Annotated in this window: 53 protein-coding genes, 1 tRNA gene and 1 riboswitch (1 of these 55 running past the window's edge); of the genes, 16 read left to right on the forward strand and 38 right to left on the reverse strand. The window is 62.1% G+C overall.

Annotated elements, in window-relative coordinates; translation table 11 throughout:
• Window positions 1–677 precede the first annotated feature (677 nt).
• Window positions 678–2,057, reverse strand: coding sequence for a tyrosine-type recombinase/integrase (locus AC2FM5_RS05935; protein WP_496734418.1), 1,380 nt, complete (start codon window positions 2,055–2,057; stop codon window positions 678–680).
• A 113-nt stretch (window positions 2,058–2,170) separates the two neighbouring features.
• A tRNA-Arg gene (locus AC2FM5_RS05940) sits at window positions 2,171–2,247 on the reverse strand.
• A gap of 114 nt (window positions 2,248–2,361) precedes the next feature.
• Between AC2FM5_RS05940 and AC2FM5_RS05945 the strand changes: the two genes are divergently transcribed.
• Window positions 2,362–3,387 carry a LacI family DNA-binding transcriptional regulator gene (locus AC2FM5_RS05945; RefSeq protein WP_315901680.1) on the forward strand — a complete coding sequence of 342 codons (1,026 nt, stop codon included), beginning with the start codon at window positions 2,362–2,364 and terminating at the stop codon, window positions 3,385–3,387.
• Window positions 3,362–4,606 (forward strand): winged helix-turn-helix domain-containing protein, encoded by a 1,245-nt coding sequence (locus AC2FM5_RS05950; protein ID WP_496734421.1) that lies wholly within the window; start codon window positions 3,362–3,364, stop codon window positions 4,604–4,606. Before AC2FM5_RS05945 ends, AC2FM5_RS05950 begins: the two co-directional genes overlap by 26 nt.
• A 25-nt stretch (window positions 4,607–4,631) precedes the next feature.
• On the opposite strand, the gene AC2FM5_RS05955 is transcribed toward AC2FM5_RS05950, so the two are convergent.
• Window positions 4,632–5,330 (reverse strand): fumarylacetoacetate hydrolase family protein, encoded by a 699-nt coding sequence (locus AC2FM5_RS05955; RefSeq protein WP_170405702.1) that lies wholly within the window; start codon window positions 5,328–5,330, stop codon window positions 4,632–4,634.
• 776 nt (window positions 5,331–6,106) lie between these two features.
• On the opposite strand from AC2FM5_RS05955, the gene AC2FM5_RS05960 reads away from it, so the two are divergent.
• Window positions 6,107–7,540: a pyridoxal phosphate-dependent decarboxylase family protein gene (locus AC2FM5_RS05960; protein ID WP_496734424.1), complete on the forward strand. Its 1,434-nt coding sequence runs from the start codon at window positions 6,107–6,109 to the stop codon at window positions 7,538–7,540.
• A complete protein-coding gene (locus AC2FM5_RS05965) occupies window positions 7,540–8,307 on the forward strand; it encodes an HpcH/HpaI aldolase family protein (RefSeq protein WP_496734430.1) in 768 nt (255 codons plus the stop codon). The genes AC2FM5_RS05960 and AC2FM5_RS05965 overlap by 1 nt, the downstream gene beginning before the upstream one ends.
• A gap of 7 nt (window positions 8,308–8,314) precedes the next feature.
• Here AC2FM5_RS05965 and AC2FM5_RS05970 read toward each other — a convergent pair whose 3' ends face one another.
• The gene (locus tag AC2FM5_RS05970) at window positions 8,315–9,457 is read right to left on the reverse strand and encodes a DUF3095 domain-containing protein (RefSeq protein WP_496734433.1); all 1,143 of its coding nucleotides are present in this window, start codon (window positions 9,455–9,457) and stop codon (window positions 8,315–8,317) included.
• Window positions 9,458–9,593: 136 nt separating this feature from the next.
• Here AC2FM5_RS05970 and AC2FM5_RS05975 point away from each other — a divergent pair, with 136 nt between their 5' ends.
• From AC2FM5_RS05975 to AC2FM5_RS05985, 3 genes are all read left to right on the forward strand, one after another.
• Window positions 9,594–10,766 carry an MFS transporter gene (locus tag AC2FM5_RS05975; protein ID WP_496734489.1) on the forward strand — a complete coding sequence of 391 codons (1,173 nt, stop codon included), beginning with the start codon at window positions 9,594–9,596 and terminating at the stop codon, window positions 10,764–10,766.
• Window positions 10,767–10,786: 20 nt separating this feature from the next.
• Complete coding sequence (locus tag AC2FM5_RS05980; RefSeq protein ID WP_170340800.1) at window positions 10,787–11,818, forward strand: glycosyltransferase family 4 protein; 1,032 nt, start codon at window positions 10,787–10,789, stop codon at window positions 11,816–11,818.
• A 103-nt stretch (window positions 11,819–11,921) separates the two neighbouring features.
• Window positions 11,922–12,944, forward strand: a complete 1,023-nt coding sequence (locus AC2FM5_RS05985) for an aspartate-semialdehyde dehydrogenase (protein WP_170340798.1) — start codon at window positions 11,922–11,924, stop codon at window positions 12,942–12,944.
• Window positions 12,945–13,089: 145 nt separating this feature from the next.
• Here AC2FM5_RS05985 and AC2FM5_RS05990 read toward each other — a convergent pair whose 3' ends face one another.
• A complete protein-coding gene (locus AC2FM5_RS05990) occupies window positions 13,090–13,488 on the reverse strand; it encodes a hypothetical protein (RefSeq protein ID WP_496734438.1) in 399 nt (132 codons plus the stop codon).
• Between AC2FM5_RS05990 and AC2FM5_RS05995 the strand changes: the two genes are divergently transcribed.
• Window positions 13,487–13,852, forward strand: coding sequence for a hypothetical protein (locus AC2FM5_RS05995; protein ID WP_170434085.1), 366 nt, complete (start codon window positions 13,487–13,489; stop codon window positions 13,850–13,852). The genes AC2FM5_RS05990 and AC2FM5_RS05995 overlap by 2 nt on opposite strands.
• A gap of 52 nt (window positions 13,853–13,904) precedes the next feature.
• On the opposite strand, the gene AC2FM5_RS06000 is transcribed toward AC2FM5_RS05995, so the two are convergent.
• The 5 genes from AC2FM5_RS06000 to AC2FM5_RS06020 form a co-directional block, all read right to left on the reverse strand.
• Window positions 13,905–15,824 carry a DUF3604 domain-containing protein gene (locus AC2FM5_RS06000; protein WP_496734440.1) on the reverse strand — a complete coding sequence of 640 codons (1,920 nt, stop codon included), beginning with the start codon at window positions 15,822–15,824 and terminating at the stop codon, window positions 13,905–13,907.
• A gap of 162 nt (window positions 15,825–15,986) precedes the next feature.
• Entirely contained in the window at window positions 15,987–18,086 is a 2,100-nt protein-coding gene (locus AC2FM5_RS06005) for an acyltransferase family protein (RefSeq protein ID WP_496734442.1), read from the reverse strand.
• Between the two features lie 144 nt (window positions 18,087–18,230).
• Window positions 18,231–18,542 (reverse strand): P-II family nitrogen regulator, encoded by a 312-nt coding sequence (locus tag AC2FM5_RS06010; protein ID WP_093963956.1) that lies wholly within the window; start codon window positions 18,540–18,542, stop codon window positions 18,231–18,233.
• Window positions 18,543–18,546: 4 nt separating this feature from the next.
• Window positions 18,547–19,524, reverse strand: a complete 978-nt coding sequence (locus tag AC2FM5_RS06015; protein ID WP_170361196.1) for a sodium-dependent bicarbonate transport family permease — start codon at window positions 19,522–19,524, stop codon at window positions 18,547–18,549.
• A 61-nt stretch (window positions 19,525–19,585) separates the two neighbouring features.
• Window positions 19,586–20,236, reverse strand: coding sequence for a carbonic anhydrase (locus AC2FM5_RS06020; protein WP_093963954.1), 651 nt, complete (start codon window positions 20,234–20,236; stop codon window positions 19,586–19,588).
• Between the two features lie 142 nt (window positions 20,237–20,378).
• On the opposite strand from AC2FM5_RS06020, the gene AC2FM5_RS06025 reads away from it, so the two are divergent.
• The 3 genes from AC2FM5_RS06025 to AC2FM5_RS06035 all read left to right on the forward strand — a co-directional run bounded on the left by AC2FM5_RS06025 (window position 20,379) and on the right by AC2FM5_RS06035 (window position 22,946).
• The gene (locus tag AC2FM5_RS06025; protein WP_496734445.1) at window positions 20,379–20,768 is read left to right on the forward strand and encodes a hypothetical protein; all 390 of its coding nucleotides are present in this window, start codon (window positions 20,379–20,381) and stop codon (window positions 20,766–20,768) included.
• A gap of 61 nt (window positions 20,769–20,829) precedes the next feature.
• Window positions 20,830–22,212 (forward strand): leucyl aminopeptidase family protein, encoded by a 1,383-nt coding sequence (locus AC2FM5_RS06030; protein WP_496734447.1) that lies wholly within the window; start codon window positions 20,830–20,832, stop codon window positions 22,210–22,212.
• Window positions 22,209–22,946, forward strand: coding sequence for a C40 family peptidase (locus tag AC2FM5_RS06035; RefSeq protein ID WP_496734449.1), 738 nt, complete (start codon window positions 22,209–22,211; stop codon window positions 22,944–22,946). The genes AC2FM5_RS06030 and AC2FM5_RS06035 overlap by 4 nt, the downstream gene beginning before the upstream one ends.
• Here AC2FM5_RS06035 and AC2FM5_RS06040 read toward each other — a convergent pair.
• From AC2FM5_RS06040 to AC2FM5_RS06090, 11 genes are all read right to left on the reverse strand, one after another.
• Window positions 22,943–23,293, reverse strand: coding sequence for a DUF2794 domain-containing protein (locus AC2FM5_RS06040; protein WP_170342743.1), 351 nt, complete (start codon window positions 23,291–23,293; stop codon window positions 22,943–22,945). The genes AC2FM5_RS06035 and AC2FM5_RS06040 overlap by 4 nt on opposite strands.
• Before the next feature lie 73 nt (window positions 23,294–23,366).
• Entirely contained in the window at window positions 23,367–25,034 is a 1,668-nt protein-coding gene (locus AC2FM5_RS06045; RefSeq protein ID WP_170361188.1) for an ABC transporter permease, read from the reverse strand.
• Window positions 25,035–25,148: 114 nt separating this feature from the next.
• On the reverse strand, window positions 25,149–26,366 hold the full coding sequence (locus tag AC2FM5_RS06050) for a phenylacetate--CoA ligase family protein (protein WP_170361186.1): 1,218 nt from the start codon (window positions 26,364–26,366) through the stop codon (window positions 25,149–25,151).
• Window positions 26,367–26,385: 19 nt separating this feature from the next.
• Window positions 26,386–27,219, reverse strand: a complete 834-nt coding sequence (locus tag AC2FM5_RS06055) for an ABC transporter ATP-binding protein (protein ID WP_170342738.1) — start codon at window positions 27,217–27,219, stop codon at window positions 26,386–26,388.
• Between the two features lie 83 nt (window positions 27,220–27,302).
• Window positions 27,303–28,586: an ABC transporter substrate-binding protein gene (locus AC2FM5_RS06060; protein WP_170361184.1), complete on the reverse strand. Its 1,284-nt coding sequence runs from the start codon at window positions 28,584–28,586 to the stop codon at window positions 27,303–27,305.
• A gap of 71 nt (window positions 28,587–28,657) precedes the next feature.
• Entirely contained in the window at window positions 28,658–29,734 is a 1,077-nt protein-coding gene (locus AC2FM5_RS06065) for a branched-chain amino acid ABC transporter permease (protein ID WP_170361181.1), read from the reverse strand.
• A 3-nt stretch (window positions 29,735–29,737) separates the two neighbouring features.
• On the reverse strand, window positions 29,738–29,995 hold the full coding sequence (locus AC2FM5_RS06070; RefSeq protein WP_170340767.1) for a hypothetical protein: 258 nt from the start codon (window positions 29,993–29,995) through the stop codon (window positions 29,738–29,740).
• Between the two features lie 3 nt (window positions 29,996–29,998).
• Window positions 29,999–30,985 carry a branched-chain amino acid ABC transporter permease gene (locus tag AC2FM5_RS06075; protein ID WP_170340766.1) on the reverse strand — a complete coding sequence of 329 codons (987 nt, stop codon included), beginning with the start codon at window positions 30,983–30,985 and terminating at the stop codon, window positions 29,999–30,001.
• 29 nt (window positions 30,986–31,014) lie between these two features.
• Window positions 31,015–31,836 carry an ABC transporter ATP-binding protein gene (locus tag AC2FM5_RS06080; protein WP_170364002.1) on the reverse strand — a complete coding sequence of 274 codons (822 nt, stop codon included), beginning with the start codon at window positions 31,834–31,836 and terminating at the stop codon, window positions 31,015–31,017.
• A 77-nt stretch (window positions 31,837–31,913) separates the two neighbouring features.
• Complete coding sequence (locus tag AC2FM5_RS06085) at window positions 31,914–33,857, reverse strand: AMP-binding protein (RefSeq protein ID WP_496734491.1); 1,944 nt, start codon at window positions 33,855–33,857, stop codon at window positions 31,914–31,916.
• A 403-nt stretch (window positions 33,858–34,260) separates the two neighbouring features.
• Complete coding sequence (locus tag AC2FM5_RS06090) at window positions 34,261–34,740, reverse strand: Lrp/AsnC family transcriptional regulator (protein WP_496734454.1); 480 nt, start codon at window positions 34,738–34,740, stop codon at window positions 34,261–34,263.
• Between the two features lie 101 nt (window positions 34,741–34,841).
• On the opposite strand from AC2FM5_RS06090, the gene AC2FM5_RS06095 reads away from it, so the two are divergent.
• Window positions 34,842–36,029: a diaminopropionate ammonia-lyase gene (locus AC2FM5_RS06095; RefSeq protein WP_170440904.1), complete on the forward strand. Its 1,188-nt coding sequence runs from the start codon at window positions 34,842–34,844 to the stop codon at window positions 36,027–36,029.
• A 144-nt stretch (window positions 36,030–36,173) separates the two neighbouring features.
• On the opposite strand, the gene mutT is transcribed toward AC2FM5_RS06095, so the two are convergent.
• From mutT to AC2FM5_RS06110, 3 genes are read right to left on the reverse strand one after another with little or no spacing between them, the layout of a single operon-like run.
• Window positions 36,174–36,572 (reverse strand): 8-oxo-dGTP diphosphatase MutT, encoded by a 399-nt coding sequence (mutT, locus tag AC2FM5_RS06100; protein ID WP_170340762.1) that lies wholly within the window; start codon window positions 36,570–36,572, stop codon window positions 36,174–36,176.
• A gap of 55 nt (window positions 36,573–36,627) precedes the next feature.
• Window positions 36,628–37,854: a bifunctional glutamate N-acetyltransferase/amino-acid acetyltransferase ArgJ gene (gene argJ, locus AC2FM5_RS06105; RefSeq protein ID WP_496734457.1), complete on the reverse strand. Its 1,227-nt coding sequence runs from the start codon at window positions 37,852–37,854 to the stop codon at window positions 36,628–36,630.
• A 6-nt stretch (window positions 37,855–37,860) separates the two neighbouring features.
• Window positions 37,861–38,709, reverse strand: coding sequence for a peptidylprolyl isomerase (locus AC2FM5_RS06110; protein ID WP_496734459.1), 849 nt, complete (start codon window positions 38,707–38,709; stop codon window positions 37,861–37,863).
• 176 nt (window positions 38,710–38,885) lie between these two features.
• Here AC2FM5_RS06110 and secA point away from each other — a divergent pair, with 176 nt between their 5' ends.
• The 3 genes from secA (at window position 38,886) to AC2FM5_RS06125 (ending at window position 44,190) form a co-directional block, all read left to right on the forward strand.
• Window positions 38,886–41,591: a preprotein translocase subunit SecA gene (gene secA, locus AC2FM5_RS06115; RefSeq protein ID WP_170370364.1), complete on the forward strand. Its 2,706-nt coding sequence runs from the start codon at window positions 38,886–38,888 to the stop codon at window positions 41,589–41,591.
• A 100-nt stretch (window positions 41,592–41,691) separates the two neighbouring features.
• Window positions 41,692–42,609, forward strand: a complete 918-nt coding sequence (locus tag AC2FM5_RS06120; RefSeq protein WP_496734462.1) for a hypothetical protein — start codon at window positions 41,692–41,694, stop codon at window positions 42,607–42,609.
• A gap of 24 nt (window positions 42,610–42,633) precedes the next feature.
• A complete protein-coding gene (locus AC2FM5_RS06125) occupies window positions 42,634–44,190 on the forward strand; it encodes a phosphate ABC transporter substrate-binding/OmpA family protein (protein ID WP_170443898.1) in 1,557 nt (518 codons plus the stop codon).
• A gap of 3 nt (window positions 44,191–44,193) precedes the next feature.
• On the opposite strand, the gene radC is transcribed toward AC2FM5_RS06125, so the two are convergent.
• The 13 genes from radC to dnaK all read right to left on the reverse strand — a co-directional run bounded on the left by radC (window position 44,194) and on the right by dnaK (window position 55,749).
• Window positions 44,194–44,949, reverse strand: a complete 756-nt coding sequence (gene radC, locus AC2FM5_RS06130) for a RadC family protein (protein WP_170405652.1) — start codon at window positions 44,947–44,949, stop codon at window positions 44,194–44,196.
• Between the two features lie 36 nt (window positions 44,950–44,985).
• Window positions 44,986–45,720, reverse strand: a complete 735-nt coding sequence (locus tag AC2FM5_RS06135; RefSeq protein ID WP_170342712.1) for an ABC transporter permease — start codon at window positions 45,718–45,720, stop codon at window positions 44,986–44,988.
• Window positions 45,717–46,445: an ABC transporter ATP-binding protein gene (locus AC2FM5_RS06140; protein WP_496734465.1), complete on the reverse strand. Its 729-nt coding sequence runs from the start codon at window positions 46,443–46,445 to the stop codon at window positions 45,717–45,719. Before AC2FM5_RS06140 ends, AC2FM5_RS06135 begins: the two co-directional genes overlap by 4 nt.
• Window positions 46,442–47,116: a thiaminase II gene (tenA, locus tag AC2FM5_RS06145; protein WP_496734467.1), complete on the reverse strand. Its 675-nt coding sequence runs from the start codon at window positions 47,114–47,116 to the stop codon at window positions 46,442–46,444. Before tenA ends, AC2FM5_RS06140 begins: the two co-directional genes overlap by 4 nt.
• Window positions 47,113–48,048 carry an ABC transporter substrate-binding protein gene (locus AC2FM5_RS06150; RefSeq protein ID WP_170419787.1) on the reverse strand — a complete coding sequence of 312 codons (936 nt, stop codon included), beginning with the start codon at window positions 48,046–48,048 and terminating at the stop codon, window positions 47,113–47,115. Before AC2FM5_RS06150 ends, tenA begins: the two co-directional genes overlap by 4 nt.
• Window positions 48,049–48,068: 20 nt before the next feature.
• Entirely contained in the window at window positions 48,069–49,031 is a 963-nt protein-coding gene (locus tag AC2FM5_RS06155) for a ThiF family adenylyltransferase (protein ID WP_496734470.1), read from the reverse strand.
• Entirely contained in the window at window positions 49,028–49,624 is a 597-nt protein-coding gene (locus tag AC2FM5_RS06160) for a thiamine phosphate synthase (protein WP_496734472.1), read from the reverse strand. The genes AC2FM5_RS06155 and AC2FM5_RS06160 overlap by 4 nt, the downstream gene beginning before the upstream one ends.
• Complete coding sequence (locus tag AC2FM5_RS06165) at window positions 49,621–50,391, reverse strand: thiazole synthase (protein ID WP_170342700.1); 771 nt, start codon at window positions 50,389–50,391, stop codon at window positions 49,621–49,623. The genes AC2FM5_RS06160 and AC2FM5_RS06165 overlap by 4 nt, the downstream gene beginning before the upstream one ends.
• A gap of 2 nt (window positions 50,392–50,393) precedes the next feature.
• Window positions 50,394–50,588: a sulfur carrier protein ThiS gene (gene thiS / locus AC2FM5_RS06170; RefSeq protein WP_170342698.1), complete on the reverse strand. Its 195-nt coding sequence runs from the start codon at window positions 50,586–50,588 to the stop codon at window positions 50,394–50,396.
• A complete protein-coding gene (locus AC2FM5_RS06175; RefSeq protein WP_170361156.1) occupies window positions 50,572–51,549 on the reverse strand; it encodes an FAD-dependent oxidoreductase in 978 nt (325 codons plus the stop codon). Before AC2FM5_RS06175 ends, thiS begins: the two co-directional genes overlap by 17 nt.
• Window positions 51,546–52,349: a bifunctional hydroxymethylpyrimidine kinase/phosphomethylpyrimidine kinase gene (thiD, locus tag AC2FM5_RS06180; RefSeq protein WP_170342696.1), complete on the reverse strand. Its 804-nt coding sequence runs from the start codon at window positions 52,347–52,349 to the stop codon at window positions 51,546–51,548. Before thiD ends, AC2FM5_RS06175 begins: the two co-directional genes overlap by 4 nt.
• Before the next feature lie 46 nt (window positions 52,350–52,395).
• Window positions 52,396–52,498, reverse strand: a riboswitch (TPP riboswitch).
• A gap of 126 nt (window positions 52,499–52,624) precedes the next feature.
• On the reverse strand, window positions 52,625–53,767 hold the full coding sequence (gene dnaJ / locus AC2FM5_RS06185; protein WP_170361153.1) for a molecular chaperone DnaJ: 1,143 nt from the start codon (window positions 53,765–53,767) through the stop codon (window positions 52,625–52,627).
• Between the two features lie 74 nt (window positions 53,768–53,841).
• The gene (gene dnaK, locus AC2FM5_RS06190; RefSeq protein ID WP_170342692.1) at window positions 53,842–55,749 is read right to left on the reverse strand and encodes a molecular chaperone DnaK; all 1,908 of its coding nucleotides are present in this window, start codon (window positions 55,747–55,749) and stop codon (window positions 53,842–53,844) included.
• A gap of 213 nt (window positions 55,750–55,962) precedes the next feature.
• On the opposite strand from dnaK, the gene AC2FM5_RS06195 reads away from it, so the two are divergent.
• Window positions 55,963–56,565 carry an alpha-ketoglutarate-dependent dioxygenase AlkB family protein gene (locus AC2FM5_RS06195; protein WP_170438939.1) on the forward strand — a complete coding sequence of 201 codons (603 nt, stop codon included), beginning with the start codon at window positions 55,963–55,965 and terminating at the stop codon, window positions 56,563–56,565.
• Here the strand turns inward: AC2FM5_RS06195 and AC2FM5_RS06200 are convergent.
• Window positions 56,562–57,023: the 3' portion of an ABC transporter permease gene (locus AC2FM5_RS06200; RefSeq protein WP_093963926.1), read on the reverse strand. Its footprint extends 360 nt past the window's final position; the window shows 462 of its 822 coding nt (coding positions 361–822); its start codon lies off the right edge, out of view — the gene reads right to left on this strand; it ends in the stop codon at window positions 56,562–56,564. The genes AC2FM5_RS06195 and AC2FM5_RS06200 overlap by 4 nt on opposite strands.

Consider the following 57,023-nt stretch of genomic DNA (forward strand, 5'->3'; position numbering starts at 1 on the left):
GATTTGAGAGAGGCAGAAACTCTCAGGGCGACTGCACCAAAAGAAGTGTATGCACGGCAAACAGGATCGCCAGGACTGCATGTACGAAGTAAGCGCGCCATCGCGGTTGAGCGGTGAAACCGAACCCGAAACCCGACTCGCGCTGAGTTGCTGGCGACCCCGGCAGGATTGTTTACCGCGCATAGTACGGGCAGTATTATTTATTTACAGCAACTTAGGTCAACGGGAAAAGTGTGGGCGTCACTCTTTGTGTCACCATTCTTTTTTGGGGCTTTGAAGTCTACTGCTGACACCTTCGGTAAAATTGACGCCTTCTTCAGACTACTCCTGGCCTCAAACACTAGCGCAAATTGTGAGTGATGATTGGGTATTTGCCCTGCAAGATGACACTATCCGTGACGCTTAAAATGCTCTGATGCGGGCACTGTTGGAATTTGGTCATAGCCTAGTGTAATAGCAAAAAGTCTTGCCAATAGGGGTGGTCAGGGCCGCTATGGTGTTCTGCAGGGAAGGGGATAACGAACTTGCGCTGCTTGGAGTCAATGCAACCTCTTCTTTCCGCCTTCAGCACTGACTGCCATTTACTCTAAGACACCGAAAAGACTGAGCAGGCGACCTAGGCATAGTTCCTTTGGCTTCGGTTGCCTGCTCTTATTGGATTCAGTCCTCACATGGGATCACTGGGCTAGACTTCGGACCAGAGGTGGCACTTTTTCCCCGCACACAGCTTCTGCTTTCAGCATCTGCCCCAGGTACCCGTTGAGAACAGACAGATCATGCCCCAGTCCGTAGCCTTCGCCCACACCATCGCGCTTCCAACCTCCAATTCGGTCAATTACGTCGGGTGGGCAATTGGTGTTTCTAAGGCGGTCACGAAGGGAATGCCTGAGGCTGTGAAGGGACTGTTTGTGCTCTCTTAAGCCTTGTTCTTTCAGCCATTTATTCAAAGTGGCCGATACCGAATTCTTGTTAAAATCTCCATTCTTGATTAGCCCTGGAAACAGGCAATCGCTTTCGGCGGCATTTACCGCCCTTCGGACCGCCCACAGTGACACACCAACAAGTGGAATCGTACGCAAAGAGGCTTTCGTTTTTAGGCTTCTGATCTGATTTGGGGATATCTTGATGTGGGGGATCGGTGCTTCAAGACAAACATCGTTGCGCAACAGCCCAACGACTTCGGACATTCGCGCTCCTGTGTCACTGAGCGCCGCAATCACCCACCGACGCTCGTCGTCTACTTCAATACAACGCTGCTGAATCGCCCAAACCTGCTCTAATGAAAAAGGCAGTCTGCTTGGCTCCCATTCAGTAGCTTGCGAAGGAATAATCAAGCCCGAGAGTGGGTTGTCCATTCGGACATTCAGCTCTCGGATCGCAGTATTGAAGATTGGTCTGATTTGATTGAGATATCGCTTCACCGTCGCTGGTTTAACGGTCTTGAGCAGCTCCCGAACAAAATCATTTCCGTGCTGCCTATGGTAGCGGTTGATCGGCAAGTCGCCGTTAATCTGCACAAACCTTTCTACCGAACGGTCAAATTGGCTGTCCTCAGCACGTTTGGGGTGAAAGTACAGATGCTTGTCTTTGACCTCCGAGAAGTATGGAGCAATCAAGTTATCGACTTTTTCGGGGGCAGCATAAAACAGTTCAGCAGCCGTTCTTAGGTCGGCGGGCAGTCTTTCCTTGACGACTCCAGGAGCATGGCCGTCCTCGTCGCGAGATTCGTGAATAAGTGTATTCACAAAAGCGTCTGGCTCTAGGCCATTTGCCTCATAAACAGCGCCTTGCCCCGGCTCTAAACCGTATTTTCTAAGGATGGCTCTGCCTTGCTCAAGAAGTGCGAGATCGCCTCCTTCATTGGAACGCAATAGCCTCCACTCGCGGTCTAATTGGGCTGTAACCTGTTGAGATTTTTTTGCCGCCTCAGCCGGGTCCTTGGTACCCAACGAAACAAAATAGTAGCGGCTGCCGTTGTAATGGTGCTGCAACTCTTCTGGAATTCTGCGTCGGTAGTTCGCTCTACCGCCACGCCACTCTACGTGTTTGATCTTCATCGTTATTGGGCCGTATCTGTACCAATTCTTCGACATGTGTCACCTAATGTGTCACCAGCCGAAGCACAAGAACCCATTAAAGCATTGATATTATTTATGCTTTGCACGATTTCTGGCGGCCCCGGCAGGATTCGAACCTGCAACCTGCCCCTTAGGAGGGGGCTGCTCTATCCAGTTGAGCCACGGGGCCGCGCGGCGCCTTCTGTAGCCGGGTTTTTTCGGCTTGTCATGACCTTTGCACAACAGTTGAACAGATTGCCCTGTTCGCGCTAGCATCGGGGAAACAACAATGCAGGTATCCCCGGTGACAACAGAAACGAAACGCCCGCTTACCCTCCGTGATGTCTCAGAAGCGTCCGGTGTGTCGGAAATGACGGTCAGCCGGGTGCTGCGCAATCGGGGCGATGTGTCGGACGCGACCCGCACCCGGGTTCTGGCCGCCGCGAAAGAGCTGGGATACGTGCCCAACAAGATCGCTGGGGCACTGGCTTCGAGTCGGGTGAACCTGGTGGCTGTGATCATCCCGTCGCTGTCGAACATGGTCTTCCCCGAGGTGCTGACCGGCATCAACCAGGTGCTTGAGGATACCGAGCTGCAGCCCGTGGTCGGCGTCACCGACTATCTGCCGGAAAAAGAGGAAAAGGTCCTGTACGAGATGCTCTCGTGGCGTCCGTCGGGCGTTATCATCGCCGGGCTGGAACACACCGAGGCCGCGCGGGCCATGCTGGATTCGGCGGGCATTCCGGTGGTCGAGATAATGGATACGGACGGCAAGCCTGTGGACGCGATGGTGGGCATTTCGCACCGCCGGGCCGGGCGCGAGATGGCGCAAGCAATCCTGAAGGCCGGGTATCAGCATATCGGCTTCATGGGCACCAAGATGCCGCTGGACCACCGCGCGCGCAAACGGTTCGAGGGCTTCACCGAAGTTTTAGGCAAGCACGGGATCGAGATCGAGGACCGAGAGTTCTATTCCGGCGGTTCGGCCCTGGCCAAGGGGCGCGAGATGACCAAAGCCATGCTAGAACGCTCCCCAGAGTTGGATTTCCTGTATTATTCCAACGACATGATCGGCGCGGGCGGGCTGCTGTACCTGCTTGAGCAGGGTATCGACGTGCCCGGACAGATCGGCCTTGCGGGATTCAACAACGTCGAACTGCTGCAGGGTCTGCCGCGCAAGCTGGCCACCATGGACGCCTGCCGGCTTGAAATCGGTCGCAAGGCCGCGGAAGTCATCGCCGCCCAACTGGCCGACCCGAATACCGAGATCGAAACACGCATAACCTTGACCCCCAAGATCAGCTATGGCGACACGCTCAAGCGGCGCTGAACGGGGCAAGCTGCAACAACTCGACAATCGAACCGCCCGCGCGTTGTTCATGGACCGTCACGCGCTGGCGGAACAGCCCGCAGGTCCGGCCAAAGGGCCCGATCTGCTGCATCTGATCCACCGGCTGGGTTTCGTGCAGCTCGACAGCATCAACACCGTGGCGCGCGCCCATGACATGATCCTGTTCTCGCGCCGCCCATCCTATCGGCCGAACGACCTCAAGCGCCTGTACGAGCGCGACCGCAGCCTGTTCGAACACTGGACCCACGACGCCGCCGTGATCCCGATGGCGTTCTACCCGCATTGGCACCTGCGCTTCCAGCGCGACGCCGAGATGCTGCGGGCCCGCTGGCGCAACTGGCGGCGCGACGGGTTCGAGCAGCAGTTCGAAACCGTGCTGCGACACATCCGCGACCACGGCCCGGTGTGCTCGGCCGATCTGGGACAGGATGAGAAAAAGGGCTCGGGCGGCTGGTGGGATTGGCACCCCTCGAAAACGGCGTTGGAATACCTGTGGCGCTCGGGGGCGCTGACGGTGGTGGGGCGCCGAGGGTTTCAAAAGCAATACGACCTGACCGAGCGCGTGATCGATACCCATCTGTGCCCCGGCGTGATGGAGTGTGACCACCAGGCGACGGTGGACTGGCTGTGCCACGCGGCGCTCGACCGGCTGGGCTTTGCCACCTCGGGCGAACTGGCCGCGTTTTGGGACACGGTCACCGCTGCCGAGGCGAAAGAGTGGTGCAAACAGGCTCTGACACGGGGGGATTTGCAGGAAATCGAAGTGGAATGCGCTGATGGTCGAATGCGCCGCGTGTTTGCGTGGCCCGGCTTGGCGGACCAGGCTGCCGACCCTGCCCCCGCCCCGGGGCGGATCCGTGTGCTCAGCCCGTTCGACCCGATGCTGCGCGACCGCAACCGCGCCCAGCGCCTGTTCGGCTTCCACTATCGGATCGAGGTCTTCGTGCCCGAGGCCAAGCGCACCTATGGTTACTACGTCTTTCCGCTGCTCGACAAAGACCGTCTGATTGGACGGATCGACATGAAGGCCCATCGCGACGAAGGTATCTTGCGGGTCCGCGCCCTGTGGCCCGAGCGTGGGGTCAGATGGTCGGACGCCCGTACCCGGCGGCTCGTGGCCGAGTTGGACCGGGTGCGCCGTTTTGCCGGGCTGGATCGGGTCACCTTTAACGCAGACTGGCTGCGCGCGCCTGTTTGAGCGGCCGACAATCCCTTTTTAGGGTCTATTCCGCCGGCCCGAGGGTCAGGCGGATGGGCTCCAACCCGTCGATGCCGCCGGTCAGCACGTCTCCGGCCTCGACCGGGCCGACGCCGGCGGGCGTTCCGGTCAGGATCAGGTCGCCGGGCCGCAGGTGATAGAACCGGGACAGGTGCATGACGATCTCGTCGATCTTCCAGATCAGTTCGGACAGGGTGGCGTCCTGCCGGACCTCACCGTTCACGCTCAGATGGATGCGGATGTCATCGGTCGGCGCCCAATCGGCGGCGCGGGTCAGCGGCGCGAACACCGCGCCATTTTCCACATCCTTGCCCAGATCCCAGGGGCGCTGCTTGTTGCGCTCGCGGATCTGCAGGTCGCGCCGGGTCATGTCCAGCGCGCAGCAATATCCGAACACGGCATCCCAAGCCTGCTGCGACGTCGCCTGAAACACCGGGCGACCAATGGCCAGAGCCAGTTCCATTTCGTGATGATAATTCTCGGTGCCCGGCGGGTAAGGCACGGTTTGCCCGGTCAGAATGGCATTCTGCGGGGACTTGGTGAAATAGAACGGCGCCTCGCGGTCAACCTCGTTTCCCATCTCGGCCGCATGGGCGGCATAGTTCCGTCCCACGCAGAAGATGCGCCCCACCGGATAGGTGTTGGCCTCTCCAACTACTGGTATCTGCACCACATCCGGCAGGGAAAACAGAGATTTGGCCATATTGCATCCTTTCCTTCATATTGCCGCGCAGACTAAAGGAGACACTCCGCTGTTCAACCCGGCAAACACGCCGATTATTGCCGGCCCGCCTGTACGTTTCGGCGCGAAGTTGCCAAGGCCGCGGACCTGGGCGCAAACCAGTTTCATCCGCGCAGACTATCCGTCTTTATTCTAGGGAAACTTGGGACCGCCCTGTTTAATAAACCGCACAGGCCGCGCATCATGAACGGAAATATCGGGCAGATATTCGAAGGCAGCGCAACAGGCCCACTGGCCGCGTCACTTTATTGCGACTTGGTTTCGCGGTCAGGTGCGCTAGGTTTTCTTTCAGGCGGTCGGCGCGCCCAGCCAATCAAGCTTTGTTCATCAGCGTGCCACCGTCACGAATACCAAGGAAAAATTACGGTTTCGGAGAACCGCCGCTCTGGCCTCATCCCCCTGGGTGCTTGGGCTGCGCTGTCGGGGTGCAATTTGGGCACCTCACATTCTCCGATTCAGGGCCGGAGCCCTTCAACACAGGGATTCTTCGGCCCCGGGCCAGGCAAATAACTTCAGACACCGTCTGGCCACCCCGCCGGAGTCGACCCCTAGTTTCTCCGGCGGGGTTCTCCGATCCGCACAGCCGGTGCGATTTTCTTTATTAGAGCCTGAGTTTGGCCCGAACGGCCGCCACGGTCCCACCTCACAGCGCCATCGTCGTCCGGAATTTGATTGACCTGCCCGCCTGCATCGCCATCACTTGCCCGCGAAAGATGCGAAGGCGGAAGGCAAGGCAGATGAGATGGGATGAATTCTCGGAATGGGGCAAACGCATTTCCGAGTGGACGCAGCATTATCACCAAACCGTCGGCCAGCACCCGGTGCGCGCCCGGACCGAGCCCGGCGAGGTGCTGAACGCGCTTCCCGCGAAGGCGCCGGAGCATGGCGAACCGATAGAAGGGATTTTTCAAGACTTCGAGCGGATCGTGATGCCCGGCATCACCCATTGGCAGCACCCGCGCTTCTTCGCCTATTTCAACTCGAACGCCTCGGCGCCGTCGGTGCTGGCCGAGTTTCTGGCCAGCGCGATCGCGCCGCAATGCATGCTGTGGCAGACCTCGCCCGCGGCGACCGAGATGGAAGCCCGGATGATGGACTGGCTGCGGCAGGCGCTGGACCTGCCCGAAGGCTTTGCAGGGGTGATCCAGGATTCAGCCTCGTCGGCCACGCTGGCCGCCGTTCTGACCATGCGGGAAAAGGCGCTGAACTGGCAGGGCAACCGTCAGGGCCTGTTTGGGCAGACACCCTTGCGCGTCTATTGCTCGTCCGAGGTGCACACATCAATCGACCGCGCCATCTGGGTGGCCGGGATCGGGCAGGACAACCTGGTGCGCGTCCCGATCAAGGGTGACTGGCGCGGGATGGACCCCGCCGCGCTCGAGGCCGCGATCCGGGCCGATCTGGACGCCGGACTTCACCCCGCGGGGGTGATCCTGTGCGTCGGCGGTACCGGGACCGGCGCGACCGATCCGGTGGATGAGTGTCTGAAAGTCGCGCAGAAATATGGGCTGTACACGCATGTGGATGCAGCCTGGGCCGGGTCGGCGATGATCTGCCCCGAATACCGCCTCTATTGGCCGGGGATCGACCAGGCCGACAGCATCGTTTTCAACCCGCACAAATGGCTGGGGGTTCAGTTCGACTGCTGCGCGCATTTCCTGAAAGACCCCGACGATCTGGTACAGACGCTGGCGATCAGCCCCGAATTCCTCAAAACCCACGGCAAGGACGGGATCGTCAACTACTCGGAATGGTCGGTGCCGCTGGGCCGTCGGTTCCGGGCGCTGAAACTGTGGTTCGTGATCCGCGCCTACGGGCTGGAAGGCTTGCGCGCGCGGCTGCGCAACCACGTCAACTGGTCGCGCGACCTGCATGATCGGCTGGCGGCCGAGCCGGATTTCCGGATCGCCACCCTGCCCATGTGGTCCCTGTGGACCTTCCGATATGAGCCACCCGGAGCCGCGGATCTGGACCACCTGAATCTGCGGCTGGTGAACGCCATCAACGATGACGGGCGCATCTATCTGACCCAGACCCGAGTCGATGGCGACATCGTCATCCGCTTTCAGGCTGGCCAGTTCGAAACCACCGAGGAGGACGTCCGGATGGCCTTTGACGTGATCACCGAAATCGCCCGCACCTTGCCCACACCCCCGCAGGAGGACCGCTGATGCCCGCCCCCAAAAACCCGTTCAAACAGGCTCTGACACAGGGCGAAATGCAGATCGGCTGCTGGATGAGCTTTGCCGAAGCCATCACCGCTGAAATCATGGGAACCGCCGGTTTCGACTGGCTGGTGATCGATGGCGAACATGCGCCGAATGACATCCGTTCGATCCGCGATCAGCTGATTGCGCTGGCCAACAGCCCCTCGCACCCGGTGGTGCGGCTGCCCATCGGCGAGACCTGGATGATCAAGACCGTGCTGGACGCCGGCGCCCAGACCATTCTGGTACCGATGGTCGAAAGCGCGGATCAGGCGCGCGAGCTGGTTCGGGCCTGCCAGTACCCGCCCAAAGGTGTGCGGGGTGTCGGGGCCGCCGCAACACGGGCGACAATGTACGGCACCATCCCCGATTACGTGGCCACGGCCGACCCCGAAATCTGTTTGCTGGTTCAGGTGGAAAACCTTGCGGGCATGGCCGCGCTGGACGACATCCTTCAGGTCGAGGGCGTGGATGGCGTTTTCATCGGCCCGGCCGATCTGTCCACCGACATGGGTTACAAAGGCGACAGCACGGTGCCAGAGGTCCGCACCACCATCGCCGATGCTTTGAAGCGGATCCGGGCAGCAGGCAAGGCGCCCGGTATTCTGGGCACCAATTATGAAGCGGTTCAAGCGTATCGGGACATGGGCGCGCAGTTCCTGGCGGTCGGTATCGACGTCATGCTGCTGGCTCAGGCCGCCCGCGGGCTGGCCGCGAAATGGCGTTCCTGAGGGCGGCTCACCCCTGCATTGCGGCGGCGGCCTGCGCATAGCCGCCCGATGCACCATCGACGAAATGTACGTGATCGTCGCGCGTGGCGGCGGGCACGAAGCAGGTCATCATCGCCTCTTGCTGGGAATGGATGCCATATCTGATTTTGCCGCGTCCGCGCGCATCCTCAAGGGTCCGGGCGATGCGCGACAGGGTCTCGTCGTCGCAATCCAGCGTCATCTTCAACCCGTCATCAAATTTGCGGAAATCCGCATTTCGGCTGACCATGTTCTTGTAGTGGCCCGGCTCGAAGTCGCCCAGTCGCTTGCCCGATTTGAACAGCAGCCAGATCAGCAGGTTCTGCACAAGCAGCGCGGCCTTGCGCACGGCCAGATTGCGCCCAGCGCGCGAAACATGGGCATCCAGTGCAAGCCCCGGAGGTGGCCACTTGATCGGAGGGCCGCCGGCCGGCACGGGATGACCCGCGCGCTCCAGAGCCTCGGATGCGGACAGAACTGATTGCGCCAGATCAGCAAAGTCGCGTTCTGTCGCCTGCGCAGTGGGCTGGATGACAAGTGAAACGATCTGCCCATGCCGCGCAGGGCTGTTGGACCAGCGGCAGGACAGTCCCGTCAGGTCAGGCTTTGCGTCGGACCCGGCGGGCGGAACCTCGTACCGGCCAGCCTTCATCTGCGCCTCGGCCCAGGCCAGTCCGCCACCGGTGAACATGGCGTAATCCACTCCCGAGGACGGCGCATAGCGCGCCACCCGCAAGTCGAGCCCCTCCGCGCGCAGGTCGGACACAGGAACTAAAACCGCACGCAGCGCGATGCCGAACTCGGTTTTCGCCCAGCTGCGCAGCGCAGCCAAGGTGTCGCGCGCCACGTCGGCCTCCTCCTTCGGGATGGCAAATCCGGCGCCGTCGCCACCAAAAACATAGGGAAAAACCCGCCCGCTCAGCGCGTTGATCATGCCTGAGATCACCGCCGCGCCCACCATGTTCACCGTCTTGTAGCGACCACGCGCGATTTCGCCGGTCGAGTCCACGATATCCGCGACGCCCACGATCCAGTCATCCGGGACCGGGGTGAATTGTTCCGGATCCGACAGGGCAAGAAAGTCGCGTGTAATGGGTACGCGGTCGTAGAATCCGATATCGGCGGTCTTCATTGTCCCTCCCGTTTGCTTGCCGCAATGATAGCGTAGTGCGGGGGCGTTTCCCGATACTGCAACATATCACACGCGCTTGTGCATGGCATCGGGACGTGCCAAGCATCCCACCAAGGCGGACGGCAAGGAGACCGACATGCAGGCAGGTTTGGTGATCTTGTGTCTGGCCTATGTCCTCAGCCAGTTCTTCCGCGCGTTCCTTGCGGTTCTGACTGCCGATCTGGCGCGAGACATCGGCGCCACGCCCGAAGATCTGGCCTGGGCCTCGGGTCTGTGGTTTCTGGTCTTTGCGGCGATGCAGATCCCGGTGGGCTGGGCGCTGGACCGGGTTGGCCCCCGGCAGACGGCGGCGGTTCTGCTACTGATCGGCGGCGCGGGTGGGGCCGCGGTGTTCGCGCTGGCCGCGACGCCCCTGCATGTGGCGGTGGCGATGGCGTTGATCGGGGTCGGATGTTCGCCGGTTCTGATGGCCTCGTATTTCATCTTTGCCCGCGAATACCCGCCCGCGAAGTTCGCTACCCTGGCCGCTGTTATGCTGGGCGTGGGGTCGGTCGGCAACCTCGTGGCCTCGTACCCCACGGCGCTGGCGGTCGAGTTGATGGGCTGGCGCGCGACTCTGGCGGGGCTGGCCGCGATCTCAGGCGCCGTGGCAGTGGGCATCTGGGTCACGGTCAAAGACCCCGCGCGGGTGGTGTCCGAGCAGAAAGGGTCGGTTCTGGACCTGCTGCGTGAGCCTGCTTTGTGGGCCATTTTGCCCTTGATGCTGGTTGCCTATGCGCCCTCGGCCGCGCTGCGGGGGCTGTGGGCCGGCCCGTACCTGCTGGATGTTTTCGGGCTGAGCGCCACCCAGATCGGGCAGGCCACGCTGGTCATGGGCGCCGCGATGATCGCGGGCACCTTTGCCTATGGGCCGCTGGACCGGCTGCTGAACACCCGAAAATGGGTGATCTTCGGCGGCAACGCGCTGGCGGTGCTGGCGCTGGGGCTGCTGGGGCTGTGGGTCGCCGAGGCCCTCTGGCTGTCGGTTCTACTGATGGCGCTGATCGGGTTTCTGGGGGCATCCTTCCCGGTGATCATGGCGCATGGGCGCGCCTTCATCCCGGCGCATCTGGTGGGGCGCGGCGTGACCCTGCTGAATCTGTTTGGGATCGGCGGCGTGGGGCTGGCGCAATTCGCCACCGGCCGCATCCATGCGGCGACGGTGGACATGGGGCCAACCGCACCCTACACAGCGATATTCGCCTTCTTTGCCGTCACGCTGACGATCGGCTGCGTGATCTACCTGTTCAGCCGTGACAGCATGGAGTGAGACCCGCAGGAGCGCGCGCCGTGAACGACCCCGTTGTTATTGCCCCAAACCTCAAACGCCGCCTGTCCGGCGTGACCGCCACGATCGCGCGGCTGGTGCCGTTGCAGGCACAGTGGATCGACATCGCAGCCACCGGTCCGGGTCTGCCTTCGGACATCCCGCACATCCCGCTGGGCCGCCTGCCCTTTCTGTCGCGCAAGACGCTGCGGGTCTGGCACGCCCGCCGCAACACCGAGATGCTGCTGGGCCTGATCCTGCGCGACCTGCTGCGGCTGCGGCTGAAACTGCTGTTCACCAGCGCCTCGCAGCGGGCGCACACGGGCTATACCAAGTGGCTGATCGGCAAGATGGACGCGGTGGTGGCGACCTCGCGCAAGACGGCCGGATACCTCGAGCGCGACGCGCAGGTGATCATGCACGGCATCAACCTGCAGGATTTCACGCCACCCGCCGACAAGGCGGGGCTGCGGACGCAAATGGGCCTGCCCGACGGGCTGCTGCTGGGCTGCTATGGCCGCATCCGCCACCAGAAAGGCACCGACGCCTTCGTCGATGCGATGATCGACCTGTGCGGGCAGGTCCCCGACGTACATGGCATCGTCATGGGCCGCGCGACCGAGAAACACAGCGCTTTCCTGACCGAACTGAAGGACAAGGTGGCCCAAGCCGGCCTGTCCGACCGCATCCTGTTCAAGCCCGAGGTCACCGTGGACAAGATTGCACAATGGTACCAGGTGCTGGATCTGTTCATCGCCCCCCAACGCTGGGAGGGGTTCGGACTGACCCCCCTCGAAGCGATGGCCTGCGGTGTGCCGGTGGTGGCCACCGATGTGGGCGCATTCTCCGAGATCGTGACCGACCCGACGCTGGGTCGGGTGGTGCCTCCGGGCGACATTCCGGCGCTGGCCGCGGCCGCGGCCGAGATGCTGGCGGACCGTGATTCCCTGGCCCGCGCAGGCCGGGCCGCCCGCGCCCATGTGGAACGGAATTTCGACATCAACGGCGAGGCGCAGGCCCTTGTTGCGCTCTATCAGCAGCTGCTGAAGGCCTGAGTCGCCGCAAAACTGCGTCATTCGGTCAATTCCGCCGCGAAGGCCCTTTTTTATTTTCTGCAACGCGGCTATGAACGCGCGTCCTTAATTCAGGAGACTAGACATGGGCTATCGCGTCGTTGTCGTCGGCGCCACGGGTAACGTGGGCCGCGAAATGCTGAACATCCTGGCTGAACGCCAGTTCCCCGTGGACGAAATTGCCGTTCTGGCAAGCCGTCGTTCGCTGGGCACCGAAGTCAGCTTTGGCGACAAGACACTCAAGACCCAGGATCTGGACACTTTCGATTTCACCGGCTGGGACATGGCGCTGTTCGCCGTGGGGTCCGCCGCGACCAAGGATTACGCCCCCAAAGCGGCAGCGGCCGGCTGCGTGGTGATCGACAACTCGTCGCTCTATCGCTACGACCCCGAGATCCCGCTGATCGTGCCCGAGTGCAACCCGCAGGCGATCCACGACTACAAGAACAAAAACATCATCGCCAACCCCAACTGCTCGACCGCGCAGATGGTAGTGGCGCTGAAGCCGCTGCATGACCGCGCCAAGATCAAGCGCGTCGTGGTCTCGACCTATCAGTCGGTGTCGGGCGCCGGCAAGGAAGGCATGGACGAGCTGTGGGATCAGACCAAGGCCGTCTACAACCCGATCAACGAGGTCGCCCCGAAGAAATTCCAGAAGCAGATCGCCTTCAACGTCATTCCGCATATCGACGTCTTCATGGAAGACGGCTCGACCAAAGAAGAGTGGAAGATGGTCGTCGAGACCAAGAAGATCGTCGACCCGTCGATCAAGGTCACCGCGACCTGTGTGCGGGTGCCGGTTTTTGTCGGACATTCGGAATCGGTGAACATCGAGTTCGAGGAATTCCTGGACGAGGACGAGGCCCGTGACATCCTGCGCGAAGCTCCGGGCGTGATGGTGATCGACAAGCGCGAGGCCGGTGGCTATGTCACGCCGGTTGAATGCGTAGGCGATTTCGCCACCTTCATCAGCCGTATCCGTCAGGACTCGACCGTGGAAAACGGCCTGAACCTGTGGTGTGTCTCGGACAACCTGCGCAAAGGCGCGGCCCTGAACGCGGTTCAGATCGCCGAGCTGCTGGGCCGCGAGGTCCTGAAGAAGGGCTGATAGCCGGACCAGACTGAAATCTTAAAACCCCGCGGCATGGGCTGCGGGGTTTTCATTTTTTGGCAATGCGAGAAGGAAGACGCGCCAGGCATCACCGCAGGTTCTGCCCAAGCAAAAGTAAATTCGCCAGGTGAATATCTATTATTCACATAATCAATTTTTCATATTTCACAGCTGCTGGTATTTTTCCGCCCATTGAAGGCGCCTTCGTTTCAATCTCAGCCGAGGGGAAACGAGCCATGATTGACCAAACAGAGCCTGACCTGTCGCAGGAACCGGGGTTCGACACCGCGCGATCCCACCAGCTCTGGAACCGCTGACTAGGCCGATGTTTTTCTGGCCTTCGGTGCTCGACGCCGCACTGCCAGACGGTTCGGGCCGGGTTGGGCAGCATGGTTCGGATGCCCGCGTCAGAACACACCTTTTCCGGCAAACCCAGTTTTCCACGCCCCGTGCGGCTCATCGAATATTCAAAGGAGACCGTTATGACCAGATTGCCCATCTTTTTTCTGACCACCGCAGCAATATTTGCCGTTTTGGGCATGTTGTGGGGAATCCAGATGTCCGCCAGCCATGATCACACGCTGTCCCCGGCACATGGCCACCTGAACCTGATCGGGTTCGTTGCGCTGGCAGTGTTCGGATTCTACTACGCTCTGACCCCCGAGGCGGCGCGCAGCGGTCTGGCGAAGCTGCACTATGGGCTGTCCGTGGCAACGGTGCTGGTGCTCGTTCCCGGAATCGTGCTGGCAATCACCGAAAGGGGCGAAACCCTTGCCCAGATCGGATCGCTTCTGGCTGTACTGACCATGGTCCTGTTCGTGTTCATCCTGCTGCGTCACGGTTTCGGAGCGACAGACGCGGACAACCGTAGGCCGGTGGCCGGCAACCCCAACCCAGCCGAATGAACAAGACCGCCCCGCCTGCGCGAGGCGGGGATTCGCTCAACGGAACGACCGTTTATCCCGGGGTGTACCAGATTGGCGACGTATAGGCCCGTTCGGTCGTGATCATCGGAACATAGTCCGGCATCTCGATCCCGAACCGTTTGGCCTCGTAGGCGGTCCAGCGGGGGGTCGGGATCTCGATCACACGGGCGTAGTAGAACGCAGACAGGTTGGGGTCGAAATCCGGATCCTGCCACGTGGTGATCAACTCACTTGCCCCGATCGTGTTGGTCCAAGTGGCGTTTTCGACATCGACGGTGTTGCCGACTTCGGGCAGTTTGCCGTTCTCGTCCAGCTGGCGATCGCCCGCCCAGACGACGTTGTAGACTTTCTCCTGCAAGGCCCCGTCGGCATCGACCCAGCCCTTGACGATCTGAATGCGATCCAGGTTGCCGGAAATCGGGTCCTTCAATGCAAAAGCAAGGAAGTTCGGAGCCCGCCCATCGGGAGACGCCTGCAGGTTGCCCCCCATCGGTACGCCTTTTTTATAGCCGGCATCCGCAGGAACACGGCTTGCGGCATCCTCATCGGTGAAGTCATAGCCGCCGAAAAACCGAACCCCCATACGCGACCCCGTGGTCGCGTAGGTCTCCCTGCGCTGCATCGCGTCAAAGATCGCCTCGCGGGTGTTTTCCGTCGCCCAGACCGCACCCAGTCCACCAGCGGCCTGTTTCCAGCCATAGATCGACAGCTCTGGATCGGGTGCTTCGATTACCAGGTGTTCCCAACGGTTCGGGCCGGGCTCGACCCCGGAATGTTTGCCGAAAAAGTTGTCTTCCTGGGCCGTTGCCATACCGGTATGCGAATCCGTCGCGCCGACCATCCCGAACTTGAACGGGTTCACACCCAGCTCCTGTTCGATCTTGAGCCCGCGCTTCAACGCCTCGCGTGCATACTCACCGGCCAGCATCTCTGGTTGCTTCAACTCGGTTCCGTTCAGATTGGCCGCGTCCCATGTGTCGAAATCTGCGAACTCGTCATCGGGGCTGAGGAACGGATGCGCCTCACCGTCGCCCTTGATCTGCGTCGGTTCGTACAGCGGCTCGAACCGGGCGCGCAGGCTTGCGATCTCCTGGGTGAGTGCGGATCCATCATAGGCGTTCAGAGAGAACATCCGCCCGTTCGACAGGTTGCCGTTATGCGCGATGGCCAGGACCTCGCCGCCTGTCCGTTCCTCGTATTCGGCCAGAAAGGCCCACAGGTCCTCGGGGTTCTTGCTGTCATATTGCGAGAACGGGCGGGTCTGGTTGGCCCGGTCGCGCCCATCGCGGAACAGCACGTTCCGGTGCAGGTTGTTGGCGCCCTCGGTGGTGTATTCATAGCCGATGATGGCTGAAAAGACCCCCGGCTCGTTGAAGCTGTCGGCAAGGGCCGTGTACGCCTCCCACGCATGCTTGATGGCCTTCGGGTTGTCGATGGGCGGGACGTCATCCGACAACGAGGCGACGATCTCCATTGCCGTGTCAAACGCAAGCTGGTTGTCACCCGCCGTCAGCGCCTCGTACCAGGCCTTGCCCTGGGGTGTCGCCAGAACCTCGGCGTCTCCGGCCAGCAGTTGCGGCATCAGCCCATACATCTCGGCATGGTCCGAGACGACCAGCCAATCGAGCGGACGGGACAGCTTGGCCCGAAGGCCGTGGGTTGTCGTGACCTCTTCGCCGCGGGCAAAGCGAAACGCCTGTTCCTGGGTCAGCCGGGTCATCGTGCCGGCGTCAACCGAAACCGAAGTATGCAGATGCGAGTCTCCCCACAGCGGCCGTTGGGGAAAATTCCGCCCCGCATAGGGAGAGAAATCATCAGGCGCCAATACGACGTCCGTGCTGTCCTGCTCGGTCTGGAATTCCTGCGCGGACACGGATGTGGCGGTCAGCGCGGCCAGACAGGCCAATGTCCACAAGGGACGTTGTGAAACGATTGCGAAAGACTTGGTCATGAAATCCCTCCCAGGTGTGGCATTTCCATTCGGTTGGTTCCGGAAACGACGGCAGCTTATCACGGAATTGGATATTCGAATAAAATTACCTGATGACGTAACCCGTGCCACGCGCTGCAGTACCGCGGCGCGCGGGCGGCAGACCAATGCAGGGCTGAGGAATCACTCCCCGGTCGGCGCGCTCTGGGCCAGGTCGGCGTTCTGTTGAAACTGGCTGCAGGGACGGTCATTAGCAGGACCCACAGCGCCAGTGTCGGCTGGCCCATTAGGTTCGTCCCCGAACAGGAACCATCCGCCGGTGCGGCACCCAAGTTCGCGCGAACCTTCTTTCGAGAGATGGCGACCATCCCGATAGTATGCCGTCGTGCCGTCGCTGGCGCGGCACATGCCGTCAGCATCGCAGAGTATCCGATCCAGCCAGACGACTTTGTGGCGGCCCTCGAGCTGGTGCAGCATCTCAGCAACCTCAAGAAGCTCCGGCTGTATGTCCGCGAACGAATAGTCGCACAGATCCGGGTCAGCGCCTCGGAGTTCTGCATTCACCGCGCAATAGCCCAGGTTTTGGCCATTCGAGGGGGGCGGAGACACAACGATCGGGGTTTTACCGGCAGACACAAGCCGTTCGAGCGTTTTTTCCAGGTTCCGCAGAACCGTGCTCTGCGGACCTTCGGGGTCCATTGCACCGTCAACGGCGGCGAGTCCGCCGGGCTCGAACAGGTAGTAGAACGGCGATGAGACGATGACATAGTCAATGCTGTCGGTCGAAGTGACATAATCCAGCACCTGGTCGCTGAAATCCAGACAGGCCTGCGGGGATTCTCCGGTCCGGCCGCGATCGGCAAAGGCGATACCGGCGATCGGCGCGCAGAGCGACTTGGTCAGCTGGACGACCCCAAGCTCGGGATAGGCCGCGGTCAGGCCGACCACCAGATGCATGGCGAAACTGTCCCCCCAAACCGCAACCTTGGGAGACTCGGAAGTCGCACAGCTGTCCGGCACCGGCATCCGACCGTTGCATTCATTGCTAAAACCGCGGTTCGGAGCCAGGCTTTCGGTCAGCCTTGGCAGATCGAGATCGCGCAGCGCCTTGCGATCGGGCGCGCCATCGGTTGCGAAGATCAACACCCCGACCGAGAACACCAAAGCCGATATCGCGGCGCTTCCGATGAAGATCCCCCGGCGGCTGAACAGACCTTCCCTGCGACGGCGAAAGGGTTGCTCGACGAAGCGCCATGTCAAGGCGGAGAGCACAAAGGCCAGCACAACAAGGCTGGCGATGGTCAGCGGCGTTGGGGCCGGAACACTCCGGATCTTGGCAAAGACCAATAAAGGGTAGTGCCACAGATAAAGGCTGTAGCTGATCAGGCCGATCCAGACCATGATCCGAGACGACAACAGCGCCCCCACCGGGTCCCGTTGGCTGGCGAAAAGGATGACCAGAACGGTTCCCAGAACGGGCACGGCCGTAAGGATTGACGGGTGCGGCGTGTACCGGTCGAACATCACGTAAGACACCAGCAGCCCGGCCATGCCCAGCAGGGTCAGCACAGTCGAGAAACGCCCCTTGTCCTGCCGCGGAACGAAGGCGCATATCGCGCCGGCCAAAAGCTCCCACGCGCGGGTATAGATGAGGTAGAACCCTGCCCTCGGTTCGTTTTCCGATGTCCACTGCGCCAGCAACAGACTAGCCAAAAGCAACACCGTTAGGCCAATGATGCAGGTCCGGGTCCCTCTTCGAAACAGAAACAGCAGCAGTAGCGGAAACAGCAGGTAGAACTGTTCTTCCACCGCAAGGCTCCAGGTGTGGAGGAGCGGATGCATGTCGAATTCATCCGCGAAATAGTCCTTGTTCCGGAAGAAGAAGACGTTCGACAGGAAAACCGCGACGGATGACAGGCTTCGCGAATAGACCCTGAGATCGGCCGGCAGCATCCAGATCCACGCCAGGCAGGTCGTCACGGCCAGAATCACAAAAAGGGCCGGAAGAATCCGCCTGGCTCGCCTTTCGTAGAAATCAACGATGGACAACCGTCCGCGTTGAATATCCACGATCAGAAGCGACGTGATCAAGTAGCCGCTGATGACGAAGAAGACATCAACACCCAGAAACCCACCGGACAGCCATGACAATCCGGCGTGGTAGAAGACCACTGGCAACACGGCAATTGCCCGAAGGCCGTCAATTTCCCTTCTGTAGGCGATGCTCAATACGGCCAACCTCAAGATGCTGGCTGAAATGCTAGCGCCCGTCCGGGTTGCCATCAACGATGTTTGTCAGTCAGCCCGCTCTGAAGGAAAATGTGTGGTTTTGCGAACAGGGGTTTGCCTGTTCGCTCCGCACATCGTGCATGGGTCCACGCCATGAATCCGGTAGTTAGTCGCGCATCCGATCCCAAGATCTCCGGGTCAGAAACGCTCGGCCCGCAGAACCTGGCAATCGGTGACGCTTACAACCCCGATATGGCGATCAAGTACGGGAAGGATCGCGCTCAGCAGCCCGTCCAAGCGATCGGGGCGAATGATGCAGATGACCTGGACCATCCCGCTGGCGCGGCTGACCTGGCCAGAACGGCTCCATTCACCCGATCGTCCCGATCCGCCGAGCACCGGCAGGATCGTGAACCCGGTCACACCTTGATCGACCAGAGCATCCGTCAGACGGGACTTCACGATGGCTTCGATGGTGATCTCGACCCGTTTGGCATCATGTGTCTGCATCGCTTTATCCTCCGGTAACGGCCCGGGCGACCGAGACGTAGATCGGCAGGCCCAGCGCCAGGTTGAATGGGAACGTGACGCCCAAAGACAGGGTCAGATAGATGGACGGGTTCGCCTCGGGCACGGCCACGCGCATCGCCGCCGGAACCGCGATGTACGAGGCGGAGGCGCCCAACACCATCAGCAACACCGCTCCACCGGTGGACAGACCCAACAGGAGCGCGGCCACCAACCCGGCACCGGCCCCGATCAGGGGCATCAGCACGCCAAAGCCAAGCAGACCCATCGTGATCAGCCCGCGCCCGGCACGCAATCCGCGCCCGGCAACGATACCCATGTCCAGCAGGAACAGGCACAGAACCCCCTTGAACGGTGCGACCACGAAGCTGCTGATCTCGGCCAGACCGTCCTCGCCCGTGATCCAGCCGATTGCAAACGACCCGACCAGCAGAACGATCGAACCATTGAGGGCAATCTCGCGCCAGAGATCCGAGTCCATCCGGCGGGCTCCGCCGCCGCGGGAGATCAGCCACAGAGCGGACAGGATCGCCGGCGCTTCCATCGCCGCCGCAACAGCCACCATGTAGCCCTCGTACACCAGGCCCTGACTTTCCAGAACCGACGTACCGGCCACGAATGTGACGATCGAGATTGAGCCGTAATGCGCTGCAACCGCGCCTGCATTGACATGGTCAAGGTTGGTCAGCACGCGCAACAGGCCGAACGCCACCAGGGGCAGCAATGCGGACAGAATGACACCTGCAATGAGGGACAAGCCAAGCGTGGCGTCGATCCCGTGTGCGGCAACACTGACACCACCCTTGAAGCCGATCGCAAACAGCAGATAGATCGACATCGCCTTGGCGATGGCCTCGGGAATGGTCAGGTCAGATCGGGCCAATGCCGCTGACAGACCAAGCACAAAACTGAGAATGATCGGCGAGACCAGATTGTCGGCCGCCAAAGACAACAGGTTTTCCATACAGTCACCGCACCCTAATTGAACTACCGTTCAATTAGGGTGCGTTTCTCCGATTTAAAGACTAAACCGGCAGGAATTTTTTTCCTGACGGATCATAATACTCCAGACCGCCTTCGCCGATGTCGGTCCACAAGCCGTGCAGCGATATCGAGCCGTTCTGTACGGCCTCGGCCACGAACGGGAAGGTCATCAGGTTTTCGAGCGACGCGACAACCGCCTGACGCTCGAACTGGCGCGCCTGTTCGGCGGGGTCCTCGACATCGGAGACCAGATCGAATTTCGGCTTGAGGATGTCCATCCAGCGTCCGACAAAGCTCTCTTTGGCTTCCAGTTGCGGCGCTTCGCCCTTGCACATGTCGATACAGCCCTGCACCCCGCCGCATTGCGAATGTCCCAGTACGATCAGATGCGCCACTTTCAATGCCGTCACTGCATATTCGATGGTTGCACTGGTGCCGTGGCGCTCGCCGTCCGGTTCGTAGGGCGGCACCAGGTTGGCAATATTGCGGTGGATAAAAAACTCGCCCTGGTCGGCCCCGAAAATCGAGGTGACATGGACCCGGCTGTCACAGCAGGAAATCACCATCGCACGCGGACGCTGCCCCTCGGTCGCCAGCCGGCGGTACCAGGCCTGGTTTTCGGAATAGGACGTGGCTTTCCAACCGTGGTAACGTTTGACCAGATAGCTCGGCAGAGGTTTGGCGTGGTGCATCGCGTTTTCCCAAATTTGCAGTTCGACCGCCGATCTAACGCAAGTTCGAGCAAAATTCGAGACATTATCCCGATTGGCCGCAAGGAATTGCAAAGGTCTTTTGTGACAGGTTCGCAGATGCCGTGGGGGCAGAAAGATTGGGGTGAATGAGGTGGACAAGATCGTCACGCTTGAACAGAAGGAGTCCGTGCGTCTGGATCCGGACCGGCTGAACGGGCTGTATCGGCAATTGGGTGAAACGAACGCGGTCGACGTTCTGTGCCGAACGGTCGAGGAGCTGGCAGTACGCCTGTCGAATTGTGAACGGCTCTGGCGTCAACGTGACTGGGCGGGGCTGCGCAAATGCGCCAAGTCTCTGGTCGCGATATCCGAACAGGTCGGCATGACGGCGCTGGCCCGGGTCGCCGGCGACGTGGCCCGGACGGTAGATGCCGGCGATGCGGTGGCGACCGGAGCCACGCTCAGCCGACTGATCCGGGTGGGCGAGCGGTCGCTGACCGCAGTATGGGATCAACAGGATCTTTCGATATGACGGGTTGCGGGCGAACAACAGGCGGCTAGTGTAGGCGGCACCAGAACAGTCCGAGGCGCCCATGTCCCTGTCTTTTGCACCTTCCGATGCTCCTGCCATTGATCTGCATGTTCTTGCGCAGGACGGGCTCGAGCCCTGGCTGAAGTCTCAGCCCGATGAGACACAGGCCTGGGTGGTCGCGAACGGGTTCACCGGCGCAATCGGGCAGGTTCTGCTGGTTCCCGGACCGACGGGTGCGCCGCAATTCGCGCTGGCAGGCTATGGAACAGACACCCGGCGCGCTCGGGTACGCTTTCCGCTTGCCGCCGCCGCCGAGGTTCTGCCCGAAGGCACTTACCGGATTGCGTCCGGTTTGTCGGCAGACAGAACCGAAATCGAAGCCTTGGGCTGGTTGCTGACCGGGTACAGTTTCGACCGATATGCCGAACAGTCCGGCGCAAAGGCCCGATTGGTCGCGCCGGACGGTGTGAATGCTCCGCGGGTTGAGATCATGGCCAATGCCGAAGCTCTCACCCGTGACCTGGTCAACACTCCGACGGCCGACATGGGACCTCAGGCCCTGCAAGACGCCGTTGAAACGCTGGCGCAGGAGTACGGGGCTCGTTGTGCCGTCACCATTGGCGACAGCTTGCTGGAACAGAACTTTCCCATGATCCACGCGGTGGGTCGGGCCGCCGAACAGGCTCCGCGCCTGATCGAGATGACCTGGGGCACAAGCGGTCCGAAGCTGACCTTGGTCGGCAAGGGCGTCTGCTTTGACACCGGCGGATTGAACCTGAAGCCCGGTGCCTCGATGGGGTTGATGAAAAAGGACATGGGCGGCGCGGCGAACGTGCTGGGACTGGCGTGCATGATCATGGCGCTGGATCTGCCGCTGCAGTTGCGGGTGCTGATCCCGGCTGTGGAAAACGCGGTGGCGGGCAACGCGTTCCGGCCCGGCGACATCCTGACCTCACGCAAGGGCCTGACGGTCGAGATCAACAACACCGATGCCGAGGGGCGGCTGGTTCTGGCCGACGCGCTGGCGCTGGCAGATGAGGGCGCGCCGGATCTGGTGATCTCGATGGCGACGCTGACCGGCGCGGCGCGGGTGGCGGTGGGGGCGGATCTGGCCCCGTTCTATACCGATGACGATGCCGCCGCGCTGGCCTTGTCGCAGGCCGCCGTTCAGGCGGCTGACCCGGTCTGGCGGATGCCGTTCCACACGCCCTATGAGACGTTGATCGAGCCGGGGATCGCCGATCTCGACAACGCGCCGGCGGGCGGGTTTGCCGGGTCGATCACCGCAGCGTTGTTCCTGCGGCGGTTCGTGGAAAACAGCCGGTACATGCATTTCGACATCTATTCATGGCAAAAGGCCAAAGAGCCCGGCCGCAGCAAAGGCGGGTTGGGACAAGGGCCGCGCGCCCTGTTGACCGCCCTGCCCGGGATGCTGGGCCTGTGAACCGCGCGCGCGTCATCCGCCCCGTCGTGGACCTGCTGCGCAACCCCAAGGGCCCGCGCGACCGTCAGCTGCTGTATGGCGACGGCCTTGACGTCACCGAACAGTCCGGCGGCTGGTGCCGGGTGGTTTCCGACAAGGATGGGTATCAAGGCTGGCTGCGCGCGGACCAGTTGGGCCCTGACGCCCCGGCCACGCATTGGATCTGGGCCCCGGCGACCCATGCCTATTCGGAACCCGACATCAAAAGCCCCGACCGGGTCAGCCTGAGCTTTGGCAGCCGGATCGTGGTGCTGCCGCAGCAGGACCGCTTTGTCGAGACCGAGCTTGGGTTCATCCCCGCAGTGCATGTCAAACCGGTCGGAACCCTGCTGAACGACCCGGTCGCGGTGGCCGAACTGTTTCTGGGCACCCCCTACCTGTGGGGCGGCAACAGCCGGTGGGGGCTGGATTGCTCAGGCCTGATTCAGGCCGGGCTGCTGGCCTGTGGCGTTGCCTGCCCCGGCGACAGCGGCGACCAGGAGCGGGAGCTTGGCACGGCACTGCCCGACGGCACCCTGGCGCAGCGCGGCGATCTGTTGTTCTGGAAAGGCCATGTGGCTTGGGTGTCCGGCGACAACATGCTGCTGCATGCCAATGCCCATCACATGGCGGTGGTATTTGAACCGATGGATCAGGCCATTGCCCGGATCGAAGCCCAAGGCGACGGGCCAGTCACGGTGCACAAGCGGCTCTAATCCGGGTCGACCGAGCGGATCAGCTTGCGCTCCAGCACCCGCAGGACGGCGCGCAGGTCGTGCCCGCGTTTCAGGATGCGCCCGTCCATACCCATCACCGAATACATCCCCTGCTTTGAACGCAGCCGGGGGTGTTTTTCAACACGATAGATCGGGTGCTCGGCGGTCCGCCGGAAGATCGAGAATATGGCAACGTCGCGCAGATTTGATATTCCGTAGTCACGCCATTCTCCGGCGGCGACCATCCGTCCATAGACGGAGAGAATCTGTGACATCTCTTGCCGGTTGAAGGCCACCGGCATCTGGACCGGACTTGCAGGGTTCCGGCTGGGAGGCTGCATGTTCATGTCTTCAGCCTTGCCGGAAAATGCGATCAGATCAAGCCTGTCACGACATGGTGTGGTATTTTTGAACCGCCCGTCAGGGACGGCGCCCGACCTGGCGGCAGATCAGGATGACCGGCAGCAGCCCCACGGCCAGGATCACCAGAGACGGAACGGCCGCGCCCTCCAACCGTTCGTCCGAGGCCAGCCGATAGGCCTGAACCGCGAGCGTGTCAAAGTTGAAGGGCCGCATGATCAGCGTGGCCGGCAGTTCCTTCATCACGTCCACGAACACGATCAGCAGCGCCGTCAGCAGCGAGGGCGTGAGGATCGGCAGATGCACCCGCCGCAACGTGCCCAATGGCGTCTGCCCCAGCGAGCGGGCAGCGGCATCCATGTTGGCATGTACCGTGCTCTGACCGCTTTCATAGGCACTCAGCGCGGCGGCCAAAAATCGCACCATGTAGGCCGCCACCAACAGCCAGATCGAGCCCGTGACCAGCAACCCGGTCGACACGCCGAAGGTCTGCCGCATCCAAGCGTCCAGCGCATTGTCAAACCCGGCAAAGGGCACGATCAGCCCGACCGCGATCACGCCGCCTGGTACGGCATAGCCCAACCGCGCAACATAAGCCGCCATGGCCGAACCGCGCCCGGGTCTCAGCCGTTGGAAGAAACCGACGCAGACCGCGGCGCAGACGGTGATCACCGCCGCCGTTCCAGCCAGCGTCAGAGAGTTCCGAATGAACCCGAGATAGCGGACCGAAAGCAGGTTCTGCTCGGACTCCAATCCCATCTGAGTCAGCACGATCACCGGCAGCAGAAAGCCGAACAAAACCGGAATGGCGCACAAAATCCATGCCGCCACAGCCTGCCAACCGCTCAGCTGTGCAGCGGGCAATGCCGCGTGGCGTTTGCCGGGTTGGTAGTATTTGGCCTTGCCACGCTGGGTGCGCTCGGTCACGGCCATGACCAGCGCAAAGGCCAGAAGGCACAGCGCCAGCTGCGCCGCCGCCGCGCGGTCGGCCATCGAAAACCAGCTTGTGTAGATGCCGGTGGCAAAGGTCTGAACCCCGAAATAGGCGACGGTGCCGAAATCAGCGATGGTCTCCATCACTGCCAGCAGCACGCCACCGGCAATCGCGGGCCGCGCCATCGGCAGCGATACCCGCCAAAAGGCCGACCACGGGCTGCTGCCCAGCGCCCGCGCCGCCAGAAAGGCGGTGGCACTTTGCTGCAGAAAGGCGGCGCGCGCCAACAGATAGACATAGGGGTACAACACCAGGATCAGCATCACTGCCGCGCCCTCGGTCGAGCGGATCTCGGGGAACCAATAGTCGCGCGGACCCCAGCCGGTCACTTGGCGCAGCGTGGTCTGAACGATGCCGGGATGATCGAGGATGAAGGTATAGGCATAGGCCAGCACATAGGCTGGAAAGGCCAGCGGCAGCACCAATGCCACCTCGAACAGGCGTACGCCGGGAAAACGGGTCATGGTGACCAGCCACGCGGCTCCGACCCCGATGGCGAATGTTCCCACCGAAACCAATGAGACCAGGATCAGCGTGGTGGCCGCATAGCCGGGCAGGACCGTGTCCAGCAGATGCCGGATCGTGTCAGTGCCGCCGGTGACGGCCGCCAGCACCACGGCGACCATCGGTAACAGGCAGGCCGCCGCCACCAGATAGGCCAAGGCCCCGACGAACCGGGTACCCAAAGCCCCGCGGTTGCGCGATCCATGTTCTGAGAATTCGATCTGGGCCATGGCTTCGGGTCGGCAAAGGTTGCGGTTCCCCTTTAATCGACCAAAAAACTCGGAAACGCCAGTGGGCAGGCACAGGTTTCTGCGGCGCATTTGGCCGCAGAACCCCGGGCCGCATCAGTCGTAGACGCGCTGATCCTCGATCACCAGCCCGTCCTTGGGCAGCGAACCGGGCGGCACCACCTGAACCGTGCCCTTCAGCTTGAGCACCTCGACCACAGACTTGGCATAGGTGCCATCATCGCCGCCGGGGCTTTCGATCTGCACGGTCATCGTGTCCATCTCGCCCTGCCGGGCAGCGATGACGCGGGCCTTGACGATCTCGTCATGCTTGGCGACCAGCGCGGCCACCTGTTCGGGGCGCACGAACATGCCCTTGATCTTGGTGGTCTGATCGGCGCGCCCCATCCAGCCCTTGATGCGCAGGTTGGTGCGGCCGCAGGGCGACTGCCCGGGCAGCACTGCAGAAAGATCACCGGTGGCAAAGCGGATCAGCGGATAGTCGGGGTTGAGGGAGGTCACCACGACCTCGCCGACCTCGCCTTCCGCCACCGGTGTTCCGGTGCCGGGGGTCACGATTTCCACGATGACATGCTCGTCGATGATCATGCCCTCCATTGCGGCGCTTTCATAGGCGATGTTGCCCAGATCGGCCGTGGCATAGCATTGCAGGCAGGAAATGCCCCGATCGGCATAGGCCTGGCGCAGGCTGGGGAACAATGCCCCGCCGCCCACGACCGCCTTCGAGAAGTTCAAAGCGACGCCCATCTCGTCGGCCTTGTCCAGGATCACCTTCAGGTAATCGGGCGTGCCGGCATAGGCGGTGCAGCCCACGTCGCGCGCGGCGGTCACCTGAAGTTCGGTCTGGCCGGTCCCCGCGGGAAGCACGGCGGCGCCCACGGCACGCGCGCCGTTTTCAAAGATCATGCCCGCGGGTGTCAGGTGATAGCCAAAGCAGTTCTGCACGATATCGCCCTGCCCCACGCCCGCCGCATGCAGGAACCGGCCCATGCGCCACCAGTCGTGATCGACTCCGCCGGGCTCATAGATAGGCCCCGGCGACTGGAACACATGGGCAAAGCCATGCGCAGGTTTGACGGTAAAGCCACCAAAGGGCGGGTGCTGTCCCTGCGCCTTGGTCAGGTCGGACTTGCGCAGAACCGGCAGCCCGGGCAGATCCGCGATGGTCTGGACCGCATCCAGATCGACATCGGCGAAATGGGCCGCGAAACCGGGCGCGGATTTCGCCCGCGCCAGCTGTTCGCGCAGACCGGCCGAGTGCTCGGCGGCGCGCTGATCGGCCGAACGGGTTTCCAGAGCGTCGTAGAATGTCATCGCCAGATCCTCCATCCGCTCACAGCCACCTTTTGCGGCGACGATATGACCGCACGTCGCGGAAGCTCTTGCGGCCTTCGTCGGACATGCCGAGGTAGAATTCCTTGACGTCCGGGTTTTCGCGCAGTTCGGCGGCAGGGCCGTCCATCACCACGCGCCCAGATTCCAGGATATATCCGTAATGGGCAAAGCGCAGCGCCACGTTGGTGTTCTGCTCGGCCAGCAGGAAGGACACGCCTTCCTGTTCGTTCAGGTCCTTCACGATGGTGAAGATCTCCTCGACCAGCTGCGGCGCAAGGCCCATCGAGGGCTCGTCCAGCAGGATCGTCTCGGGGCGGCTCATCAGCGCGCGGCCCATGGCGACCATCTGCTGCTCCCCACCCGAGGTATAGCCCGCCTGTGACCGACGCCGCTCTTTCAAGCGGGGGAAATAGTTGTAGACCAGTTCGAGGTCCTGCTGGATGGCGGCCTTGCCGTCCTTGCGGGTATAGGCCCCGGTCAGCAGGTTTTCCTCGACGGTCAGATGTTCGAAACAGTGGCGGCCTTCCATCACCTGGATGACGCCCTTCTGCACCAGATCGGCCGGATCGCTCTCGTGCACGTTCTGGCCGCGATACTTGATCGAGCCCTTGGTGACCTCGCCGCGTTCGGAATGCAGCAGGTTCGACACCGCCTTGAGCGTCGTCGTCTTGCCGGCCCCGTTGCCGCCCAGCAGCGCGGTGATCCCGCCCTTGGGCACGGTCAGGCTGACGCCTTTCAGCACGAGGATCACATGGTTGTAGATCACCTCGATATTGTTGACCTCAAGCAGGGTTTCCGCCTGCACGTCAGTGGTTTGTGCCGCATCCAGCATCAGCGCGTGTCCTCATGCCTGCCCCGTTCGGGGCTTGTCCGGTTCGGGACGGCGGTCAGCCGCCGCCCCGGTGTTCGTGCCGCTTAGTTGCAGCCCGGTTCGATGTTGTTCTCAGCCGCGTATGCGCTCGAGTCTTCCTCGATCAGCGGGCCGATCACGTCCGTATCGGTAGCCTTGAACTCCGAAATCAGAGTCCAGGTCTTGCTGTCTGCATCCCACTGGGTCACGCCCACAAGGGCATCCCCGCCGTGGTTTTCACAGCTGACCGAGAAGGTCGGACCAAAGTTCGGCAGGCCCAGTTCGGCCATCTTCGCTTCGGTCATCTCAAGTGCTTCCATACCGTCGCGCATGTCGCCCGAGGTGATGTCAGCCTTGCCCGAGATTTCCTGTGCCTTCTTGGCGGCTTCGGCGGCCAGCATCGCAGCATAGAGACCACGGTTGTACAGGACCGTACCGACCTGATCGCCGGCGCCGGCGGCCTTGCCCGCGTCGATGACGTATTTCTGCAGGTCGTCATACAGCGGATAGTCCGAGCCGACGTTGTGGAAGGTCAGCGCCTTGTAGCCATTCGCGGCCGCACCGGCGGGCATCACGTCATGTTCAGCGCCCGACCACCAGATACCGATGAAGTTCTCCATCGGGAACCGGATGTTCGCGGCTTCCTGGATGGCCACCTGGTTCATCACGCCCCAGCCCCACATCAGGACATAATCGGGACGATCGCGGCGGATCTGCAGCCACTGCGATTTCTGCTCCTGGCCAGGGTGATCAACCGGCAGGGCCACCAGCTCGAAGCCATGCTTCTTGGACAGCTCTTCCAGCGTGCGGATCGGCTCCTTGCCATAGGCCGAGTTGTGATAGACCAGCGCGATCTTCTTGCCGCTCAGATCACCGCCGTTTTCCTCGAGCAGATAGTTGATCGCACCCGAGGCACCGTCCCAGTAGTTGGCCGGGTAGTTGAACGTGTGGCTGAACACCTTGCCGTTCTTGGCCGAGGTGCGGCCATATCCCATGGTGTGCATCGGGATGTCGTCAGCGGTGGTTTTCGGGATCAGCTGATAGGTGATGCCGGTCGACAGCGGCTGATACACCAGCGCACCTTCGCCTTTGGTCGATTCATAGCATTCGACACCCTTCTCGGTGTTGTAACCGGTTTCGCACTCGATGACCTTGGCCGGAACACCACCGATGCCGCCGTCCCGCTCGTTGAGCAGAGTGAAATAGTCCGCGTAGCCATCCGCGAAGGGGATGCCGCCCGCGGCGTAAGGCCCGGTGCGGTAGCTGAGCGACGGGAACACGAGGTCGGCCATTGCCGGACCTGCGGCCATCAGCGCACCCAGCGCCATTGTTGCCAGTTTCTTGTTCATCGGGTGTCTCCTCCCTTGGTTTGTCCGATGTTGGTTCGGGCTTTGCGCCCCTTTCTTGATTGGGCCGGTCCCTAGTGCGGGAAAGGCCAGAGTCTCAGTTTCTCCTTGGCGACGCGCCACAGCTGCGCCAGACCGTGCGGTTCGAGGATCAGGAACAGGATGATCAGCCCGCCCACGATCACCAGCTGCAGATGCGCGACGATGTCGGTGGGCCAGCCCAGCATGTCCGCGCCCACGACCTTTAGCACCACCGGCAGCAGGACCAGGAAGGCCGCGCCGGCAAAGGATCCGAAGATCGAGCCCAGCCCGCCGATGATGACCATGAACAGCACCAGGAAGGATTTCTGGATGCCGAAGGCCTCGCCCACCTCGACCGCGCCCAGGTAGATGGCGAAGAACAGCGCGCCCGACACGCCCACGAAGAACGAGCTGACGGCAAAGGCGCTGAGCTTGGCGCGCAGCGGGTTCACACCGATGATTTCCGCGGCGATATCCATGTCGCGGATCGCCATCCAGGTGCGTCCGGTGGTGCCGCGGGTCAGGTTGCGGGCGATGATCGCGCAGGCGGTCAGGAAGATCAGGCAGAACAGATAGGTCGCCCAGGCCGGCGCGTTGGGGCCTGTGATGATGATGCCGAACACGTCACGTTCCGGCGCGTTGATCTGCCCCGAGGCCGAATAGTTGTAGAACCACGGCACCCGGTTGAACAGCCAGACCAGGAAGAACTGCGCCGCCAGCGTCGCTACCGCCAGGTAGAACCCCTTGATCCGCAGGCTGGGCAGGCCGAACAGCACGCCCACGATGGCGGTGATGCCGCCGGCCAGGATTACATGGATGAACATCGACACTTCGGGAAAGGCGGTCATCAGCTTGTAGCAGGCATAGGCGCCCACGGCCATGAATCCCCCGGTACCCAGCGAAACCTGCCCGCAATACCCCACCAGGATGTTCAGCCCGATCGCCGCGATCGCATAGATCAGGAAGGGCAGTAGCAGCGCGTTGGCCCAATAGTCGTTGATGATGAACGGGATGATCCCGAACGCCACCGCCAGCACCACATAGTACCGATACCGGTCGAACTTGATCGGGAAAGTCTGGTTGTCGTCCCTGTAGGAGGTCTTGAAGTCTCCGGCCTCACGATAGAACATGTCTTACTTTCCCCATTGTTCCTGCGCCCGGTTGCGGGCTTCGGCGTCCAGTTGGTTGGACCGTTTGGCATATCCGCTCGCCTCCGAGGCGCGCACCAGTTTCATGTAGGCCAGAACACCCATCACCAGCCCGGCAAAGGCCAAAAGCGCGGCCACGGTCAGCTGATTGGCGGTCAGATCGTTCGAGGTCAGGGCGATGTACCCAAAGGCCCAGAACCCCGCCCACGCGATCACGTTGATGATGGCGATCAGCTTGGTCATGGCCTACACCCTCTCGATGATCTTCTCGCCGAACAGGCCCTGCGGCCGGAACACCAGGAAGATCAGCGCCAGCACATAGGCGAACCAGTTCTCGGTCGCGCCGCCCACCAGCGGGCCCACGGCGAACTCGAACAGCTTCTCGCCCACGCCGATGATCAGCCCGCCGACGATAGCGCCGGGGATCGAGGTGAACCCGCCCAGCATCAGAACCGGCAACGCCTTGAGCGCGATCAGCGACAGCGAGAACTGAACACCCGACTTGGTGCCCCACATGATGCCCGCGACCAGCGCCACGAACCCGGCCACCGACCACACCATGATCCAGATGAAGTTGAGCGAAATGCCCACCGACAGCGCGGCCTGGTGGTCGTCGGCCACGGCCCGCATGGCGCGGCCCTGCTTGGTGTACTGGCTGAACGCAACCAGTGCCGCCACCAGAAGCGCCGCGATGACCGTCGCCACGATGTCCAGGTTGTCGATGAAGAAGCCGTAGCCGAAGATGTTGTAGGTGGTCTCGTCGATCCACAGGTTGATGCCCTGCGGAAGACCCACGTCCAGCGTCTTGATCTCGGATCCCCACATCAGGTCGGCCACGCCTTCCAGGAAGTAGGCCAGACCGATGGTGGCCATGAACAGGATGATGGGCTCCTGCCCCACAAGGTGGCGCATGACAAAGCGCTGCACCGCCCAGGCAAGCAGGACCATCACGCCCATCGTCAGCAGAATGGCCAGCAGCGCCGGCACGTTCCAGCCGAAGTAGTGAATATGCGTGCCGAAGATCGCGTTGATCAGATGCGAGAACGGAACTTGCCCGTTCATGATCCCCACCAGGGTCATCGCCGCAAACAGGGCCATAACCCCCTGAGCATAATTGAAGATCCCCGACGCCTTGTAGATCAGCACAAAGCCCAGCGCGACCAACGCATACAGCACCCCGGCCATGAGGCCGTTCAGAAAGACCTCCATCGCGAAAATCAACTGATCAGGCATCTGCGCCTCCCCTCAATTCTGTGCGGTGCTCAGTCATGGCTGACCCCCAGATAGGCGTCGATGACTTCCTGGTTGTTGCGCACCTCGTCGGGCGTGCCGTCCCCGATCTTCTTGCCGTAATCCATCACGACCACGCGGTCGCTCAGGTCCATCACCACGCCCATGTCATGCTCGATCAGGGCGATGGTCGTGCCGAACTCGTCGTTCACGTCCAGGATAAAGCGGCTCATGTCCTCCTTTTCCTCGACGTTCATGCCGGCCATCGGCTCGTCCAGCAGCAGCAGCTTGGGTTCGGCGGCCAGCGCGCGGGCCAGTTCGACGCGTTTCTTCAGGCCATAGGGCAGCCGCGCCACCGGCGTCTTGCGGATGTGCTGGATTTCCAGAAAGTCGATGATCTTCTCGACCGCCTCGCGGTTTTCCACCTCTTCCGCCTCGGCCTTGCCGCGCCAGATCGCCTGCTGCAGAATGTTTGTCCTCATGAAGTTCAGGCGGCCGGTCATCACGTTGTCCAGAACGCTCATGCCTTCGAACAGGGCGATGTTCTGAAAGGTCCGCGCGATGCCCTGTCGGGCCACCTCATAGGGTTTCATCTGCGGGCGTTTCGCCCCGTGGAACCAGACCTCGCCCTCCTGCGGAATGTAGAAGCCGGAAATCACATTCAGCATCGAGGACTTGCCCGCGCCGTTGGGCCCGATGATCGCGCGGATCTCGCCCTGGCGGATGTCGAACGAGATGTCCTTGATCGCCACCACGCCGCCGAATCGCAGGGTGATGTTTTTCATCTCCATCACCACGCCGCCGATCTTGCGGCCATCCTCGGTGACATATCCGTCGTCGGATGCATCCAGCATCGTCTACTCCTCAAACTGCGGGTGAACGGGACGGCGGGCGGGGCGATGGCCGCAGGCCGAGCGGCGCACGACCGGCCTCATTCCGCGGCCACCTTCTGATGCGACACCGGCACGACCGGCACGTCGACGATCTGCAGCGTGGCGCTGATCGACCCCTTGCGCCCGTCTTCATAGGTCACCTCGGTCGTGGTCGATACCGCCTCAGACCCGTCATAGAGCGCGGCGATGATGTCGGCGTATTTGTCCTCGACGAACTTGCGGCGCACCTTGCGGGTGCGGGTGATCTCGCCATCGTCGGGGTCCAGTTCCTTGTGCAGCACCACGAACCGGTGCACCTGGCAGCCTGACAGCATCTCGTCGGCGGCAACCGATTTGTTGACCTCTTCCACATGGCTGCGGATCGTCTCCAGCACCCGCGGATGGCCCGCCAGTTCCTGGTACGAGGCATAGGCGATGTTGTTGCGCTCGGCCCAGTTGCCCACCGCCGTCAGGTCGATGTTGATGAAGGCCACGCAGCGGTCGCGGCCATTGCCGAACAGCACCGCTTCGAGGATGTCGGGATAGAACTTCAGCTTGTTCTCGACATATTTCGGCGCGAACATCGAGCCGTCGGCCATCTTGCCCACGTCCTTGGCGCGGTCGATGATCCGCAGATGGCCGCTGCTTTCCTCGATGAACCCCGCGTCGCCCGTGGCCACCCAACCTTCGGGGTCCTTGGTCGAGGCAGTGGATTCGGGGTTCTTGAAGTATTCAACGAACACTCCGGGCGAGCGATAGAAAATCTCGCCATTCTCGGCGATCTTCAGTTCGACATCGGGCGCAGGCACACCGACGGTGTCGGCGCGCACCTCGCCGTCGGGCTGGACGGTGATGAACACAGTTGCCTCGGTCTGACCATACAGCTGCTTCAGGTTGATCCCCAGCGAGCGGTAGAAATCGAAAATTTCGGGCCCGATCGCCTCGCCCGCGGTGTACCCGACACGGAACCGGCCGTAGCCCAGCGTGTCTTTGAGCGGCCCATAAACCAGGACATTTCCGATCGCGTATTTCAGGCGATCCACGAAGCCGACCGGGTGGCCGTCCAGGATGCGCCCGCCGACCTTTTTGGCGTGATCCATGAAATAGCGGAACATCCGCTGCTTCATCGGGCTGGCATCCTCCATCCGGATCATCACGTTGGTCAGCTGGGTCTCAAACACGCGCGGCGGCGCGAAGAAGTAGGTCGGGCCGATCTCGCGCAGGTCGGTCATCATCGTGTCGGCGCTTTCGGGACAGTTCACGCAGAACCCGCACCAATAGGCCTGACCGACCGAAAAGATGAAATCGCCCACCCAGGCCATCGGCAGATAGGACAGGATATCCTCGTTCCGGGTCAGGTGGTCAAACTCGGCCGAGTTCTTTGCGCTTTCGATCACGTTGCGGTTCGACAGAACCACGCCCTTGGGCTTGCCCGTGGTGCCCGAGGTATAGAGCATCACGCAGGTGTCGTCATAGGTGATCTCGGCGATGCGGCGGTCCAGTTCGGCATCGAACCGGTGATGCCCGGCGCGCCCCTCGGCCATGATGTCGCTCAGCGCGTTCATCTGGCTGTGGTCGTATTTCCGCATGCCGCGCTTGTCGGTGTACAGGATGTGCTTGACCTGGTGGAGGTCCTGCTGGATCTCGATGACCTTGTCGACCTGCTCCTGGTCGCCGCAGACCACGTATTTCGCGCCGCAGTGTTCCAGCACATAGGCCATCTCTTCTGCGACCGAGTCCTGATACAGCGGCACCGGCACCGCGCCCACCATCTGGGCCGCGACCATCGACCAGTAATGCGCCGGACGGTTGCGCCCGATCACGGCGATATGGTCGCCCTTTTCAACGCCAAGCTCCAGGAATCCCAGTGCCTGCGCACGGATCTCGGCGGCCGTTTCCGCCCAGGTCCAGCACTGCCAGATCCCGAATTCCTTTTCGCGGTAGGCCGGGGCATCCCCGAACTGCGTCGCATTGCGGTGTAGCAGCGCCGGAAGGGAGTGCATCCCTTCGGCGCCCGACTGCGTCTGAGCCAATTCTATCTCTCCTCCCCATCCGGCCCCGGTTTGGGCCGGAACGACGTCGCCGGGTCAGACCCGCGCGTCGCTGCCCCGATTAAGGACAAGGAGGACGATCAGCGTCAACTTTTTCGTGATGTTTTCCGGAATCTTACGAATTGTAACAGGGATGCCGGGGTGATGTTCCGATTTGTACGTCTTGTACAAACTGCGAAACAGCACGCTTCAAAAAAGAGCGGCGTGGGTTTGCATTCTGCTTCTACGCCGAAACGCTAAAGAGAATATCATAACAGTCTATTTGCAGAGCGTGGTAAATGGTAGCTTTGAGCCCAATGCAACAAATGCTGCAGATTGCACAAATGTCCGCATCTGATGTTTCGGTAGAGCGAATTCAAATATTTACGCGCATGCCAGATTTGGTGCGATCCATAGCAACAAAAGTTTGAAACTTCCGGATGTTTTCATTCGGAAAGAAAAGACGCTGAGTCAGGTCTTCATACTCAGACATGTCTCCAACTATCACGATCAAAATGAAATCCACTTCTCCTGTGACATAGTAACACTGTTGGATTTCGGGCGCTTCTTGGAAGCTACGCTTTACTTCATCAATTCGGCCTGCAGTTTCTGCCTGTAATTCAACCTCCACGACTATGGTTAGTGGCAGTCCGACGGCCTTTGGGTCGATCTGGGCGACTTGAGCAGAGATGATACCTTTGCTCTCCATCCGTTTGATCCGCCGTTGCACAGAAGCGGTCGAAAGATTTACAGCCTCGCCGATCTGGCGCTGTGGCTGCGTGCAATCTTGCTGCAAAAGTTTGAGAATCGCCAGATCAAAGGCGTCTAGTCCTGATGATGAATACTCTCGTGCCATAGCTTGAATATGCAAATTTTTATCGCCAGTGGCTAGTCAATAGAGCCTTTTTCCCGAAAATTGTGAAGTATTTTTGCGGTCAAGCACAGAAAGGACTTCCGATGCTCAAGCAATATGAAACCGCAAAAACCGACTTCGTAACCGCTCAGCCAAGGTTTGGGTCTGAAGTCATTGAAATTCTTTCTCGAACCAGCTTTGACGAGGCCGAGGACGAAATCACGGCCTGGGAGGGATACAAACCTACACCTATTTTTGACCTTACCGGACTTGCTGGCATTTTGGGCCTCAAGGCTGTCTGTTACAAACATGAAGGCCCACGTTTCGGACTTGGTAGCTTCAAGGCCTTGGGCGGAGCCTATGCAGTGCTGCGCAGCATTCAGCGCGAATTGTCGGATGCTGAAGGGCGCAAGATCGCTGTCGAAGAGATCCGGAATGGGCACTTTGCGTCTCAGATATCTGAAATGACCATCATATCTGCGACCGATGGCAATCACGGGCGATCTGTCGCCTGGGGTGCACAAAGGTTTGGGGCGAAATGTCGAATCTACATCCATGCAGAAGTAAGTCCATTTCGTTCTGATGCGATGCAAAAATTGGGGGCGAAAGTCATTCGGATCAACGGGGACTATGACGCGACGGTCGCGCAAACTCGTATTGATGCAGAGGAGTTCGGCTGGACAATTGTGTCCGATACGTCATGGCCAGGGTATTGTCTGGCGCCCCTAGACGTTATGGCAGGATATGGAGTGATGGCACGAGAGATTGTGCGAAAGCTATCGGAACCACCGACGCATTTGTTCCTTCAAGGGGGCGTAGGCGGTCTTGCAGCGGCCGTGATTGCAACCTTTCATCAAGAATGGGGCAATGCTGCGCCACGCAGCATCGTCGTTGAGCCCGAGCTGGCACCATGCCTGTTTGCAAGTGCCAAGGCAGGGGCGCCGACATCTGTAAAAATCGAAGAAGAGACACTGATGGCAGGGCTGTCATGCGGTGAACCTTCTCAGATCGCCTGGAAAATTCTGGAAAATTCCGTTTATGGCTTCATAACAATACCCGAAACTCTGGTCGCACCGGCTGTACGAATGCTCGCAAATGGGCAAAGTGGGGACTGCCGAATTGAAGTCGGCGAGAGTGCTGTGGCGGGCTTGATTGGTTTGATCTGTGGCGCAACAAATCCCTCTTTACGAGATAAGATGAAACTAGACTGCGAGAGTCGCGTGATGATTATTGGCTCCGAAGGTGTAACTGACCCAAGCTTGTTCCAAGCTATTATGGCGGATCAAGATTGATCGCTTGACTTGGTGAGCGCGACACAAGTCTGCGAACTGTCGATCCTGTAGACAGCGGTCATTGGGTTCTCAGGACGCAATGGCCGCTTTGTCCGCATACAAGACATCCAGACCTATCAACTCGAACGTCCCTGGCTTTGCGCCCTACAACCAATCCCGCAAAATCGGGATCAATGGAACATCCGCCGCCGGCATCGGATAGTTGCGCAGCTCGTTCGCCCGCACCCATTTCAGCGCCTGACCCTCTTTCGACTGCGGAATGCCCTGCCACTTGCGGCAGGCAAACAGCGGCATCAGTAGATGGAAATCGTCATAGCTGTGGCTGGCAAAGGTCAGCGGTGCAAGGCACGAGGCCCAGGTGTCGATGCCAAGTTCCTCGTGCAATTCGCGGATCAGGGCAGCCTCGGGGGTTTCGCCCGGCTCGATCTTGCCGCCGGGAAATTCCCACAAGCCAGCCATGGCCTTGCCCTCCGGGCGCTGCGCCAGCAGCACCCGCCCATCCACGTCGATCAAGGCGACGGCAGAGACGAGAACCGTTTTCATGGTCGCAATCCCGGACGCAAAACCGGGCTCCACTTTTGCTGGAATTGCTCAGATTTCACGACCGGTAATCCGCGTTGATCTCGATGTACCCGTGGGTCAGATCGCAGGTCCAGACGGTGGCCTTGCCCTCGCCCAGCCCCAGATCGACGGCGATCACCAGTTCCTGGCCTTTCATGTAGGCGGCGGCGTTTTCCTCGCGGTAGGTCGGGCTGACCCAGCCCTTTTCGGCCACGAGGATATCGCCGAAGGAAATGCTGAGCGTGTCCCGGTCAGCTGCCGCGCCGGACTTGCCGATCGCCATGACGACACGGCCCCAGTTCGGGTCCTCGCCCGCGATGGCGGTCTTGACCAGCGGTGAATTGGCGATGGCCATGCCGTGCACTTTGGCATCCGCGTCCGAGGCGGCGCCAGTCACGCGGATCTCGACGAATTTGGTGGCGCCTTCGCCGTCCTTCACCACCTGATGCGCCAGATCCAGCATCACCGATTCCAGCGCTCGCGCGAAATCGGCATTGCCGGTGGCCTCCACGCCCGACTCGCCCGTCGCGCACAGCAACAGGCTGTCCGAGGTCGAGGTGTCGCTGTCCACTGTGATGCAGTTGAAGGTCCGGTCGGTCTGCTCGGCCAGCATCCGTTGCAGCGCCGATTGGTCGATCCTCGCATCGGTGAAGATATAGACCAGCATCGTCGCCATGTCGGGTGCGATCATACCCGACCCTTTGGCAATCCCTGCAATAGAGACTGTTTTGCCGTCAATCTCCACCTGCGCGCTAGCGCCTTTGGGGAAGGTGTCGGTGGTCATGATCGCCCGCGCGGCCTCTTCCAACGCGTCGGCGCGCAGGCCGGCGGTCAGTTCGTCCAGCTGGGCCACGATCCGGTCATGCGGCAGCGGCTCGCCGATCACCCCGGTGGACGAGGTGAACACGCGGTTCTGCGCCACGCCGGTGACCTGCGACACGGCAGCGGTAATCTGCTCGACCGAGGCCCGCCCGTACTGTCCGGTAAAGGCATTGGCATTGCCCGAGTTCACCAGGATCGCCGCCGGCCCGTCGCTGGGCCCGCCGATCTTGTCCTGGCAATCCAGCACTGGCGCCGCACGTGTGGCCGAACGGGTGAACACACCGGCCACCGCGGTGCCCGGATCGAGCACCGCCAGCATCACGTCGGTGCGGCCCTGATACCGCACCCCGGCGGCGACGGCGGCGAACCGCACACCGTCGATGACCGGCAGATCAGGAAAGGCCGCGGGGGCCAGCGGAGACACCTTGGTGATCTTGGCCACGCCGGGTTACTCCTGAACCAGGTCCAGCTTGCGGACCACATCCGGGGTCAGGCCCTCGACCTCGGGGCGCTCGACGCTGCCCGCCTGGGTCAGCTCGTCGATCTTGGCCTGAATGGCCTCCTGACGAACGGACTGGGCCAGTTCATCCCGCACCGCCGCAAACTCGGGCGCTTCGGATTTGCGTTTGTCGTTCAGGACCACGACATGCCAACCGAACTGGGTCTGCACCGGGTCCGAGACCTGACCTTTTTCCAGCCCGATCACGGCCTCTTCGAATTCGGGAACCATCTGGCCCTTGCCGAACCAGCCCAGCGCGCCGCCATTGGGACCGGACGGGCCGGTGGATTTCTCTTTGGCCAGCTCGGCAAAATCGGCGCCGTCATCCAGTTGCGCCTTGATCTCTTTGGCTTCTTCCTCGGTCGCGACCAGGATGTGGCTGGCGTTGAACTCATCCTCGCCCTGGAACTCGGCGAACTGCGCGTCGTAGGCGGCCTGGATCGCATCGTCGGTCACCTGGGCATCGGTGATCTGGTTCACCGTCTGCACCGCCTTCAGCGAGCGCTCTTCGTTGGTCAGCATCAGCGCGTTCAGGCGGGTCAGCTCGTCCTGCTCCTGGCTGAGCAATTGTTGCTGGATCAGCTGCTCGACGATGAACTGGTACAGGACCTCGTCTTCCAACTGCTGATATTGCGGCGGCAGTCCAGCCGCAGTGGCAATCACGTGACCCAAAGTTATCTCGTCGCCGTTGACGCGCGCCACAACCGTATCGGCAGAGGGTTCGGTTTCAGCGGCGACAGGCAGGGCCATCATGGCCGCAAGAGCCAGCGATGGCAGAAAAGTGAGACCTTTGGGCATGAATTCATCCTATATTCTGGCCGCGACAGGGCGTGGCGTTGACACTCTGGAACCTGCCGCTTACATCGCTTGCAGCCTTTGACAGGACCATCTTTTCCTCCCAGCTATCTATGGGTTGCGCGCAAGGTGGGCAAGCCTGTCGCAACCAAGACAAGAAAAGATCCGCTGGAGTGAACATGCTGGGACTCGGTACGCTTGCCAAAAAGGTGTTCGGAACACCGAACGACCGCAAGATCAAGGCAACCCGCCCGCTGGTCGAAAAGATCAACGCGCTGGAGCCGGAGTTCGAAAAACTCTCGGATGACGATCTGAAAGCCAAGACCGAAGAGCTGCGCAAGCGGGCCAACGAGGGTGAGAGCCTGGACGACCTGCTGCCCGAGGCATTCGCCAACGTGCGCGAAGGCGCCAAGCGCGCGCTGGGTCTGCGGGCCTTTGACGTGCAGCTCATGGGCGGCATCTTCCTGCATCAGGGCAACATCGCCGAGATGAAGACCGGCGAAGGCAAGACCCTGGTCGCCACTTTCCCCGCCTATCTGAACGCACTGACCGGAAAGGGCGTGCATGTCGTCACGGTCAACGAATATCTGGCAAAGCGTGACGCCGAATGGATGAGCAACGTGTTCGGCGCGTTGGGTATGACCACCGGCGTGATCTGGTCGGGCCAGCCCGATGCCGAGAAAAAAGCGGCCTATGCCTGTGACATCACCTACGCCACCAACAACGAGCTGGGCTTCGACTATCTGCGCGACAACATGAAAGCGGATCTGAACGAGGTCTACCAGAAGCACCACAATTTCGCGATCGTGGACGAGGTCGACTCGATTCTGATCGACGAGGCACGGACCCCTCTGATCATCTCGGGTCCATCTCAGGACCGGTCCGATCTGTACACGGCCATCGACGGTCTGATCCCGTCCTTGCAGGACGATCACTATACGATCGACGAGAAGTCGCGCAGCGTGACCTTCACCGATGAAGGCAACGAGTTCCTCGAAGAGCAGCTGCACGCCAGTGGCCTGCTGCCCGAGGGCCAGTCGCTGTACGACCCTGAAAGCACCACGGTGGTGCACCACGTCAACCAGGGCCTGCGCGCGCACAAACTGTTCCAGCGGGACAAGGACTACATCGTACGCGACGGCAACGTGGTTTTGATTGACGAGTTCACGGGCCGGATGATGCCGGGCCGCCGTCTGTCCGAAGGCCTGCATCAGGCGATCGAAGCCAAGGAAGGCGCGCCGATCCAGCCCGAAAACGTGACTTTGGCCAGCGTGACTTTCCAGAACTATTTCCGCCTCTATGACAAGCTGGCCGGCATGACCGGTACCGCCCTGACCGAGGCCGAGGAATTCGCCGAGATCTACGGCCTGGGCGTGGTCGAAGTGCCGACCAACAAGCCGATCGCCCGTGTCGACGAGGATGATCAGGTCTATCGCACCGCGGCCGAGAAATACGCGGCCATGATCGAAGAGATCAAGAAGGCCAACGCCAAGGGCCAGCCGGTTCTGGTGGGCACGACCTCGATCGAGAAGTCCGAGATGCTCAGCGAGATGCTGACCCAGGAAGGCATCAAGCACAATGTCCTGAACGCCCGCCAGCACGAGCAGGAGGCCCAGATCGTGGCCGAGGCCGGACGTCTGGGCGCTGTAACCATCGCCACCAACATGGCCGGCCGCGGCACCGACATCCAACTGGGCGGCAACGTGGAAATGAGCGTCATGCAGGCGCTGGCCGAAAACCCCGACGCCGACCCGGCCGAACTGCGCGCCCGGGAAGAGGCGCGCCACGCGGAAGAAAAGCAAAAGGTACTGGAGGCCGGCGGTCTGTTCGTTCTCGCCTCGGAACGCCACGAAAGCCGCCGCATCGACAACCAGCTGCGCGGCCGCTCGGGCCGTCAGGGCGACCCGGGCCGCACCGTGTTCTTCCTCAGCCTGGAAGACGACCTGATGCGCATTTTCGGCTCGGAACGGCTGGACAAGGTTCTGACCACCCTGGGCATGAAAGAAGGCGAAGCGATCGTCCACCCTTGGGTGAACAAATCGCTTGAACGCGCGCAGGCCAAGGTCGAAGGCCGCAACTTCGACATGCGGAAGAACGTTCTCAAGTTCGACGACGTGATGAACGATCAGCGCAAGGTGATCTTCAACCAGCGACGCGAAATCATGTCGACCGACGATCTGTCCGAAATCGTTTCGGACATGCGCGAACAGGTCATCGACGATCTGATCGACCAGTACATGCCGCCCAAAACCTACGCCGACCAGTGGGACACCGACGGGCTGCACGCGGCCCTCAAGGAAAAGCTGAACATCGATGTTCCGGTTCAGGAGTGGGCGGCCGAGGATGGGGTCGATGACGACGTGGTTCGCGAGCGCCTGATCAAGGCGACCGACGAGATGATGGCCCAGAAGGCCGCCGCCTTCGGCCCCGAGAACATGCGCAACATCGAAAAGCAGGTACTGCTGCAGACCATCGACAGCAAGTGGCGCGAGCACTTGCTGACCCTGGAACATCTGCGCTCGGTCGTGGGCTTCCGCGGCTACGCCCAGCGCGATCCGCTGAACGAATACAAGACCGAAAGCTTCCAGCTGTTCGAGAACATGCTCGACAGCCTGCGTGAAACGGTTACCCAGCAACTGGCCCGCGTCCGCCCGCTGACCGAAGAAGAGCAGCGCGAGATGCTGGCACAGATGCAGGCGCAGCAGGCACAGATCAAGAAAGCCGCTGAACAGGCCGAAGCGGTGGCCGAGGCGCAGGCCTCGGGCGATGCGCGGCCCGGCTTTGTCGAGGACGACCCGTCAACCTGGGGTAATCCGTCGCGCAACGATCCCTGCCCCTGCGGATCCGGCAAGAAATTCAAGCACTGCCATGGTCGGCTTGCCTGATCCGGTCAGATTCCCGACATAATGAGTCCGCGTCGCGGCCACATATTGGCCGCGATTGTTAAGCAGTCTCCGACTCGCTCCTTCAACTGGGGAGGGTGTCTTGTTTGTAATACGGAACTACGTGACCACAGGTGGCACGGTCGCATGCGCCTTGGCCATCGGCTACTTGATGCAGAACGGACCGGCCTCGCAGCCGGACGTGCAGGAAACACGTCAGGCGATGATCCAGCCGTCTGGAGAAGGCACCGTGATTGCCGGGTTGGAAGGTATCGTTCTGACTTCGGCGACGCCGAATGCGTCCACGGCCCCCGAACCCTCGGCCAAGGTTGCGCCTCGTGCTGAGCCTGCCGTTCCTCAGGCGCAGGTCAACTGCGATCTCCGGGCCCGCGCAATGGCGGCCCCCAACGCGACAGCACGTTTGACCCTGAAGGCCCCCTGCAACCCCGATGAAACCGTCGAGCTGCACCACAGCGGCATGACGTTCAGCGCCCGAACCGACAAGGACGGCCGTCTGGACCTGTCCATTCCCGCCCTGTCGGAATATGCCATTTTCCTGATCTCGTTCAAAAACCGGCGCGGCACTGTCGCCACCACTCACATTCCTGATTTTTCAGACTATGACCGGGTTGCGCTGCAATGGATGGGGGACACCGAATTGCAACTGCACGCGTTGGAGTTCGGTGCATCCTATGGCGAGGCCGGGCATGTCTGGTCGAACGCCAGCAACTCCGGCACCGGGCAGGTTGTCCACTTCGGCATGGCCGGCGAGCGCAATGTCGAGATCTATTCGGTCCCCCGCAACGCAGCCGACGCAAATGGCACCGTCGCCCTGAGCGTCGAGGCCGAAGTGACTCCCCGGAATTGTGGGCAGGACCTGGATCTGCAAGCGCTCGAGTTGCTGGACGATCAAGGGCTGCGGTCGCGAGAGTTGTCGATCTCCCTGCCGGCCTGCGACAGCGGACAGGACTTTCTGGTGTTGAATAATCTGTTCCAAGACCTGACAATCGCCGCAAAGTAACGGCAGGCAGGTCTACAGGTCTTTATGAAGTATCTTCACGCGACGATGACGGTGTTGTCGTTGATGGCTGGCGCTTCAGGCGCCCTCGCTCAGGACATCACACTGACCTCGCATGACGGCAAGGTCGAGATCACCGGGAACCTGTTGGGGTTTGATGGTGAATTCTACCGTGTGGACACCCAGTTCGGCGAACTGACGGTGGATGGATCCGGCGTCACCTGCGACGGTCCGGCTTGCCCCAACCTGATCGACTTTGTGGCCGAAGTGCACTTCTCTGGCGCATCGGTGATGGCCGAATCCCTACTTCCGGCGTTGATCGAAGGCTTTGCGCAACGAGAAAACCTGAATGTGCTAAGCGAAGGCACGGACCCTGCGCAGCTTGTCTTTGCCCTGAGTCAGCCGGATCGAACCGCCCCTTTGGCGCGGTTTTTCCTGCGCGTTTCGGACACCGACCGCGGTTTTGCCGATCTGACCGCCGATCAGGCAGACATCGCTTTGGCGATGCGCGAAATCCGCCCGCAGGAGGCCGCGGCGGCGCAGGAAAACGGTCTGGGCGACCTGTCCCGACCGCGCCGGTCGCGGGTGGTGGCTCTTGGCGCGCTGGTGCCGGTGGTCTCATTGGACAATCCGATCCAGCAGATCTCGGTTTCGGACCTGGCGCGGGTCATAAATGGCGAGGTCGCCAACTGGGCACAGCTCGGTGGCCCGGATGCCCCCATCGCCGTTCATCTGCCGGATGTGACAACCGGTGTTGGTCAGGCCGTGCAAGACCAGGTGATGCAGCCAGCCGGTGTGCAGGCGCATGAGGACGTGATCCGCCACACCCGCAGCGCGGAACTGGCAGCAGCGGTTGCGCGCGATCCGTTCGCACTCGGTATCGTCAGCCACGCTGACCCGCAAAACGTGCGCAGTCTGCCGCTGGCCGGCGGATGCGGTCACGCATTGCGCGCCACGCGCGCCGCCATCAAGACCGAGGACTATCCGCTGACCCTGCCGATGTTCCTGTATCTTCCACAGCGGCGCCTCCCGAAGATCGCCCGCCAGTTTCTGGCGTATGTCCAAAGCCCCGAGGCACAGATGGTCATCCGGCAAGCCGGTTTCGTCGACCAGTCCCACGAACTGGTACGTCTTGGGCTTCAGGGCGACCAGTTGGCCAACGCCATCACCTCGGGTGGGTCCGAGGTGGGTCTGGAAGAACTGCAACGGATGATCGAAACTTTGCGCCCGCTGTCGCGCCTGTCGGTGTCTTTCCGGTTCGAGCCGGGATCGTCGCGGCCAGACGCGCAGTCGCGATCGAACATCCTGCAAATGGCGCAGGCGCTTGAATCGGGCCAGTATGACGGGCGCAAACTGGTCTTCGTCGGTTTCAGTGACGGAGACGGTGCTGCGGAAACCAATGCCCGCATCGCCTTGCGGCGCGCACAGACAGTGCGGAACGCGATCCTTGCCGCGATCGAAACCGCCGTCCCCGAAACCGTCGAGATCGCCGTCGAAGGTTTCGGTGAAGCCATGCCCATGGCCTGCGACGACACGGAATGGGGCCGCAAGGCCAACCGTCGTGTCGAAGTCTGGGTGCGCTAGCGGTCAGAGATAACCTTCCGAGCGGAAGCTCAGCTCGGTCGATTTGCCGATGATCAGGTGGTCGTGCAAGGTCAGCCCCAGTGCGGCGCAGGCATCGTTGATGCGGTTGGTCATGTCGATATCCGACTGCGACGGGGTTGGATCACCCGACGGATGATTGTGCACCAGGATCAGCGCCGAGGCGTTCAGTTCCAGCGCGCGTTTGGCGACCTCGCGCGGGTAGACGGGTACGTGATCGACGGTGCCCTTGGCCTGCTCCTCATCCGCGATGAGCACGTTCTTGCGGTCCAGGAAGAACACGCGGAACTGCTCGATCTCGCGATGCGCCATGGTGGTGTGGCAATAATCCAGCAACGCGTCCCAGCTGGAAATCACATGCCGCTGCATCACCCGGGCGCGGGCCATGCGATGGGCGCAGGCCTCGAGGATCTTGAGGTCGGTGATGACCGTATCGCCCACGCCCTTGATCTGACGCAGGCGTTCCACAGGGGCGGTCAGCACCCGGTTGAAATCGCCGAATGTATCCAGCAGCAGCCGCGCCAGCGGTTTCACGTCCTGCCGGGGGATCGAGCGGAACAGGACCAGTTCCAGCAACTCGTAATCCGGCATCGCCCCGGCGCCGCCCGACATGAACCGTTCACGCAGGCGCTTGCGGTGGTCCTTGATATACGAGGGCAGCCGACCCGTGGGCAGCGGCGTCACCGGCGCTTCGTCAGTTTCGAACAGCGATGGGGCTTCGGCAAAAGCGTCCTTGGTCATGCGCCCATGATTGCCCCAGAATCGGTTTCCGAATGGTTAACGCGCCTCACCGGCCATGCGGGCCGTGGCGCGGCGCACGGCCAGATGCAGCAGGATCGAGAACACCCCCAGCGTCAGCATCGCAGCGAACATCAGGTCGGTCTTGGCGCGACCATTGGCCAGCAGCATCAGGTATCCCAGCCCCTGCGACGAGCCGACCCATTCGCCGATCACCGCCCCGATCGGGGCATAGACCGCCGCCAGCCGCATCCCCGAAGCCAGCGAGGGTAGCGCCGCCGGGATGCGGATATGCCACAACACGCTGCGCGGGCTGGCCTGCATGGTGCGGGCCAAGTCCAGATAGCCGGACGGCGTGCGCATCAGCCCGTCGAAAAACGACGAGGTGATGGGGAAATAGATGATCAGCACCGCCATCGCGACCTTGGACCACAGCCCATAGCCCAGCCACAGGGTCAGCAACGGTGCCAACGCAAAGACCGGCAGCGCCTGGGTGAACACCAGCATCGGCTGCACCAGCACCCGCGCGGCGCGGGAATTGGCCAGCTGCAGCGCGGTGACGACGCCCAGCACGGTGCCGCAGGCCAAACCGATCAGCACCTCGATTGCAGTGATCCAGGTGTGTTCGGCGATCAGCCAGCGGTTCTGCCACCAGGTCTCGGCCACCAATGCCGGGCCGGGCAGGATAAACTTCGGCAGGCCGGTCAGGGTGACGATCGCCTGCCAAATGGCCAGCGCAAACAACGTCGCGGCAAGGGCCGAGAGCGTCTTCATGCCACCTCCTCGCGCAGCAGTTTCAGCAGCGCCCCCTGCGTTTCCAGCGTCTCGAGATCGTCCACCTTCCGCGGGGCCGGTGCATGGGGCGGTTGGCATGGGGTCAGGCCGTGGCGCGTCATCACCATGATCGACTGACCAAGACGCGCGGCCTCGGCCGGATCGTGGGTGACCAGCAGCACGGTGCGACCCTGCAACGCTTCGGCGGCCAGGTCCTGCATGTCTGCACGGGTGCGCGCATCCAGCGCCGAGAACGGCTCGTCCAGCAGGATGATCGGCTTGTCTTCCATCAGGGTCCGGGCCAATGCCACCCGCTGACGCTGCCCGCCCGACAGTTCCGAGGGCTTCTTGGCCATGTGATCCTGCAGCCGCATCCGTTCGATCAACCGGGTGCGGCGGTCCTGATCGACCCGTTCGCCGCGCAGGCGCGCGCCCAGCGCCACGTTCTGCGCGACCGTGGTCCAGGGCAGCAGCAGATCATCCTGCGCCATGTAGGCCACACGCTCGGCCACCGGCAGCCCGTCGCTGGCGCGGATCTCGCCGGTGAACTCTGCCCCCGTCGCCAACCCGGCGATCAGGCGCAGAACCGTGGTCTTGCCGACCCCCGATCCGCCCAGCAGACAGGTCCACTGCCCGGCCTTCAGCGACAGGGTCAGCGGCGCGAACAGAGGCGCGCCGTCGATGCTGGCCTGTCCGCTGATGGTCAGATCGGGGGGCGGGGTCATGGGATCAGACCCATCTGCCAGAAATTCACCTCGAGCTCGGTCGCGGTGCGGAAGGTCTGGCACAGGCGATCCCAACGCGGTGTGGTACGGAAATCCGCCCCAAGTCGTCTTGTTAGAGCCGAATCCAGCAGTTCACCCACAGCCTGACAGGCTTCCTGATATTCACTGCTGGAATAGGCGTCGATCCAATCGCGATAGGTGTCCGAGGTGGCCTCGGACGCCAGCCGTGTGCCGATTTCCCCGTATCCCATCACGCAGGGCGCCAGCGCCGCCAGCAGATCCAACAGATCACCGCTGTAGCCCGCCTCGAGCACATAGCGGGTATAGGCCAGGTTCTCGGGGCGTTCGGGCGTGGCGAACAGCTCGTCCTGGCTGATGCCCTCGGCCTCGCAAATGCCGATATGCAACTTCATCTCTTCGCTGATCAGCCCATTCACAGTGCGCGACGCGGCCAGCATTTCGGCATGAGTTTCCGATTTCACCACCGCCAGCGCCCAGGCGCGGGAGAAATGGATCAGGAACACGTAATCCTGCCGCAGGTAATGCAGAAACGCCGCACGCGGCAGGGTGCCGTCCTTCAGCCCCTCGACAAAGGCGTGGCGGGTATAGTCCCGCCACGGCCCCTGCGCCGCATCGCGCATAAGCGCGAAGGCTTTGCCATAGTCGCTCATTGCGCGGTCACGTCGATGGTGATGTCGCTGACCGGGTTGATGCTGTCGATCATGCCGGAGTCTTTCAGAAAGGCCTCGAACCGGGCATAGCGGCCGGCATCAAAGCCCGCCGGGCGCAGCGCGAACCGCGGCAGGGTATCGACCCAGGCGCGGGCGTTCAGCTCGTCCTGCAGCTCGGGCGAGGTGGCGGCGAAGATCTCCCAGCTTTTTTCCGGATTGTTCACGATGAACTGCGTGGCCTTCTCGGTTGCGGCCAGGAAACGGACAATCATGTCCTTGTCCATCGTTTCGGGGTTGGCCACATAGATCAGCTCGTCATAGGGCGGCACGCCTTCTTCCTCGATGTAGAAGCAGCGGCCCGGAACGCCTTCGATATCCATCTGGTTCAGCTCGAAATTGCGGAAGGCGCCGATCACGGCATCCACCTGGCCCGTCATCAGCGACGGTGAAAGCGAGAAGTTGACGTTGATCATCTCGATATCGTCCAGCGACACGCCATGCGCATTCAGCATCGCGGTCAGGATCGCCTCTTCGACACCGGCGACCGAAAAGCCGATCTTCTTGCCCTTGAGGTCGGCCAGCGATTTGATCGGGCCGTCCTCGAGCACCAGCAGGCAGTTCAGCGGCGTGGCGACCAGCGTGCCGACCCGCTTCAGCGGCAGGCCTTCGTGGATCTGGAGATGCAGCTGCGGCTGGTAGGACACGGCCAGATCGGCCTGACCGGCGGCCACGAGGCGCGGTGGGGCCGACGGGTCGGCGGGCGGGACGATTTCGACCTCAAGCCCCTGTTCGGCGAAATAGCCTTTTTCCTGCGCCACGATGATCGGCCCGTGGTCGGGGTTCACGAACCAGTCCAGCAGGACGGTCATCTTGTCCTGCGCCCAGGCGGGCGCGGCGGCCAGCAGGGCAATGGCGGTGATCAGCTTCTTCATGGTTTGCGTTTCCTTTTGCTTCACGACGTTGCGGCGGCGACCAGAACGATCCGGCCGGGCCAATGGGGGCGGAGTTCCTCGGCCGCGCGCCAGGCGCGTAGCCCGGTGGCACAGCAGAGAGCCAGCGTTTTGTCTTTGTTAGGGTCTGTTTTCAGCGCGTCGACCGTCAGGCGGCGGACGTTGGGGTGGATCGGCTGAGGGGCTTCATCGACGCTACGCAGATCGACGATCAGGTCGTCCGGGGTCAGCTGCGCGGGCGCGACAAAGTGGAAATGGCTGTCGGGCTCCGGCGCGGTGTCAAAGCGGAATCCGCTGCTGGAGCAGGTACGGCCATCCACCTGCACCATCTGGCCCAGGGGCGAGGGATCGAGGCCCAGGATCACGCCCAGCGCCATCTGCGCCTGCATCGCGCCGATCATCGCCACGACCGGGCCCAGAACGCCTGCGGTGGCGCAACTGGCCCCGCTGTCGGGGGCGTCGGGGAACACCGCGCGCAGGGACGGTCCGCCGCCGCAGAACCCGCCGACATACCCCGACAGGCCCAGGACCGAGGCGCTGATCAGCGGTTTGCCCTGCGCCAGGCAGGTATCCGACAGCGTATAGCTGGCCGCGTAACTGTCAGCGCAATCCAGAACCAGGTCGGCCTCGGCCACCAGATCAGCGGCATTCGCCGGTGTTAGAGCCTGTTTATTGGCCGCTACGGTGATCTCACTGTTCAGCGCCCGGCAGCGTTCGGCGGCGGCTTCGGCCTTGGGGCGGCCGCAATCGGATTCGGTGAACAGCGTCTGGCGGTGCAGATTCGACAGATCCACCGTATCGGGATCGACGATGGTCAGATGCCCCACCCCGGCCCCGGCCAGCAGCGGCAGTGCGGGCGCGGCCAGCCCCCCGGCGCCCACCACCAGAACCCGCGCGCGGGCAAGGCGGTTCTGCCCTTCGGCCCCGACCTCGGGCAGGATCATCTGGCGGGCGTAGCGGCTCATCGCGTGACCTCGATCCACTGCCGCACCCGCGCTTCGGGGTTGGGGTTAAGGGTAATGTCGGTGACGGCCGAGACGATGTCGGCGCCGGCCTGAAACACTCCCGGTGCGCGCTCGACGCTCATGCCACCAATGCCGACCAGAGGGATGTCGCCCACGCGCCGTTTCCACTCGGTCACGCGCGGCAGGCCCTGTTGGTGCCATTTCATCTTTTTCAGGATGGTCGGGTAGACCGGCCCCAGCGCCACATAGTTCGGGTCCATCGCCAGCACGCGTTCAAGCTCGTCATCGTCGTGGGTGGACACGCCCAGCTTCAGCCCAGCCTTGCGGATGGCGGGCAGGTCGGCGTCGTCCAAATCCTCCTGCCCCAGATGAATCCAGTCACATCCCGCGTCGATGGCGGCCTGCCAATAGTCGTTCACCACCAGCACCGCACCGTGGTCGCGGCACAGGGCCTGCGCGGCGGCGATTTCCATGCGCACCACCGTGTCGGGCTGGTCCTTGATGCGCAGCTGCACCAGCTTCACGCCCATCGGCAGCATCCGCCGCAGCCAATCGGTATGATCGAAGATCGGATAGAAGCGGTCTAGCGTCATGACAAAAAGGCCTTTCCGATCACCGGGGTCGAGGGTTCGGCCATGTCGCGCGGCTCGATCGGGTCGGCCTGATGCGCCAGTTGCCCGGCCTGCACCGCCAGCGCCATGGCCTGCGCCATCGCCACCGGATCGCCCGCGCGGGCGACGGCGGTGTTCAGCAGAACCGCGTCATAGCCCAGCTCCATCGCGTGGGCGGCGTGGCTGGGCAGACCGATGCCCGCATCCACCACCAGCGGCACGTCGGGAAACTCGGCCCGCATCGCGCGCAGGGCGTATTCGTTGTTCAGGCCCCGCCCCGACCCGATCGGCGCGCCCCAGGGCATCAGCACCTGGCACCCGGCGGCCAGCAGGCGTTCGGCCACGATCAGGTCTTCGGTGGTGTAGGGGAACACCTGAAACCCTTCGTCGGTCAGAATGCGCGCGGCCTCGACCAGTTGGAACACGTCGGGCTGCAGGCTGTCGGTGTGGCCGATCAGTTCCAGCTTGATCCACGGCGTGTCGAACACCTCGCGCGCCATGTGGGCGGTGGTGACGGCTTCTTTGACCGTGTGGCAGCCGGCGGTGTTGGGCAGGATCAGCACGCCCAGATCGCGGATCATCGACCAGAAGGCCTGACCCGCTCCGCCCGCGCCTTCGCGCCGCAGCGAGACAGTGGCGACACCCGCGACGCTGGCCCGGAACGCCTGTTCCAGGATCGCCGGGCTGGGATATTGCGCGGTGCCCAACATCAGCGGGTTGGGCAGTTCGGTGCCGTAAAACGTCTTCATCTTCATCCCCCCTGCATCGGTGCGACGACCTCAACCCGGTCGCCCTCGGCCAGTTTATGCGCGATGCGCAGGCTTGAGGGCACGAATTCCTCGTTCACCGCGGTGGCGACGCGGCCGGAAAAGCCGCATTCGGCCAGCAATTCGCCAAGGGTTTCGGCGCGCACCTCGCGCGGCTCGCCGTTAAGCACGATCTTCATCGACCATCTCCGAATGTGTGTTGTTCAGCGCCAGATCGGCCACGCCCCGGGCCAGCGCCGGGGCCAGCAGGTAGCCGTGGCGATACAACCCGTTGGCATAGATCGTCCGCCCCAGCCGGCGGATCCGCGGCAGGTTGTCGGGAAAGGCCGGGCGCAGATCGACGCCGATCTCCAGCACTTCGGCCTCGCCAAAGGCCGGGTTCAGCGCATAGGCCGCACTGAGCAGCTCCAGCATCGAGCGCGCGGTGATGCGGCTGCTGTCCTCGGTTTCGATCATCGTTGCGCCCAGCATATAGATGCCCTCGCCCCGCGGTACGACATAGAGCGGCATCCGGGGATGCAACAGGCGCACGGGCCGGGTCAGCGTCACGTCGGGGCAGCGGATCACCAGCATTTCCCCCTTCACACCGCGCAAATCATGCAGGATGTCGCGCGCGTGCAGGCCACGGCAGTCGATGGCGTTGTCCAGCCGCGACGGGGCCAGCTTGCGGTGGAATTCGACCCCTTTGTCCTGCAGGCCGCGATAGAGGTCCTGCAATGCCCGGCGAGGGTCCAGATGGGCCTCGTCGGCGAAGAACAGGCCTTGGGAAAACCCGTGCAGATCAGGCTCTAATTTGGCGATTTTCGCTTGATCGACCTGCGTGAATCCCTCGGTCCGGCGGGCAAAGCGGCGCAGGTCGGGCAGGTCGCGCGTGTTGGCCACGACCAGCGTTCCCTGCCGCGCGACCGGGGTGCGGGCCGCCCACCAGTCGATCGCCTGCTGCCCCAGCCTCAGCACCGGTTCCTCGGCATTTTCATATTCGCACCACGGCGCCAGCATGCCGCCGGCCCACCAGGAACACCCATGCGCACCGGGCGGCCCGCCCGGATCGAACACCTGTACCTGCGCGCCCCGCGCCACCAGTTCCGAGGCCACGGCCAAGCCGGCGACGCCGGCACCTATGACCGACCAGACCGTCACGCCGGCCATACCCGGTGGAAATGATGCACCGGCCCGTGGCCCGAGCCGACCTGCAGCTCGTCCGCGCGGGTGATCGCGCCTTGCAGGTAGTCATGCGCCTGCGCCACCGCATCGACCAGAGGCAGCCCCTTGGCCAGACCGGCCGCGACGGCCGAGGACAGGGTGCATCCGGTGCCGTGGGTGTTGCGCGTGTCCTGACGGGGCGCGGTAAATTCACCGATGACGCCGTTCTGATCGATCAGCAGATCATGGCAGGTATCGCCCTTGCCGTGTCCGCCTTTCATCAGGACGGCCCCAGCCCCCAGAGTGCACAGGTCATGGCCCTGCGCGACCATCTCCTCGGGCGTTTCGGCGACCAGCCGGTCCAGCAGACAGGCGGCCTCGGGCAGGTTCGGGGTCAGGACGGTGGCGCGGGGCAGCAGCACCTCGCGCAACGTTTGCACCGCCTCGCGCGCCAGCAGGGCATCGCCCGATTTGGCGATCATCACCGGGTCCAGCACGATGGGCCCGGCAAAGCCGGACAGGCCGTCGGCGACGGTTTGGATGATCTCGGGCGTGGCCAACATGCCGATCTTGACCGCGCGCACGTCCAGATCGGACAGAACCGCGTCGATCTGCGCGGCGATCACGTCCAGCGGGATACCATGCACAGCGGTGACCGCCTGCGTGTTCTGGGCGGTGACCGCGGTGATGACACTGGCACCGAACACACCCAGCGCCGACATCGCTTTGAGATCGGCCTGAATACCGGCCCCTCCGCCGCTGTCGGATCCTGCGATGGTCAAAGCGATATGCGCCATGTCGCTCCCTTCTTGCATGTGGGGCAACGCGGGCATGGAAAACGTCTGAGTGTTTTAGACCGTTCCCTCCGCCGGTATTGCCCGGATCAGGTTCGATGGGTTGGCTCGCGCCTCTCAGCCCCGGTTCCGGGGCACCCCAACGGTTGGCGCGGACATTCTCAAGGCTGAGGCCGAGAATCAAGGGCCAATTCCGCGCAGTTTCGGGCCAATCTGGACTTAGAAAACAAAAAAGCCGGCGATGATACGCCGGCCTTTCGGGGTCTGGAACGCTGGGATCAGCTTTGCATCCTTTCCCAGAAGGATTTAACGGACGAGAAAAAGCTTTTCGATTCCGGGTGGTTGTCCTCTCCCAGATCGTCGAACTCCTGCAGCAGCTCTTTTTGCCGCGCGGTCAGGTTGACCGGAGTCTCGACCGCAAGCTCGATGAACATGTCACCGATACCGCCGCCCCGCAGCGCAGGCATACCCTTGCCGCGCAGGCGCATCTGCCGGCCCGACTGGCTGCCGGCCGGAATCTGCACCCGGCCGCGGCCACCGTCGATGGTGGGCACTTCGATCGAGCCGCCCAGCGCCGCCTTCGCCATGCTGACAGGCACGCGGCAATACAGGTTCGGGCCGTCCCGCTCGAACAGTTTGTGCGGAGTCACCTCGACAAAGATGTAGAGATCGCCCGGAGGACCGCCGCGCATTCCGGCCTCGCCCTCGCCCGCCAAACGGATACGGGTGCCAGTTTCGACGCCCGCCGGAATGTTGACCGACAGCGCGCGTTCCTTCTCGACCCGGCCCGAGCCATGGCAGGATTTGCAGGGGTTCTTGATGATTTGTCCCAGACCAGCACAGGTCGGGCAGCTGCGCTCGACAGTGAAAAAGCCCTGTTGTGCGCGTACCTTGCCCATGCCGGAACAGGTCGGGCAGGTGGTTGGTTCAACTCCGCCCTCGGCGCCGGTGCCCTCGCAGGACGAACAGGCCACGGCTGTCGGGACGTTGATGGTTTTCTGCAGGCCGGAATAGGCCTCTTCCAGCGAAACCCTCAGGTTGTAGCGAAGGTCCGAACCGCGAGCAGCCCGGCGACCGCCGCCGCCACGCTGTCCCCCCATGAAATCGCCGAACAGGTCATCGAACACATCGGAAAACGCGCTGGAGAAATCGCCCGATCCAAAGCCGCCACCACGCTGGCCGCCGCCCATGCCATTCTCGAACGCAGCATGGCCGAACCGGTCATACGCGGCCTTTTTGTCAGCGTCGCGCAGAACGTCATAGGCCTCGTTGGCCTCTTTGAAAAGGGCCTCGGCATCCGGGTTGTCTTTGTTGCGATCGGGGTGCAGCTCTTTCGCCTTCCGGCGAAAAGCTTTCTTGATCTCATCCGCCGAAGCACCCTTGGACACGCCGAGCACTTCGTAATAGTCGCGTTTTGACATCGGTATTTCCTTCTGCCTCAACGTAAACGGGCCGGCCCGGCATCCGGACCGGCCCGAATTGGCCCGGTTACCCGTTAGTTGCGCTTGTCATCGTCCAGGTCTTCGAACTCGGCATCGACGATGTCGTCATCGCCGGGACCCGCATCCGCGGCTGCCGGTTCGTCGCTGGCCTCTTCGGACTGCGCCTTGTAGATCGCCTCGCCCAGTTTCATGGCCGCTTCGGTCACGTTCTGGATGCCGGCCTTGATCTTGTCGGCATTGTCCGACTCGACCTCGTCCTTGAGGGCCGCCAGCGCCAGTTCGATGGCCTCGATGGTCGACGGATCGACCTTGTCGCCATGCTCCTCGATCGATTTCTCGGTCGCGTGGATCAGGCTTTCGGCCTGGTTCTTGGCTTCGACCAGCTCCTTGCGCTTGCGGTCGGCTTCGGCGTTTTCCTCGGCGTCCTTGACCATCTTTTCGATGTCTTCTTCCGACAGTCCGCCCGAGGCCTGGATCGTGATCTTCTGTTCCTTGCCGGTGCCTTTGTCCTTGGCCGAAACCGAAACAATGCCGTTGGCGTCGATGTCGAAGGTCACCTCGATCTGAGGCATGCCGCGCGGGGCCGGCGGGATGTCTTCAAGGTTGAACTGGCCCAGGATCTTGTTGTCCGCAGCCATTTCACGCTCACCCTGGAACACCCGGATGGTCACGGCGTTCTGGTTGTCCTCGGCGGTCGAGAAGACCTGGGACTTCTTGGTCGGGATCGTGGTGTTGCGGTCGATCAGGCGGGTGAACACGCCGCCCAGAGTTTCGATGCCCAGCGACAGCGGGGTCACGTCCAGCAGAACCACGTCCTTGACGTCGCCTTGCAGAACACCGGCCTGGATCGCAGCACCCATGGCCACGACTTCGTCCGGGTTCACACCTTTGTGCGGCTCCTTGCCGAAGAACTTGGTCACCTCTTCGATGACTTTCGGCATCCGGGTCATACCACCGACCAGAACAACCTCATCCACATCGCTGGCCGAGATGCCGGCGTCTTTCAGAGCGGCCTGGCAGGGCTTCAGCGACTTCTTGATCAGGTCGCCGACCAGCGATTCCAGCTTGGCACGGGTCAGCTTCATGACCATGTGCAGCGGCTGACCGTTCGCGCCCATCGAGATGAACGGCTGGTTGATCTCGGTCTGGGTGGTCGAGCTAAGCTCGATCTTGGCCTTCTCTGCGGCTTCCTTCAGACGCTGCAGCGCCATCTTGTCCTGGCTCAGGTCGACGCCGTGTTCCTTTTTGAACTCGTCGGCCAGGTAGTTGACGATGCGCATGTCAAAGTCTTCACCACCCAGGAAGGTGTCACCATTGGTCGATTTGACCTCGAACAGGCCGTCGTCGATTTCCAGAATGGTCACGTCGAAGGTACCACCGCCAAGGTCATAGACCGCGATGGTCTGGCTGTCCTGCTTGTCCAGGCCATAGGCCAGCGCGGCGGCAGTCGGTTCGTTGATGATCCGCAGCACTTCCAGACCGGCGATCTTGCCTGCGTCCTTGGTGGCCTGACGCTGAGCGTCGTTGAAATAGGCCGGAACGGTGATCACGGCCTGCGTGACTTCTTCACCCAGATAGCTTTCAGCGGTTTCTTTCATCTTGCCGAGGATGAAGGCCGAGATCTGGCTTGGAGAGTATTTCTGCCCGCGGGCCTCGACCCAAGCGTCGCCGTTGCCGCCATCGACGATGGCGTAGGGCACCATTTTCTTGTCCTTCTGGACTTCTGCGTCATCCACACGACGCCCGATCAGGCGCTTGACGCCAAAAATCGTGTTGTCGGGGTTGGTGACCGCCTGGCGTTTCGCCGGCTGCCCGACCAGTCGCTCGTCTTCGGTGAAGGCGACGATCGAGGGCGTGGTCCGCGCCCCTTCCGCGTTTTCGATGACCTTCGGCTGCGCGCCGTCCATGATGGCTACGCACGAGTTGGTGGTCCCGAGGTCAATCCCGATTACTTTTCCCATTTTTCGATCCCTTTCTTTTCAAGGCGATGTCCCGAGGCCGGAACCCGTTACGGCATCCCTGCCCCGATCTGCTGGGCGCGACAGGTCTACACCATCGCGCGTCCCGGCGTATATAAGGGCGAGGCCTGAGGCCTGCAAGCGTTGTGAAATGCAGGTTTTCGGGAATCTTGGGCCTTTTTTGGCAAGGATTTCGAAAGGAATGAGGTTTCTGTCATGACGCGCCTGAATTTACGGGGGTTCGACATCCGAAAAGGCCATCTGGACGGCGCTGCTCAGCGGCAGATCATCGAGCTACTGCGGCCGATTCTGAAAGCCGCTCCGCTGTTTCATCCCAGCACCACTTCGGGGCGCAAGATGTCGGTTCGCATGACGTCGGCCGGAACGTTGGGCTGGGTGTCGGACGGGGCCGGATACCGGTACCAGGACGCGCACCCCAAGGGCATGGCGTGGCCTGCCATTCCGGACCCGATCCTGTCGATCTGGCGCGACCTTGCCGGAACCGCTCGAGATCCCGATTGCTGTCTGATCAACTACTACGGCGAAGGCGCAAAGATGGGAATGCACCAGGACAAGGACGAGGCCGATTTCTCGTGGCCGGTCCTGTCGGTTTCGTTGGGCGATGACGCCTTGTTCCGGATCGGCAACACGACCCGCGGCGGCAAAACCGAGTCCGTCTGGCTGAGTTCCGGCGACGTGGTCGTCATGGGCGGTCCCGCCCGGTTGGCCTATCACGGTATCGACCGGATCCGCTTCGGCTCTTCGCGCCTGCTGCCCAAAGGGGGCCGGATCAACCTGACGCTGCGCGTGGCAACCTAACGGCGCGCATCCCAGCTTTTCGAGATGTGCTTGCGGGTAAAGAACTCTCCCAGCAACCCGATCATCATCAGGGCGATACCGACCCAAAGCGCATATTCCCAGCTGGAGTTGCGCGGAAAATAGTTGCGAAACACGAAACCGCGGCACTGATCGATCACGTGAAACAACGGGTTCCAGGCGAACATGGCCAGCATCCATCCGCCCAGCGCATTGCCCACGAACATCTTGCCCGAGAAGATCATGTTCATCCGGCGATAGACATTGCTGAGAATGGTGGAGGTCTGCGGCATCCACGGCTTGAGCGCCATGAAGACCAGACCGACCGCGCAGCCGGTGTACCACGCAAGGATCAGCATCGCGAACGCGCCGCCCGGGTCCTGCATCTCGATCGGATTGACCGCGACGCTGTAGACGAACAGGATCACCAGGATTGAAACGACCTGCGTGTACAAGGTCCC

This window comes from Ruegeria sp. BHSA162, from assembly GCF_059613385.1.

Coding starts and splice junctions, on each gene's coding strand:
- AC2FM5_RS06040 (WP_170342743.1), bottom strand. CDS start 23,293: ATGAACATGCAGCCTCCCAGCCGGAACCCTGCAAGTCCGGTCCAGATG.
- AC2FM5_RS05975 (WP_496734489.1), top strand. CDS start 9,594: ATGCAGGCAGGTTTGGTGATCTTGTGTCTGGCCTATGTCCTCAGCCAG.
- AC2FM5_RS06160 (WP_496734472.1), bottom strand. CDS start 49,624: ATGACGCTAGACCGCTTCTATCCGATCTTCGATCATACCGATTGGCTG.
- AC2FM5_RS06055 (WP_170342738.1), bottom strand. CDS start 27,219: ATGCTGGATGCGGCACAAACCACTGACGTGCAGGCGGAAACCCTGCTT.
- AC2FM5_RS06050 (WP_170361186.1), bottom strand. CDS start 26,366: ATGACATTCTACGACGCTCTGGAAACCCGTTCGGCCGATCAGCGCGCC.
- dnaJ (WP_170361153.1), bottom strand. CDS start 53,767: ATGTCAAAACGCGACTATTACGAAGTGCTCGGCGTGTCCAAGGGTGCT.
- AC2FM5_RS06030 (WP_496734447.1), top strand. CDS start 20,830: ATGTCCCTGTCTTTTGCACCTTCCGATGCTCCTGCCATTGATCTGCAT.
- radC (WP_170405652.1), bottom strand. CDS start 44,949: ATGACCAAGGACGCTTTTGCCGAAGCCCCATCGCTGTTCGAAACTGAC.
- thiD (WP_170342696.1), bottom strand. CDS start 52,349: ATGGCGCATATCGCTTTGACCATCGCAGGATCCGACAGCGGCGGAGGG.
- AC2FM5_RS05990 (WP_496734438.1), bottom strand. CDS start 13,488: ATGCCCAAAACGGCAAATATTGCTGCGGTGGTCAGAAAAAAGATGGGC.
- AC2FM5_RS06090 (WP_496734454.1), bottom strand. CDS start 34,740: ATGGCACGAGAGTATTCATCATCAGGACTAGACGCCTTTGATCTGGCG.
- AC2FM5_RS05935 (WP_496734418.1), bottom strand. CDS start 2,057: ATGAAGATCAAACACGTAGAGTGGCGTGGCGGTAGAGCGAACTACCGA.
- AC2FM5_RS06070 (WP_170340767.1), bottom strand. CDS start 29,995: ATGACCAAGCTGATCGCCATCATCAACGTGATCGCGTGGGCGGGGTTC.
- thiS (WP_170342698.1), bottom strand. CDS start 50,588: ATGAAGATCGTGCTTAACGGCGAGCCGCGCGAGGTGCGCGCCGAAACC.
- AC2FM5_RS06065 (WP_170361181.1), bottom strand. CDS start 29,734: ATGTTCTATCGTGAGGCCGGAGACTTCAAGACCTCCTACAGGGACGAC.
- AC2FM5_RS06060 (WP_170361184.1), bottom strand. CDS start 28,586: ATGAACAAGAAACTGGCAACAATGGCGCTGGGTGCGCTGATGGCCGCA.
- AC2FM5_RS06125 (WP_170443898.1), top strand. CDS start 42,634: ATGAAGTATCTTCACGCGACGATGACGGTGTTGTCGTTGATGGCTGGC.
- AC2FM5_RS06085 (WP_496734491.1), bottom strand. CDS start 33,857: ATGCACTCCCTTCCGGCGCTGCTACACCGCAATGCGACGCAGTTCGGG.
- AC2FM5_RS06075 (WP_170340766.1), bottom strand. CDS start 30,985: ATGCCTGATCAGTTGATTTTCGCGATGGAGGTCTTTCTGAACGGCCTC.
- AC2FM5_RS06135 (WP_170342712.1), bottom strand. CDS start 45,720: ATGAAGACGCTCTCGGCCCTTGCCGCGACGTTGTTTGCGCTGGCCATT.
- AC2FM5_RS06150 (WP_170419787.1), bottom strand. CDS start 48,048: ATGAAGAAGCTGATCACCGCCATTGCCCTGCTGGCCGCCGCGCCCGCC.
- AC2FM5_RS06045 (WP_170361188.1), bottom strand. CDS start 25,034: ATGGCCCAGATCGAATTCTCAGAACATGGATCGCGCAACCGCGGGGCT.
- AC2FM5_RS05995 (WP_170434085.1), top strand. CDS start 13,487: ATGTTGTGGGGAATCCAGATGTCCGCCAGCCATGATCACACGCTGTCC.
- AC2FM5_RS06010 (WP_093963956.1), bottom strand. CDS start 18,542: ATGCAGACACATGATGCCAAACGGGTCGAGATCACCATCGAAGCCATC.
- AC2FM5_RS06110 (WP_496734459.1), bottom strand. CDS start 38,709: ATGCCCAAAGGTCTCACTTTTCTGCCATCGCTGGCTCTTGCGGCCATG.
- AC2FM5_RS05950 (WP_496734421.1), top strand. CDS start 3,362: ATGGCGACACGCTCAAGCGGCGCTGAACGGGGCAAGCTGCAACAACTC.
- AC2FM5_RS05960 (WP_496734424.1), top strand. CDS start 6,107: ATGAGATGGGATGAATTCTCGGAATGGGGCAAACGCATTTCCGAGTGG.
- AC2FM5_RS05970 (WP_496734433.1), bottom strand. CDS start 9,457: ATGAAGACCGCCGATATCGGATTCTACGACCGCGTACCCATTACACGC.
- AC2FM5_RS06095 (WP_170440904.1), top strand. CDS start 34,842: ATGCTCAAGCAATATGAAACCGCAAAAACCGACTTCGTAACCGCTCAG.
- AC2FM5_RS05985 (WP_170340798.1), top strand. CDS start 11,922: ATGGGCTATCGCGTCGTTGTCGTCGGCGCCACGGGTAACGTGGGCCGC.
- AC2FM5_RS05965 (WP_496734430.1), top strand. CDS start 7,540: ATGCCCGCCCCCAAAAACCCGTTCAAACAGGCTCTGACACAGGGCGAA.
- AC2FM5_RS06195 (WP_170438939.1), top strand. CDS start 55,963: ATGACGCGCCTGAATTTACGGGGGTTCGACATCCGAAAAGGCCATCTG.
- AC2FM5_RS06155 (WP_496734470.1), bottom strand. CDS start 49,031: ATGAGCCGCTACGCCCGCCAGATGATCCTGCCCGAGGTCGGGGCCGAA.
- mutT (WP_170340762.1), bottom strand. CDS start 36,572: ATGAAAACGGTTCTCGTCTCTGCCGTCGCCTTGATCGACGTGGATGGG.
- dnaK (WP_170342692.1), bottom strand. CDS start 55,749: ATGGGAAAAGTAATCGGGATTGACCTCGGGACCACCAACTCGTGCGTA.
- tenA (WP_496734467.1), bottom strand. CDS start 47,116: ATGAGCGACTATGGCAAAGCCTTCGCGCTTATGCGCGATGCGGCGCAG.
- secA (WP_170370364.1), top strand. CDS start 38,886: ATGCTGGGACTCGGTACGCTTGCCAAAAAGGTGTTCGGAACACCGAAC.
- AC2FM5_RS06000 (WP_496734440.1), bottom strand. CDS start 15,824: ATGACCAAGTCTTTCGCAATCGTTTCACAACGTCCCTTGTGGACATTG.
- AC2FM5_RS06015 (WP_170361196.1), bottom strand. CDS start 19,524: ATGGAAAACCTGTTGTCTTTGGCGGCCGACAATCTGGTCTCGCCGATC.
- AC2FM5_RS05955 (WP_170405702.1), bottom strand. CDS start 5,330: ATGGCCAAATCTCTGTTTTCCCTGCCGGATGTGGTGCAGATACCAGTA.
- AC2FM5_RS06165 (WP_170342700.1), bottom strand. CDS start 50,391: ATGAAGACGTTTTACGGCACCGAACTGCCCAACCCGCTGATGTTGGGC.
- AC2FM5_RS06140 (WP_496734465.1), bottom strand. CDS start 46,445: ATGACCCCGCCCCCCGATCTGACCATCAGCGGACAGGCCAGCATCGAC.
- AC2FM5_RS06080 (WP_170364002.1), bottom strand. CDS start 31,836: ATGCTGGATGCATCCGACGACGGATATGTCACCGAGGATGGCCGCAAG.
- AC2FM5_RS06005 (WP_496734442.1), bottom strand. CDS start 18,086: ATGGCAACCCGGACGGGCGCTAGCATTTCAGCCAGCATCTTGAGGTTG.
- AC2FM5_RS06020 (WP_093963954.1), bottom strand. CDS start 20,236: ATGCACCACGCCAAACCTCTGCCGAGCTATCTGGTCAAACGTTACCAC.